Origin of the sequence: Lacrimispora amygdalina (assembly GCF_900205965.1) — a bacterium.
In the GTDB taxonomy this organism is placed as follows: Bacteria; Bacillota; Clostridia; order Lachnospirales; family Lachnospiraceae; genus Lacrimispora; species Lacrimispora amygdalina_A.
In genome coordinates this window covers 288,358-346,028 of the sequence record NZ_OAOF01000003.1, presented here as the reverse complement: position 1 = coordinate 346,028, position 57,671 = coordinate 288,358, and the positions used below count along the sequence as shown (strand labels likewise).

Annotated in this window: 48 protein-coding genes (2 of these 48 only partly in view); 4 read left to right on the top strand and 44 right to left on the bottom strand. The window is 39.9% G+C overall.

The window, feature by feature from the left end; genetic code table 11:
• The 17 genes from CRO04_RS06445 to CRO04_RS06365 all read right to left on the bottom strand — a co-directional run.
• Positions 1 to 307, bottom strand: the 5' portion of a protein-coding gene (locus CRO04_RS06445; protein ID WP_097003406.1) for an alpha-1,2-fucosyltransferase. It extends 614 nt beyond the left edge of the window; 307 of the gene's 921 nt are visible here — the first part of the coding sequence; its start codon is at positions 305 to 307; its stop codon lies off the left edge, out of view.
• A 2-nt stretch (positions 308 to 309) separates the two neighbouring features.
• Positions 310 to 1,575 (bottom strand): O-antigen ligase family protein, encoded by a 1,266-nt coding sequence (locus CRO04_RS06440; protein WP_097003405.1) that lies wholly within the window; start codon positions 1,573 to 1,575, stop codon positions 310 to 312.
• Positions 1,576 to 1,602: 27 nt separating this feature from the next.
• Positions 1,603 to 2,496, bottom strand: coding sequence for a glycosyltransferase (locus CRO04_RS06435; RefSeq protein WP_097003404.1), 894 nt, complete (start codon positions 2,494 to 2,496; stop codon positions 1,603 to 1,605).
• Positions 2,497 to 2,499: 3 nt separating this feature from the next.
• A complete protein-coding gene (locus tag CRO04_RS06430) occupies positions 2,500 to 3,657 on the bottom strand; it encodes a glycosyltransferase family 4 protein (RefSeq protein ID WP_097003403.1) in 1,158 nt (385 codons plus the stop codon).
• Between the two features lie 3 nt (positions 3,658 to 3,660).
• Positions 3,661 to 4,299, bottom strand: a complete 639-nt coding sequence (locus CRO04_RS06425; RefSeq protein WP_207654407.1) for a CatB-related O-acetyltransferase — start codon at positions 4,297 to 4,299, stop codon at positions 3,661 to 3,663.
• Between the two features lie 397 nt (positions 4,300 to 4,696).
• Positions 4,697 to 5,590: a glycosyltransferase family 2 protein gene (locus tag CRO04_RS06420; protein ID WP_097003401.1), complete on the bottom strand. Its 894-nt coding sequence runs from the start codon at positions 5,588 to 5,590 to the stop codon at positions 4,697 to 4,699.
• 202 nt (positions 5,591 to 5,792) lie between these two features.
• Positions 5,793 to 6,371 (bottom strand): acyltransferase, encoded by a 579-nt coding sequence (locus CRO04_RS06415; RefSeq protein ID WP_097003400.1) that lies wholly within the window; start codon positions 6,369 to 6,371, stop codon positions 5,793 to 5,795.
• A gap of 44 nt (positions 6,372 to 6,415) precedes the next feature.
• The gene (locus CRO04_RS06410; RefSeq protein ID WP_097003399.1) at positions 6,416 to 7,660 is read right to left on the bottom strand and encodes a nucleotide sugar dehydrogenase; all 1,245 of its coding nucleotides are present in this window, start codon (positions 7,658 to 7,660) and stop codon (positions 6,416 to 6,418) included.
• Between the two features lie 57 nt (positions 7,661 to 7,717).
• On the bottom strand, positions 7,718 to 9,007 hold the full coding sequence (locus CRO04_RS06405) for a glycosyltransferase family 4 protein (RefSeq protein WP_097003398.1): 1,290 nt from the start codon (positions 9,005 to 9,007) through the stop codon (positions 7,718 to 7,720).
• A gap of 850 nt (positions 9,008 to 9,857) precedes the next feature.
• Positions 9,858 to 10,991 (bottom strand): hypothetical protein, encoded by a 1,134-nt coding sequence (locus CRO04_RS06400; protein ID WP_097003397.1) that lies wholly within the window; start codon positions 10,989 to 10,991, stop codon positions 9,858 to 9,860.
• Position 10,992: 1 nt separating this feature from the next.
• Positions 10,993 to 12,522 (bottom strand): lipopolysaccharide biosynthesis protein, encoded by a 1,530-nt coding sequence (locus tag CRO04_RS06395; protein WP_097003396.1) that lies wholly within the window; start codon positions 12,520 to 12,522, stop codon positions 10,993 to 10,995.
• Between the two features lies 1 nt (position 12,523).
• Positions 12,524 to 13,636 (bottom strand): glycosyltransferase family 4 protein, encoded by a 1,113-nt coding sequence (locus tag CRO04_RS06390; RefSeq protein ID WP_097003395.1) that lies wholly within the window; start codon positions 13,634 to 13,636, stop codon positions 12,524 to 12,526.
• Positions 13,633 to 14,730, bottom strand: a complete 1,098-nt coding sequence (locus CRO04_RS06385) for a glycosyltransferase family 4 protein (RefSeq protein ID WP_097003394.1) — start codon at positions 14,728 to 14,730, stop codon at positions 13,633 to 13,635. Before CRO04_RS06385 ends, CRO04_RS06390 begins: the two co-directional genes overlap by 4 nt.
• A 13-nt stretch (positions 14,731 to 14,743) precedes the next feature.
• A complete protein-coding gene (locus CRO04_RS06380) occupies positions 14,744 to 15,487 on the bottom strand; it encodes a glycosyltransferase family 2 protein (protein WP_242974360.1) in 744 nt (247 codons plus the stop codon).
• Entirely contained in the window at positions 15,477 to 16,874 is a 1,398-nt protein-coding gene (locus tag CRO04_RS06375) for a sugar transferase (protein WP_097003393.1), read from the bottom strand. Before CRO04_RS06375 ends, CRO04_RS06380 begins: the two co-directional genes overlap by 11 nt.
• On the bottom strand, positions 16,874 to 18,451 hold the full coding sequence (locus tag CRO04_RS06370; RefSeq protein WP_097003392.1) for an O-antigen ligase family protein: 1,578 nt from the start codon (positions 18,449 to 18,451) through the stop codon (positions 16,874 to 16,876). The genes CRO04_RS06375 and CRO04_RS06370 overlap by 1 nt, the downstream gene beginning before the upstream one ends.
• A 416-nt stretch (positions 18,452 to 18,867) precedes the next feature.
• On the bottom strand, positions 18,868 to 20,523 hold the full coding sequence (locus CRO04_RS06365; protein ID WP_097003489.1) for a cell wall-binding protein: 1,656 nt from the start codon (positions 20,521 to 20,523) through the stop codon (positions 18,868 to 18,870).
• A 468-nt stretch (positions 20,524 to 20,991) separates the two neighbouring features.
• Between CRO04_RS06365 and CRO04_RS06360 the strand changes: the two genes are divergently transcribed.
• The 3 genes from CRO04_RS06360 (at position 20,992) to CRO04_RS06350 (ending at position 25,989) form a co-directional block, all read left to right on the top strand.
• Complete coding sequence (locus CRO04_RS06360; RefSeq protein ID WP_097003391.1) at positions 20,992 to 22,818, top strand: phosphotransferase; 1,827 nt, start codon at positions 20,992 to 20,994, stop codon at positions 22,816 to 22,818.
• 119 nt (positions 22,819 to 22,937) lie between these two features.
• On the top strand, positions 22,938 to 24,035 hold the full coding sequence (locus CRO04_RS06355; RefSeq protein WP_097003390.1) for a cell wall-binding protein: 1,098 nt from the start codon (positions 22,938 to 22,940) through the stop codon (positions 24,033 to 24,035).
• A gap of 121 nt (positions 24,036 to 24,156) precedes the next feature.
• Positions 24,157 to 25,989, top strand: coding sequence for a GH25 family lysozyme (locus CRO04_RS06350; protein ID WP_097003389.1), 1,833 nt, complete (start codon positions 24,157 to 24,159; stop codon positions 25,987 to 25,989).
• 67 nt (positions 25,990 to 26,056) lie between these two features.
• On the opposite strand, the gene CRO04_RS06345 is transcribed toward CRO04_RS06350, so the two are convergent.
• The 27 genes from CRO04_RS06345 to CRO04_RS06220 all read right to left on the bottom strand — a co-directional run bounded on the left by CRO04_RS06345 (position 26,057) and on the right by CRO04_RS06220 (position 56,989).
• A complete protein-coding gene (locus CRO04_RS06345; protein WP_097003388.1) occupies positions 26,057 to 26,983 on the bottom strand; it encodes an Rpn family recombination-promoting nuclease/putative transposase in 927 nt (308 codons plus the stop codon).
• Between the two features lie 69 nt (positions 26,984 to 27,052).
• The gene (locus CRO04_RS06340; RefSeq protein ID WP_097003387.1) at positions 27,053 to 27,985 is read right to left on the bottom strand and encodes a glycosyltransferase family 2 protein; all 933 of its coding nucleotides are present in this window, start codon (positions 27,983 to 27,985) and stop codon (positions 27,053 to 27,055) included.
• Between the two features lie 15 nt (positions 27,986 to 28,000).
• On the bottom strand, positions 28,001 to 29,377 hold the full coding sequence (locus CRO04_RS06335; RefSeq protein WP_097003386.1) for a hypothetical protein: 1,377 nt from the start codon (positions 29,375 to 29,377) through the stop codon (positions 28,001 to 28,003).
• 17 nt (positions 29,378 to 29,394) lie between these two features.
• The gene (locus CRO04_RS06330) at positions 29,395 to 31,227 is read right to left on the bottom strand and encodes a hypothetical protein (RefSeq protein WP_097003385.1); all 1,833 of its coding nucleotides are present in this window, start codon (positions 31,225 to 31,227) and stop codon (positions 29,395 to 29,397) included.
• Positions 31,228 to 31,250: 23 nt separating this feature from the next.
• Positions 31,251 to 31,886 carry a D-sedoheptulose-7-phosphate isomerase gene (locus CRO04_RS06325; RefSeq protein ID WP_097003384.1) on the bottom strand — a complete coding sequence of 212 codons (636 nt, stop codon included), beginning with the start codon at positions 31,884 to 31,886 and terminating at the stop codon, positions 31,251 to 31,253.
• A gap of 5 nt (positions 31,887 to 31,891) precedes the next feature.
• On the bottom strand, positions 31,892 to 32,470 hold the full coding sequence (gene gmhB, locus CRO04_RS06320; protein ID WP_097003383.1) for a D-glycero-beta-D-manno-heptose 1,7-bisphosphate 7-phosphatase: 579 nt from the start codon (positions 32,468 to 32,470) through the stop codon (positions 31,892 to 31,894).
• Positions 32,471 to 32,488: 18 nt separating this feature from the next.
• Positions 32,489 to 33,559, bottom strand: coding sequence for a GHMP kinase (locus CRO04_RS06315; protein ID WP_097003382.1), 1,071 nt, complete (start codon positions 33,557 to 33,559; stop codon positions 32,489 to 32,491).
• Positions 33,556 to 34,263: a nucleotidyltransferase family protein gene (locus tag CRO04_RS06310; protein ID WP_097003381.1), complete on the bottom strand. Its 708-nt coding sequence runs from the start codon at positions 34,261 to 34,263 to the stop codon at positions 33,556 to 33,558. The genes CRO04_RS06315 and CRO04_RS06310 overlap by 4 nt, the downstream gene beginning before the upstream one ends.
• A gap of 46 nt (positions 34,264 to 34,309) precedes the next feature.
• Complete coding sequence (locus CRO04_RS06305; RefSeq protein WP_097003380.1) at positions 34,310 to 37,423, bottom strand: glycosyltransferase; 3,114 nt, start codon at positions 37,421 to 37,423, stop codon at positions 34,310 to 34,312.
• Positions 37,410 to 38,192, bottom strand: coding sequence for a class I SAM-dependent methyltransferase (locus tag CRO04_RS06300; RefSeq protein ID WP_097003379.1), 783 nt, complete (start codon positions 38,190 to 38,192; stop codon positions 37,410 to 37,412). Before CRO04_RS06300 ends, CRO04_RS06305 begins: the two co-directional genes overlap by 14 nt.
• 13 nt (positions 38,193 to 38,205) lie before the next feature.
• Positions 38,206 to 39,546 carry an ABC transporter ATP-binding protein gene (locus tag CRO04_RS06295; protein WP_097003378.1) on the bottom strand — a complete coding sequence of 447 codons (1,341 nt, stop codon included), beginning with the start codon at positions 39,544 to 39,546 and terminating at the stop codon, positions 38,206 to 38,208.
• A 21-nt stretch (positions 39,547 to 39,567) separates the two neighbouring features.
• Complete coding sequence (locus CRO04_RS06290) at positions 39,568 to 40,380, bottom strand: ABC transporter permease (RefSeq protein WP_097003377.1); 813 nt, start codon at positions 40,378 to 40,380, stop codon at positions 39,568 to 39,570.
• 15 nt (positions 40,381 to 40,395) lie between these two features.
• Positions 40,396 to 40,950: a dTDP-4-dehydrorhamnose 3,5-epimerase gene (rfbC, locus tag CRO04_RS06285; RefSeq protein WP_097003376.1), complete on the bottom strand. Its 555-nt coding sequence runs from the start codon at positions 40,948 to 40,950 to the stop codon at positions 40,396 to 40,398.
• Positions 40,951 to 41,289: 339 nt separating this feature from the next.
• On the bottom strand, positions 41,290 to 41,373 hold the full coding sequence (locus CRO04_RS26770) for a putative holin-like toxin (RefSeq protein WP_242974364.1): 84 nt from the start codon (positions 41,371 to 41,373) through the stop codon (positions 41,290 to 41,292).
• A 221-nt stretch (positions 41,374 to 41,594) separates the two neighbouring features.
• Complete coding sequence (gene mmsB / locus CRO04_RS06280; protein ID WP_097003375.1) at positions 41,595 to 42,770, bottom strand: multiple monosaccharide ABC transporter permease; 1,176 nt, start codon at positions 42,768 to 42,770, stop codon at positions 41,595 to 41,597.
• Positions 42,760 to 44,364 carry a multiple monosaccharide ABC transporter ATP-binding protein gene (gene mmsA, locus CRO04_RS06275; RefSeq protein ID WP_097003374.1) on the bottom strand — a complete coding sequence of 535 codons (1,605 nt, stop codon included), beginning with the start codon at positions 44,362 to 44,364 and terminating at the stop codon, positions 42,760 to 42,762. Before mmsA ends, mmsB begins: the two co-directional genes overlap by 11 nt.
• A 76-nt stretch (positions 44,365 to 44,440) precedes the next feature.
• Entirely contained in the window at positions 44,441 to 45,604 is a 1,164-nt protein-coding gene (chvE, locus tag CRO04_RS06270; protein ID WP_097003373.1) for a multiple monosaccharide ABC transporter substrate-binding protein, read from the bottom strand.
• 144 nt (positions 45,605 to 45,748) lie between these two features.
• Positions 45,749 to 46,747 carry a substrate-binding domain-containing protein gene (locus CRO04_RS06265; RefSeq protein WP_420323205.1) on the bottom strand — a complete coding sequence of 333 codons (999 nt, stop codon included), beginning with the start codon at positions 46,745 to 46,747 and terminating at the stop codon, positions 45,749 to 45,751.
• Between the two features lie 59 nt (positions 46,748 to 46,806).
• Complete coding sequence (locus tag CRO04_RS06260; protein ID WP_097003371.1) at positions 46,807 to 48,393, bottom strand: helix-turn-helix domain-containing protein; 1,587 nt, start codon at positions 48,391 to 48,393, stop codon at positions 46,807 to 46,809.
• Positions 48,368 to 49,882 carry a sensor histidine kinase gene (locus CRO04_RS06255; protein WP_097003370.1) on the bottom strand — a complete coding sequence of 505 codons (1,515 nt, stop codon included), beginning with the start codon at positions 49,880 to 49,882 and terminating at the stop codon, positions 48,368 to 48,370. Before CRO04_RS06255 ends, CRO04_RS06260 begins: the two co-directional genes overlap by 26 nt.
• Positions 49,872 to 50,912: a substrate-binding domain-containing protein gene (locus tag CRO04_RS06250; RefSeq protein WP_097003369.1), complete on the bottom strand. Its 1,041-nt coding sequence runs from the start codon at positions 50,910 to 50,912 to the stop codon at positions 49,872 to 49,874. The genes CRO04_RS06255 and CRO04_RS06250 overlap by 11 nt, the downstream gene beginning before the upstream one ends.
• A gap of 160 nt (positions 50,913 to 51,072) precedes the next feature.
• Positions 51,073 to 52,410, bottom strand: coding sequence for an MATE family efflux transporter (locus CRO04_RS06245; RefSeq protein ID WP_097003368.1), 1,338 nt, complete (start codon positions 52,408 to 52,410; stop codon positions 51,073 to 51,075).
• 16 nt (positions 52,411 to 52,426) lie between these two features.
• Entirely contained in the window at positions 52,427 to 53,278 is an 852-nt protein-coding gene (locus tag CRO04_RS06240) for an ABC transporter permease (RefSeq protein ID WP_242974359.1), read from the bottom strand.
• Positions 53,279 to 53,296: 18 nt separating this feature from the next.
• A complete protein-coding gene (locus CRO04_RS06235; protein WP_242974358.1) occupies positions 53,297 to 54,466 on the bottom strand; it encodes an extracellular solute-binding protein in 1,170 nt (389 codons plus the stop codon).
• A 31-nt stretch (positions 54,467 to 54,497) separates the two neighbouring features.
• Positions 54,498 to 55,472, bottom strand: coding sequence for an ABC transporter ATP-binding protein (locus CRO04_RS06230; RefSeq protein WP_097003367.1), 975 nt, complete (start codon positions 55,470 to 55,472; stop codon positions 54,498 to 54,500).
• 12 nt (positions 55,473 to 55,484) lie between these two features.
• Positions 55,485 to 56,324 carry an ABC transporter permease gene (locus CRO04_RS06225; protein WP_097003366.1) on the bottom strand — a complete coding sequence of 280 codons (840 nt, stop codon included), beginning with the start codon at positions 56,322 to 56,324 and terminating at the stop codon, positions 55,485 to 55,487.
• Entirely contained in the window at positions 56,321 to 56,989 is a 669-nt protein-coding gene (locus CRO04_RS06220) for a glycerophosphodiester phosphodiesterase (protein WP_097003365.1), read from the bottom strand. The genes CRO04_RS06225 and CRO04_RS06220 overlap by 4 nt, the downstream gene beginning before the upstream one ends.
• A gap of 251 nt (positions 56,990 to 57,240) precedes the next feature.
• On the opposite strand from CRO04_RS06220, the gene CRO04_RS06215 reads away from it, so the two are divergent.
• Positions 57,241 to 57,671, top strand: partial view of a DUF6669 family protein gene (locus CRO04_RS06215; protein ID WP_097003364.1) — the 5' portion only. Its footprint extends 34 nt past the window's final position; only the first 431 of its 465 coding nucleotides appear in the window; the start codon lies at positions 57,241 to 57,243; the stop codon falls past the right edge of the window.

The following is a 57,671-nucleotide window of genomic DNA, read 5'->3' as shown; positions in this document are numbered from 1 at the left end:
CCATATAAGAGTTAGGTATAAATAACCCTTTTCTTGCCAATTTTTCATTATCTTTTTCATATTTATTCAATTTTTGCTTTAATTTACATACTAATCGTCTAAAAGAAAAGACTCCAATATTCAAATTATTTGTCAACATAAAATTATCCAACGCAAATGGTCTTTTAGTTGCAGATGATTCTTTATATGCAAACTTACTTACATCGCAACATATCTGGTCACCATATAATTTTTGCAGCTTTCTTGCAAACGCATATTGATACATTTGATTTCCTAGTCCACCATTGTTCATTAATAAGTATATCATAGTTATTTACCTTTCTGAAAGTTGGGTGATATATTACACTTTGCAATAGCAACCCCCCAAAAACACCACAACCAAATATGTAGAAAATTTGACCCATCACTAATAGAGGACAATACATACCCTATTAGCAATATTCCAAAGCACAGAGAGGTCCATTTTTCTTTTTCATTTTTAATTTTACAGGCTATATATATATTTCTTTTAATTAATTTCCAATATGACCACATATATCCAACAAAAATAAATATTCCGTAAGAGGTCAGGATTTCTAAGAACCAATTGTGTAATTTATGAACAGTTACAGGATATCTAGCTAAATTCTGTAACCAATAGTCAACACTTCCTGCACCTATCCCTAAGCCAAAGGAATCTTTTAAAAAATAAATACCATTTAAAATCAACTTTATCCTCTCAGAATTAGAGCTAACAGTTCCTGGATCATTAAAAAAATTCAATATAATATACTGTAAACCGTTATATAAACCAATAATAATTCCTAAAAAAATTGTTAATATTGCTAATAATAAATATTTTAATCCTTTTCTACCGCTTGATTTAAATACCATATACACAATTAAAATAAATGCAGTTATAAATGTAGCGAGCATATTCGCACGGGATCCAGAAAAAACAATCATTAACACAGAAGAGGCGGCTATTCCAAAATATAATATTTTTGCTATTTTTTTCTTGGATATTAACACAAGTATTATTGAGATAAAAAGAACAAAGAATATAAAAGTCGCGAAATCATTGCAGTTACCAAATGAGGAAACCGGGTTTCTCGTTCTTCTAAAGGCATATACAATGTCTTCATTAACAAATCTATAATTACCAGTAATGTATTCTTGCCAACCTATAATATTATGAATCACGCCTGCAATTAGAAAAGCCTTCATTGAAACAATAATGTCATCCAACTTATCAAAAAATGTACAAAAAGCTATAGTTGCTACTAATCCCTCAAAAAGAGCAATTAAATTTGCTAAATATTCATATATTTCTTTTACGAAGAAAACATTAATAAGACCATAGATAAACCAAATAAACATAAAAATTTGAATATGACCACAAAAATCTCTTTTTATTTTAAGTATCGCGTGTTTTGAACTAAGGCACCAGATTATTATTGAAATTAACAAAATCAAAAAAGCAAATTTGGAATTATCAAGCGCTATTGAACCTAATCTAATTGAAAAAAATGATATTCCCAATGAACATAAAAAAATGCACAGCCAACAAATTCTCTTCATTGTTTTTGAACCCACAAGAATGTTACTCCTTCTTTTTCTAATCTATTTATATAACAGCTTTTCATTCACCTTTGGAAAAATTTCTATAATTTTTCTTAAGGCTATATCATTTCTATCCTGTCCAATATTAGTTACATAAAGACCACTTGACTTTGTATTGACGAGTGAATAATATATTAATGGTTCCTTTCTTATTCTAACAGCAGGAACATCATTTAAAACAGACATACCCTTTAGCCATAAGTCATCTGAATTTAAACATATCTTTTTAATTGTTTCTTTGTCATAAGTTTCCATTGGTAAAATTGAGGCAGGATACAACACACCACCACAACCAATAGGAATAAGTTTCATGTTTGGTTCATACCCATTTACTCCATAGCTCCATTGTCCATATGGCGCTATCTCGCCATTCTCGAATGTAATCTCATGTGCCCATGTGCAACATACCGTATCTGGATACTTTTTCGATAGCTTCTGCAGTTCTTCTACTAATGTTTCCGGATAAAAAATATCATCATCAACTGTTATAATAGCACACTTTGGATACTGCTGCATTGCATAAAAGTACTTTTTATGAGGACGAAGATCATCACAAAACTTAATGGTTAATCCATATTCTTTTTGCTTTAACAGTTTATGGGGCAAGTCTTTCTCTTTATTTATAAACTGTTCTTCTGCCAACCACAAAATCAATTTTTTAGGTTTAACAGTCTGATTCAATAAAGTCTGTATTGTAATCCAAACAGTGTTTATTCTTGCAGGAAAAGAAGTTAATGAAATAATAATATCTGATTTTTCATCAATTCCATATTTAAATCTAGTTGAAACAGGATACAGTGAATTAAGCAGTAGCTTGTTTATTCTATAAGCTACTGACTTTATTTTTCTATTTTTAATCTTTCTTACATGGTCAAGCTTATTAACAACATTCATATTTTATTGGAGGCACCTTTCTGCAATCTTTTTATAAGAGAACACTTCCATTCCTTTACTCTCGGCAACAGCTTTCATTGCTTCAAACTTTTCAGGGAAATCTGTTAATTCTTTAATTTTTTCATATATCTCGTTTGCACTATCTTTATAAAGAAAACCTATATTTCCTCCCAAATCAACATGTGTGGTGCCATCCCAATACTTAACAAGCATAGGCTTACCCTGTCCGCATGCCTGCTCCCAGAATACTGAATGTCTGCCAGGAAAAACTAGTAAATCAGCTGCAGTTAAATAAGAATATGAATTCTCTGCTTTCACCCAGCCCACATAAATCACTTTTTCCTCTACACATAATTTATTAAATCTTTCTTTCAAATCAGGTGTCACAGAGCCAAACACTAGTAGCTTAACCTTTGGGTTTTTAATCTTTGCTACAGCCTCCATGAGTAAAAGTGTCTGAGTTTTAAATGAATCTATCTTACCTCCTGTCATAATAAGAAAATCATCTTTTGTTATCCCATATTTTTCTCGAATTTCTTTCCTTATTTCTGGCCTATTAGCCGCCTCTACCTTATCATCGTCGGCACCCATAACTAGGAGCTCACACTTATCTTTCGGAAGGTTATAAATATGTTCAAGGAAATCGACTCTTGCTGGAAGCACACCATAAAATTTACTTGTATAAGGTTCTATAATATGAGCAGTATATCTCCAGAGCATTTTATGAAGAATATTCTTAGAAAACCAGTTTCTCGCACTGTTAGAAAAATCAGCGTGATTATCTACATAAACCTTCACTCCAGGATTTGATTTCACATACTTTACAGTCTCATCGATATCCATAAACTGACAACCATGAATAAATAAAATATCAGGTTTAGCTTTTTCAAGCGCTCCAATTGTTCCATTGTAGCGTTTTAGCTTCCGGTAAACCTTCAACGGAGTTTTATAATCCAACCGAGTCACTTTAATGTCATATTCATTTTGATAAATAACTCCCTTTTTCAAAAATGTGCTTTTACCATCTTTATCAAAAGTCATTAAAGATGCAATTACTTCTACTTCATAACCAAGTTCTTTATGGAACTTAGGTAGCATATTTTCTTGATAAGAATAATTATCTGGGAAAAAACACCCCAGACACATATGAACTATCTTCACGGGCTACTCCTCCATACTTCTAAAAAGCTCTTTTGGTGAAACGAATTCTTCTGCGTAATTAAATAATTTTTCGTCTGACCATTCCCACCATTTGATTTCCTCCAATTTAGATATCATTTCATCATCAAAGCGTTTTCTAATCATCTTAGCCGGATTACCAGCCCAAATTTCATAAGCTCCTATATCTTTTGTAACTATCGAGCCCATGCCAATAACTGCACCATCGCCCACGCTAACACCAGCCTTTATCATTACACGGTTTCCAATCCATACATCGTTACCTATGATTGTACGCTTAAAGATTTCGAACTCATGACGTGAGAAATTCTTCTTCATGACATTTCCCCATTTGTGGAATACCGGTGATGTTGAGACCCACTCTGTAGGATGTGCAGTTCCACCTATATAGCAATTCATAGATATTGAAGTGAAATTCCCTATTTCTGTATCTGTAACAAAGCTATTGTTACCAATATATGAATACTTACCAAGCTTTCCTCGGTAAAACTTCACTCCAGAACAAATAGCTGCATTCTTATCTACCACGGCTTCTTGAAGTACAGCGATTACCGCAATATGTGTACAAAAAATTCTATATGGAATAGATAATATATTCCTAATCAATACTAACAGTCTTCGCATCTTATCCCTTTCCTCATAACTCAAACTCTCTTTTTTAATCTGCATCACTTTTTACTAGCAATCGTACATTAAAAAATAAAAGGACAGACCAATTCGCCTATACTAAACTTAAATTCGCTATACCAATTATATACTATAATTCAGAATCTATTCAATTATAATATTAAGATCATTTTAAGAATTAACTAGTATTCTTTTAAAGCTTCATCTGCCAACTTATAATTTACAGTTCACACAGTACTTATCATTTAAGAAATTTTCAGGTCTGTATATATACAGGATTATGACACCACTTTTGATCAATCGTCACATAAAGTTTTCTAAATTTGTCAGCCAACTTTCGGTAACGACTAATATAGCGACTGCAAAAACATTCTTTAATAAAAGAAGGGCAAAGCTATACTTTATTAGGTGAGTTTGATTTCGCTTCTAATGCACCTTGTTTTTCTATGACAACTCCTAATTTTTCACACTCATACAATTTAACATCCACAAGATATCTATACCAATATGCCTGTAAGAACGTGTAGATTTTTCCTTCTATACCATCCAGAAACCCTAGGCAAAAATAATATCTATAAATAAAGTAAATGTGCGCTCTAATAAACTTCGGTAAAAAGTAGTAACCATTGCTCTTAATCAAACGTTTTATCTTTGCTTGTGTGGATGTGACAGTCCCGCTCAGAAATTGATCTTTATTTTTTTTCATCTGTAGGTCTAACACCTCCTTGTTGGAATACCAGTTATGTTTATTTATCCACCATTCAACGTTCTTGTTATTGTTATCGCTGAAATCATTCTTAAACTGTACAACCTCTCCATCAGTGATAATAAGATGTTCATCCATCATCTTTATTTCAGACATACCATGTCCAACGCGAAAAATTCGCAACAATAATTCAGGATACTTTCCACCATGCTTCAACCAACGTCCCATGAAATAGACCCGCCGACGTAGAATAATTCCATTCACATTATTAGGTAGCTTGTCTAATTTTTTCTCAATTTCAGTTGCTAATTCTGGTGTAAACTCCTCATCAGCATCAATCTTAGCAACCCATTGTGTGTTAAGATTGATGTTCTCAAGAGCCCAATTGAACTGTGCAGCATGATTCTCAAACGGATGTTCAAATACCTCTGCTCCTAGTTCTTTTGCCTTTTCAACGGTATCGTCTATGCTATAACTATCTATAATGACCACACGTCTCGCAATACTCTTGAAAGAAGATATGCACTTTTCTATATTCTGTTCTTCATTCTTTGTCAGGATAATAATAGTTAAATCTACCATGAAGTATCACCTCCTAAGTTTGTAGCATAATATCAATCACTTTGAAAAATACAATTTTAAGTGTGGTTACAAAAGGCTTCATTTCAAGAATATTTATATTTCCGAAAGCCTTACAAAAATCAAAGAAGCAAAACAAAGACAGCCCATAGTCAAATTCCATAATGTTATATACTATTCTTAATACATTTATTTCAACTTATGATTAATCTTTTAACTTCTTTATCACTTTTGCCGGATTTCCAGCTATTACACAATTGGCTCCAAACTTTCCTGCAACCACAGCTCCAGCCCCTACAACACAACCATCACCTAGAACAGTGCCTTTCAAAATAATACTATTACAACCAATAAAACAGTTTCTACCGATGTGTATCTCTCTGCTCATAATCATATCACTATCGCCACCATTCACATCACTTAATAATTTCAATCTCTTTTCTGCATCAATGGGATGGAAGTCATTATCCAAAATTTTGCAGTTTCCTCCGATTGCGGTGCTGTCACCGATATATATACCTTTACGTGCATAAATAGTCGCACCAGAAATGCCTACATTATCACCAATAATAATTTCAGCCCCTGGTGTTCTCGTAACAATAATGGTACGACTGTATATTCCCACCAAGTTGCTTAAAAAACTACTTTTAACTGTAACATTGTCACCTATCCTTAACTTTGCACCAGACTTATTAAAGATAACCGGAACTCCCTTCAACTTAAGTTTTTTTCCATATTCAATATTATTCAATTTCATAACAATCTTAAACCAATTACAGTTCATAGTGAGTCCTTTCTAGTGAACAATATTACTATCGCTTCCTTTATCTAATCTCTCCGGAAAATATCTCTCGTATAAACTTTTTCCTTCACATCATCCAGACAACTATCATACCTATTTGCAATTATAGCAACGGATTCCTTCTTGAACTCAGCCATATCATTTACGATCTTACTTCCAAAGAAAGTCTCACCATCTTGCAAAGTGGGTTCGTAGATAATTACCATAGCACCCTTCGCTTTAATTCGCTTCATAATTCCCTGAATAGAACTCTGCCGAAAATTATCGGAATTGCTTTTCATAGTTAATCTAAAAACACCAATCACAACCGTTTTTTCTATACTTTTACAGTACTGGTTATCTTTCTCATAGCTATAATATCCAGCCATTTTAAGAACACGATCAGCAATAAAATCTTTTCTTGTTTTGTTGCTCTCAACGATAGCAGACATCATATTTTGCGGTATATCCGCATAGTTCGCTAACAATTGTTTCGTATCTTTCGGTAGGCAGTAACCACCGTAACCAAAAGAAGGATTATTGTAGTGTGTACCAATTCTTGGATCTAATCCCACTCCTTGTATAACGGCCTTAGTATCTAGCCCTTTCATCTCAGCGTATATATCCAATTCATTAAAGTAAGATACTCTTAAAGCAAGATAAGTATTAGCAAACAACTTGACTGCTTCTGCTTCTGTGAAGCCCATAAATAGTGTATCAATGTTTTCTTTCATAGCACCCTCTTTAAGCAAGTCCGCAAAAGTATGAGCTGCTTCTACAAGTCGCTTATCTCTCATATCTGTTCCCACGATAATACGGCTTGGATATAAATTATCATACAGTGCCTTTGACTCTCTTAAAAACTCTGGACTGAAAATGATATTTTTATTTCCAGTCTTCGCTCTTATTGACTCTGTGTATCCAACTGGAATAGTACTCTTTATAACTATGATGGCATTCGGATTTATTTCCGTCACCAGTTTGATGACGACTTCAACAGCCGATGTATCAAAATAATTTTTATGACTGTCATAATTGGTTGGAGCTGCTATAACAACAAAATCCGCTGTTGAGTACGCCAAATTACCAGCCAGAGTAGCGGTCAGGTCAAGTTCCTTTTTTGCCAGATAATTCTCAATATATTCATCCTGAATTGGAGATCTTTTGTTATTGATAAGTTCTACTTTCTCCGGGATTATATCCACAGCCATAACATGATTATGTTGCGCTAACAATATAGCTATTGAAAGACCAACATAACCGGTACCTGCCACTGCAATTTTTTTATACATGATGCTCCCTTCCTAAATATCTACAAAATTTATTTTTAATATTAAAGCCATATGTAATTAGAGTTTCAATATCTCCTCAGCATATTTAGAGATGGACTTTTCTCTTGTAAGGTTATTTAAAAGATACTCCCTGCTTCTTTTCCCCATCTTCGCCATTTCTATAGTACCAGCGTGTCTGATAAACCAGCGAAGGTTCTCTTCCACCTTTTGATACTCACCAGGCGTACAAACTAGCCCACCATTTGTTTCTTCAATAATGCATCTTATCTCACTACCCTTTTCCAGCACGCCAAGCACAGGTTTTCCGACTCCAGCTATGCCGTAATATTTTGACGGACAGCTAACACCTTTTATGCCTTTAGCATTAACACACCAATGAATATCTCCAGCGTTTAAAGAATAAATGAGATCTTCTTTTTCCTGATATGGAATGAAGATAACATTTGTCATATTATGGTCAGCCACGTATTGCTTCATAAAATCCAGTAAGGAGCCGGCACCAATAAAGGCGAAAATTACTTCTCTACCATTCAGATACTTCTCACTAGGGGGAGTAACCGTATCTGGTTTAAACTTCTCTACAACCTTTAGCAAATTCATAAGATCATAATAGTGACCAAGATTACCTGAATAACAAATTACAAACTTATCAGTCAGTCCATACTTTTCCTTGAATTTGACTAAACGAGGGTGTTTTACCTCCAACGGATAAATTTCTTTCTCATCAATCCAGTTATTAATTAGTACCACTTTAGGCATGTGCTTAAGATTTTTTCTAAAACGCTTCTCCACCGTTTCAACTAAATCGCGGCCTACAGTAATAACAAGATCAGCTTGCTTACAGGAAAAATCATCTAACTTACCTAACAACCACAATAACGGTCTGCTTTTCAGATAACCAACCGCTATAATTTGTTCAGGGTTAAAGTCCTGAATTTGATAAATCAATTTAGCCTTCTTAAGTTTCCATTTTCCATACACCCCAAGCAATCCACCAAGCACTGGAGGTTGACTTACGGCCAAAACATAATCTTGCCTGCCAATCTTCTTAGTTACACCCATTGCTCTGAAGAAATATGCTGCGATATTTTTAATGCGACTCATTTTATTTGTCTTACTGAAATCAGGTACGCGAACCCTAATTATATTCACGCCTCTTATTTTTTCAAAGTAATAATTCTTAGTTTTATATTTATCTTCAATTTTCCCACCATAAGATGGTATTACACAGATAACTGTAACATCAAACTGGTCTTGGAGACCTTCTGCAAGTTCTGCCAAAATTTGACCAGTGGATGCCGTATCTGGTATGTAATAATGAGCATAAATTAAAAGTTTCTTCTTCAAATTATCACCTCCTATTCCAGAGAAAAATTAAATATTTTTTTGTAATTATATCTCTGACTTCTTAGTTTCAAATTAATTAAAGTACGTATTTGTATTAGTACGGGAAATTTATATTTTTTTAATTCTCATATATAATAAATTCAAATTTTCTTTATTATTTTGCCATACTTTCCTATGTTCATCAAACTTGGCTCTCTTTCTTTATCTTCAAGAAAATGGACCTACTCCGTACTTTTGGATAAGACATAAACTTGGCTACTGACCTTTTTAACTGTAACAATAACTTCAACCAAGTATGATACCCACTTATTTATGCAACCCAGCTTATTGATTTTCTAAACTCAGGCTCTCCTGAGCCTCCATTCATACTATTGACATTTTCTATGAAGTAATTCCATGATTTACGCTTAGCTTCTATAATACTCACTGTAAACCGATATTTTGCAAATGGCAGTTGCTTTAGATAAGTTTAGAAAACCTTTCGCTGGTTCCACTAACAAATGACACTTTAATACCATATTAGATATAATCTAATGGGCATATTCTAGCAATCTCTTCATTTCTTTCATTCGCCCTCCTACCTCTCGTTATTTCTACGATCACTGTTATATACATAACTCTCGTAATAATATAACGAATTCCATCGAATTGATTAAATGATATTTTTTTATTAACCTTAGTCATTTATCCCTACATCATAATTATTGAGTTCCTGCTTTGGGTCTTTAGCCAAAATCCTAATAATATTAAAAGACTACACGTTACGACAAGAAATTAACACTCCCAAAATAGCAATTAAAAATTGAATCAAAAAATAATAATTAATAAATCTTAGCCAAAGACCACTTTTCTAATCATAATGAGATATTACATTCTGTGTCCTATAAGTTTTAAAAATACCATCAGCAATATATAAAAGAATAGGATTCCAGGTTATATTAACAGGTGAATATTCCATAAATGCATATATTGACATGGTTGCTAATAGAATTAAAACATAATACTCTTGATTTTTCCAATAATAAAAAGCACTTACTAAATAACTTAAAATACAAATTATAAAAATAAGAACACCAAAATTTATTAGAAGGTTAATATACGCATTGTCAACATAATATTGTTGTTTCCATGATTTATCTATAGACCCAAAAAAATTAATACCTGAAACACATACTGCATTATAAGACAGTTCTATTCTTCTAGTGAGGTATTGATTTAGATTATCTAGATAAGCAAAATGCTTCCGATACATCAATAAAAATACACAACTTAGAGATGCTATACATAATGGTATGAACAAGTACAACAACCCCAACACTTTTCTAACTTTATTGCTATTCACAGTAAATAGCATAAGCAAAAATACACATAGTATAATATACGTTAAAATTCCGGTGCGACTAAAAAACATATTATAAAATGCAACCATGGCGAAAGACATCAGAATATAATGATACCACTTTATTTTATTTTTATAAACTGCCACAACCATTAAGCTTATCATCAAAATATGGTTGTAAGCACTGTTAGGGTTAGAGAAACCAAAATCATAAATTATCTGCCTTATTCCACTTTTTGATGCCGTGAAATATTTTCCTGGTAATATTTTCAACCAAGAAAGTCCCATACGAACCGTCACTCCTATTATGTATACAAATAATGTATACTTAAGCGCTCTTCTGGTATCTACATCCTTGCAGCCAAATATAGTGATAGTAGTTATAATCAAAGATTTTTCTCTAGTCCTAAAAAAAACATAACCTAACAATGCTATAAACAACATCATAATAATGATTTCATACTTCTCATAATCTGTCAACCATACTTTTACTGCCAAAAATACTAGACCCAATAAAAAACATAATTTATAAATAATATGATCCGATGATATTCCCATTGCCACACAACCAGCCAGTGGCAAAAAGTATGCCATAAAAAACCAATCTTTATATGGTTTAAATTGACTTCTTAATTTCCCAAACATACTACACCTCTTTCTGTCTCTTAATAAATTTCATAAGTATGTTCCAAAAATATTTCATTTCACTGCCCCTTCCAAAAAAAGCAATCAAGAAAGCATGAAAGATTCCTATTGATATCAGACCAGAAAAAATAATTGTTACCATTAGATTTCCTATCGGTATCATGGATATCCCAAACTGAACCATCCACATACAAAAAACAACAGTCATGAGATGTTTTAGTGTTTGACGAATATAGTCCAACCAACTCATATTGAATAAAGGTTTGCATACATATTTGGGGTAACTGTAAAAATATACAATCCCTGAACTAACAATGGTTCCAATGAATACCCCTGTAATCCCTATCTGATGCGCCAATACCAACGAAATGATTACATTTAATGATGCTTCTATCACTGGTATGTACCGGTCCTCATGATAAATCCCGGCAGCATCCTTAAATGTAAGTATAGAAGCTCTCATCCCCTCCTGATAAAAATTAACTACTAGGAAAAATAGTGTAATATTTCCAAAGAGATACTTTTCTCCAACCCACAAACAAATAAACGGCTGCATAACTGAATAAAGAACAACCGACACACAACCAAAAAACCAAAAATTCAAAAAATCAATCTTTCGATATGTTTCATATCTTTCACTTTTATTACTATCCAGTAAAAAATTCCCAACGCTTGAAGTAAGTGTTTCAAAAACCTTATTCAATAGTGCAGTTATTCCTCCTATAATCAAATGATAATTAGTATACAGACTCATTTGCAGAATCCCTAATACTCCTGTTATTACCAGACTGTCACTTCCTGTTATAAATAACCTTCCCAAACGGTGAAAGAGTAAAGCTTTTATCTTTTTAAAAATATCATTTCTTATATCATTCGCTAAAGGCAGTACCTGCCTGTTCCCAGTAAAAGAATAATGCTTTTTGATATACACTGATATTGTTATATTCTCTATAATTTTACATATGGTCTTTAATAATAGAAACAGTATGAAACTTTGAAAATACACAAGAACAAAGATCTGTGCTGCATTTTGTAATATATAATAAATAAAGTGGATTCCATCTAATACATAATTTAACTGATAAGCATATAACAGTGATTTCTTATAGGAAAGAAAGTAAGATACCAGGCAGTCAAATAAAAAAAGCAAGAAAATCAAATATATATTATCGTTAATAACAACATTCCCAACAATTACTGGGATGAAACCCAAAAGTACACAGCCTATTATTAAAACTACAATTGAAATTAAGATATAGCTGTTTCTATAAAATCTCAATAACGAACAGATAACATCATAATCAGCATTAGCTGCCGGACGATACAAGTGATAGATTATCGCGCTCCCAATGCCAAGGTCTGTTAATGACATCATAGATATGACACTGGTAAACAGACCATTAATACCATTGTAATCGGAGCCTAATTTCATGATTAGTATCTTTTGAACGATAAATGCTGTCACTAATATAATGGCATTTGTTGATAATGTGACAAATACATTTGTTATGGATCTTTTGGTTCTTTGCATGTCAAGATCCTCCATTCATGCATTTTTTCCATTTATTTATAATATCAATATGCTGCAGCGCCATTTTCTCAATTGTAAAGTTATGAGCTATTTTTAGAGCGTTTGCTCCCATCCAGATACGCTTCTTATCATCCTGGAACAACCTCAACATTCGCTCTGCCATAAGATCTACGTTTTCAGGGTCAATCAGATAACCATTTTTATCCTCTTCAATCAACTCAATAGAAGCATTTGCTTTTACAGAAGCCACGCACGGCAGACCATATGACATCGCTTCATTAAGCACCAGTCCCCATATATCTTCTCTCGTCGGAAACACAAAAATATCGGCAGCTCTATAATATAAACTCAATTGTTCTTTTTTCATAAAGTCCAGAAAGTGTACATTTGATGCAGAACTCATATCTCTTAATTTACTATACTCTGCTCCCGCATGGCCTCCGATTAATAATACGCCATATTCTTTTGGGATCTTTCCTGCTGCCTGAATCAAATAGTCAAATCCTTTACGCGGGATGTACTGTCCTACAGCAATAGCAACTTTGCTCTCCATTATCCCTAACTGCGCTTTTAAGCATCGCTTTTCTTCTTCATTCGGATGTGACACTTGCTTTTCTGATACAGATGAAAACGAATATTGATATATATAATCAGCGTCAGCTCCGTAATACTTCAGATACTTATCTGTCTCCCCACCACTGCTCAACCATGCTGATGCTAACCCAATATAATGCGTTTTGATTTTTCTTATAAACCAGGTATCAGACTTAATAAAACCTCCATCTGCATTCATAAAGAAAGGGATTTTGCGAAGCTTCATATATTCCATGGCAAACATATAAGTCGGAGATGAGTATCCCCCTAAAATGATCGCATCATAATCTTTTTTTAAGTATTGGATCACTCCTGGGCAAAAACTTGCATCAGTTCCTATTTTTTTTCCTTTCAAAAATACACCTTTAAAATTACGGATTTCTTCTGCCTTCCACCGCTTGTCCCTGTCTGAAGCGTTTGGCCGTTCAAACAGAACGGTAAGTTGACAATGCTTTCCTAACTCATTAAAAAAATCAACTCGGTATGGAGATGGGATATTGTTTAAGTATAGTATCTTCATAATAAATCCTCAAACACCTTATATAGTTGAGCTGATATAATGCTTTTGTCATAACAGTCAATTAATTCTTTCGCATTGTTAAGATTAAAGCCTTTTTCTATAACCTCTAACATTAATTCAGATAAGACACGATCATCTTCTGCCGGCTCGTAATAAAACGCCTTGTTACGTGTAACCTCCGGCAGGGAGGTAGACTTAGAAGATATGGTTGGTTTACCTCTTCCCATCGCTTCAATAGGCGTCATTCCAAACCCCTCATATAGTGAAGTCGTCACATACAAACTGCAGTTTTCATAAAGCCAATCAAGCTCTTCACTTTTAATATAATCAGTAAAGAGTATTCGATCTGAGATATTCTTTTCCTTCAGATATTCCTGTATTTTCTCCATTCCATTCCCTTTACATCCTACAATAACCAACTGATGTGGAATCTTAGCATGAATTCTCTCAAATGCTCGCACTAATGTTATCATATTCTTATGTTTCTGGATAGAGGAAACACTTAATATATATGGCTGGGATATCCCCTTCGGCTGAATTGACTGATTTCTGTCAAAATCAACTGGATCATAAACTGTCTGAATCTTATCTCCGCATTGATCACCATAAAATTCAAGTAAACTATCCTTTACGTAATTAGATATCGCTATGATTCTATCCGCTTTTTTTAAAGAATGCGAATATCCCAAATTAAGATACCAGCGTTTAAGAAAAGAAAAATATTCCGGATAAAATTTATATTGAATATCGTGAGGATTAACCACTACAGGAACGCCTAAGATGCGGTAATATCCACTGGTGTAGGTTGGATAATATAGCACATCAATCTTGTACTTTTTTACAAGCCGAGGCAATATAAATGTCTGAAACCATGTTGTTCTTACTTTATGGCTTCCTCCCATCCGATAACAAATAAAGCGACATTCCGGAAATAGCATTTTATAATCCTTGTGTATATCTTCATGAACAAAAAAAATAAATTCTTTTATTTTTCCATTAATAATCCAGCCACGTATCAGATTTTTTATACAAGACTCCGTACCACCATTTGTGTGATCTGGGCGTATAAATGATAAATCCACTCCTACTGTCATCTTGTCCTCCTCATCAGGCTGCAAAGTATTTAACGGTTTCCATCAATAAACACTCAAATATATACCATTTGCTATAGCCATTATCCCGGTATATCTTATATCGCTCATTAAAACGTCTCCAGGCATCTTTTACGTTCTTTCTATTGCTGATACCCCCAAATGTAAAGTTAGCTAAAACCTTATTGCAGATAACGATCTTACGCCCACTTCGCCTGATTCTTAAAATCAAGTCCCAGTCATCATAAATTCCCCGGCATGCATATCTGAAATTCTGATATGTTTCTTTTGTAATAAATGTGGTGGGGTGATTCCAGTCCCGCGAAGTTACATAATTCTGCAGCTTAGCTTTTTTTATCATCGTTTTGCCTTTACGCAAGATTCTAATATCTGCATAAAACATATCAAATCCATACTTTATATAATACTCTATCATAGTACTGACTGCACAGCTTTCATACCAATCACCACTATTGATTAACCCGATCAGATCACCGGTTGCCATTGATATTCCTTTATTCATCGCGTCATAGATACCCTGATCTGGCTCTGATATTGCCCTAAACTCAATTCCTTTATTTTCAAAGCGTTCTTTAAATTTAGCGATAATTTGCATAGTACTATCAGATGATTTTCCATCTACAATAATATACTCTATATTACTATAATCCTGATTCAAAACAGATTCCATTGTATTTGCTATTACTGACTCACTGTTATAGCATACTGTTATGATAGAAACCTTGCACTCATTCATCATATTCTTTATCTTCTTTCGATTCGCTGAATTGTTTTTCCATTGTGCATGAAGTTTCTTCATCAAATCCCTCTGTACTATCTTTTATCAGAAGAATCTTGACCGTTTTAAATAATATTTCAATATCAAGCAATAATGAATAATTCTCGATATACATTAAATCCAACTTTAATTTATCATACGCCGTAGTATTATACTTTCCATATACCTGTGCATAACCAGTTAATCCGCCTTTTACCTTTAGACGATATATAAACTCTGGGATCTCTTTGTTATACTCCTGTACATGCTCCACACGTTCTGGACGAGGTCCCACTAAACTCATCTGACCCATGAGTATATTAAATAACTGGGGAAGTTCATCTATTCTTAATATCCGAATAATCTTCCCGACCGGGGTAATTCTAGGGTCATTTTCCTTAGCAGGAATAACACTCCCATTCTTTTCAGCATCAACCACCATACTTCTAAATTTATATATTTTAAAAATTTTTTTATTGATTGTATAACGGTCTTGGACAAATATAATGGGACCATGGTCATAACATTTAATGACTATTGCTGTAATTAGCATAACCGGCGATGAAACAATAATAGCTGTTAATGAAATGATGATATCCATAATTCTTTTAAGGAATAATTGTTCTATCGTCAGCGCACTACTTCGTGACAGGAATAATGGAGTATCAAACATATGAAGGCACTCTGAATTTTTAAGTAATATATCAGATAATTTTGGAATGGTATAGGTTCTGATGGATCTGCCATAACAATACTTTAAGATCTTATTCCTTTTTTCTGTTGGTATATCACCAATTATAACTCCATTATACAAGTTTATTTTTTTTATTATTTCATGAAATTCATCTTGTATATTTACGGTTTCTGCTACAACAAATCGATCAGTCCTATTATTTAGCTTGTCTATAAAAGCGCTAATAGGTCTATCGCCATATATAAGTAGCACCTTTCTGGGAGGATATATTTTCTGATATACTTTTGTTATTATATTACTCCATATAATTATAACAACTAATTCTACCACTGTAAGAACTAATAATGGATAAATGGTGTGTAACGATTTAATAACTAACGTACCAATAATATACATTACAATATTGCTGAATAAGCTAACCAAAAAATGAGAATATATTAAATTTGATGCTTTTGTTACACCAACATTAAAACCGCCATATATATATCCAAATATTATCAACACAATACCATATACGCAAAACAACATCCAATTACCCAACCGATAATATGGTATCTGCATTAAATGATTATAATATGTACACCAAACATAATAATACATAAACATCTCGACCATATATAAGATTAGGCATGCAGTTATACGTACCAGACGTTTATATTGTTCCAAATTCTTCATTAAAAATGATTCTCCTTAGAGGTTCCAGATAAATTCCAATTAATCTTAGCTAGCCCTGAGGCTAACAAAACAAACATTATAGGTGCAACGATAGGAACACTAATATTAACAAATGCTTGGACTGAATAACATAAAACTGCAAACATTATAGAAATGGCATAAATATTATCTTTGGATTTATTTATTAAAGCTCTTATAGATGAAGCTATAAATACTAAATAAGATATAAGACTTAAAGGTCCCATCGTTATAAAGTACTGCAAATACTCATTATGTGCGCTATCGTATGTTTCATTATACTTTTCAGCCATCTCCTTATAATCATTAAAATGAGTTATGATTCCATAAGTATCAGGACCGTAACCAAATATTTTATGTATAGGAGAAAAACGATTATAATTTTCCATTCCTATTCTCCAGTTAAACCCCCTATGCGTTCCCCAATCATCATTAAACAATAAGTATTGTGTTAATGACCCATACCTGTCTTTATTCAATGCTATATTTATATCATACATCGTAAAAAGTATCACTCCAACTATAACTAACAGCAACGCTAGCCATATATATCTCCATATCATACCCAAATTATCGTTTTCGCTTTTGAACCAATATTTCACAATATATGCTATGGCAGTAATGCAAATCATAAATATCAAAAGGACCTTTAATACAGTTAAAGGAATATGATCAATAATCCCCTGCATCTCCAAAACCTTATCCGGAAAAGCTTTATTAATATTTATAATCATATATATAACACTTAATAATGTTGTTATAATAAGAAAGTATCTTCTAAGACCTCGTTTAGTACCAAACAAATATAGTGGAAGGAATCCAAATAATGTCAAAAGGGAAAGATATGAATTATCACTAAGTCCCATTATTATTGCAAAAAAGCTACAAACCATGCAAAAATAGTATAATATAATTTTCCAGTGTGTTTCTTCTGTAGAGAACATGACCGCTGAAACTGCCATTATTAACGCCACATAAGAGGTATATGTATTTACGTTTCCAATAGTCGACATAAACATATTGTATTGAGTAGGTGCTATGTTAACTTTAAAACCCAAAATATCTAGTTTATAATAATCTGTTATTCCAAGACAACATACTAGAAAGCCAGAAAAAAGAAACAAATATAATATCCAGTTTTTAAAATGCAAGTACCTTATTATAAACAATGTACCAATCGCATACAAAATCAAAGTAAAAAGTCCTGTGTATCTACCTTCATTTCCCCAAAATGATTCATAAAAAAAATCTGATTGTATGGTTGATAATATAGCTATAATTAAAAAAAATAATATGCTTAATTCTGGCATAGTTAATTTTTTAAATATATTATGATAGGTAAATTTCATTCTCTTGTTCATAAATGCATCTGCAATATTATTAACAATTATAAAACACAAATATATTGAAGTTATACTATAATAAAATTGATACTTAAATGTTAGCATATCAAAATAATAATCATGAAAAACTAATGGGAAAACACCTAATATAATGCAAACATAAATTATTGACGCCAAGTTATTTCTTTTTAATCTATTTGATGAAATATTTTCCATTTTACCTTCTCCTATATTTATGCTTAGTTTAGTATAACATTTTGTAACTAATTAAGCAACTTGACATCATTAATATTATATTGACAAAATTTTAATTTTTTCCCATTATATCTATTTTGTACCTAATATTGAGATAATCTATAAAATATTCTATATTGAACATGGAAATTTATTGGCATATCAACGAACAGCATAATATCATTGCTTTATTTTTGGTGAAATTTCGCCTGTAATCTTACTAGTCATATCCCCGGACAAATTATCCCATGCAAATCATGAAGATGGTCATCAGTATCTCTAGGATATTCCTTAACACAGATTCATCACACCATCAAAGAGCAGATAGATGATTTTAAGCATACTCAACACACAAAAAGGTGGGACTCTCACGAATCCCACCTTTTGTTAACTAAATATTAGTTTTCTACAAAAACAGTCTTGATTACTTCATTCTTTACAGAATAGCATGTGTCATTACCATCTTTAGCTTTGTTCTTGTTTTTCTGAACAGAACCAGTAGTATTAACCAGCTTATACTCTACATCAGCTAAAGGAGCGATGTTGTAATATTCTGTATAATCTTTTACTAACTTTGTGCTATCAACGCTACGAATTCCTTCGTTTTCAGCATCAGCAAGGAACTGGTCTGTTGTTAACAGAGTATACTCAGTATTTTCTTTTCTTTTATCGATCTTAACAACAGCATATTTATCGTCCTTATCAGCCTTTAACAACATACCGGCACCATAGTACTTGTTGTTGTCTTCGCCAGTCTTACCAGCTCCCTTATAGCTTCCAGATTTATTGAATAAGAAATCACAGGAATCTCCATCAATGTCAACTGTCTGCTTAGAAGTCTTCATAGCTCCGTCATTTCCATCGCCAAAGTAATATACACGATATTTGCCTGCAATAATACCATTAATTGACTCTTTGAAATGATCCTCTGTATCGTATGGAAGAGCACCGTCATCATCTAAGATTGTTTCAACTTTCTTTCCATCAGTTTCAACAACTAACAGACCATCTTTCATTCTGCCGTAGTTATCAAATAAATACTTCTTACCATTGATAGTCTTGATCTCAGATGTTACGATATCGCCATCGCCATCTGCATAGTACCAATAAGAAGAATCATCGTCATATTTATCCTTCTGTAAATTCTCATCAGGTACAACTTTGAACCATCCTTTGGTAACTCTAGCGCCATCTTCTACAGAATTGAAATACTTGAAGCTTGATGAGTAAGTTGCATTACCCTGTGTAGATGTAGAAGGTGATGCATCAAAAATTACCCATTCAGCATTCATACGGCCATCATAATCAAAGCTGTATTTCTTGCCATTAATTCCTTTTCCGTCTTTGTCAGAGATCTTCTTACCGTTATTCTGGAAATAGAACCAACGGCTCTGATTCTCATCATCAAAAATATTATTGCTAGAATAGCCAGCCTTTGAGCCAGATTCCTCATAATCCTCATCAACGATATCAAGTAATCTCCAGCCGATAGACTGTGCACCATCGTTCTCGTCGCCTAAGTAATATAAGCCGCCTTCTTCAGTTTTCCAAGCAGCATCGCCTGTAACTCTCTCGCCGTCTTTGTTTACCCAACCATACAGCATCTTACCTTCGTCATCGAAAATATATTTCTTTCCGTTAACAGTTTTGAAAGATGCGCTTGAGCTGTTAGTTGAGCTCTTATATGCTTTACCATTGGATCCGAAGTAATACCAATAATTAGCTGGCTCATCTTCGTTATCTCCATCATAATCTTCATTCTCGATGGAAACCCATTTGTTGGTTACCATGGAACCATTATCATCTACATAGTAGTAGTTGTCATTGTATTCAACAACAACATCGGTAGCCATCTCGCCATCTTCATTTAAGTAGAACCAGTTGTCACCAGATTTTTCCCACTTCTCTGTCTCTAAGTCTCCGCTCTTGTCATAGTACACCCATGTACCGTTTTCTTCCTGCCAGCCAGTAGCTGCGAAAGAGGACATGGAAGCGCCTAATGCCAGCAGTGCTGCTGTAGATAAAACAGCAACTAATTTAGTCTGCTTTCTCATAATTAATGCACTCTCCTTTTTTCTTTTTGAAATACTTTCTGAAATTCCTAATAGCATTACGAGGTAATTATACTTCCTATAATGGAAATTATCAATACTTTTTTTACTTTTTTTGCATAATTTGCATATTCAAAAAAATATTAACAATTCCGGAAGAAGCTATCAATTCCTCCATCACATGGAACAGTATAATACATTTTTTGTAAAAATGCTATAACATTTATCTGTTCATTTTCTTACATAAATATTACGAAATGGTTTTTTTTAGGATAAATTGTTTTTTTAAAATACATAAGCCGTTTTTTTCTATTAAAATCACTGTTTCACCCTCAATTTCTGCTTCTTTTACGCGGTGAATGCTATCTTGATTTTTACCAGTTCAATGGTATAATGTTCATATTGAATACATGCTATTATATTTTTGAACATTCGATTAAACTTAATATCTTATATGGAGGTTATACATCTATGAATCGTAACGTTATTATCTGCCGCCTTGTTCTGGAGAACCCGGCAGTCACTCAAAGAGAGATCTCACAGGAGCTTATGGTTTCCCTTGGTACAGCAAACAGTCTGGTAAAGGACTGCATAGAAAAGAATTTAATTGCACCTGGTAAAGAAAATGAATCCTATGAACTGCTTCCTGCAGGACAGGCTCTTCTAAACAATCACAAGGTGGATGGTGCCGTAATTATTGCCGCCGGCTTCGGATCCCGCTTCGTTCCGCTAACCTTTGAGACACCCAAAGGACTTTTAGAAGTGTTTGGCGAGCGTATGATAGAACGCCAGATCAGACAGCTGCACGAGGCTGGAATCTTTGATATCACAATTGCAGTTGGCTATCTGAAGGAGAAATTCGAATACCTTATCGATAAATATCAGGTTAAACTTCTTTATAATCCGGAATATTCTAAAAAGAATACCCTGGCTACCATCTATCACGCCATGGATTTATTTAAAAATAGAAACATGTATCTTCTTTCCTCTGATAACTGGATGCGCCACAACATGTATCACGCCTACGAAGGGGGCGCCTGGTACTCTTCCTCTTATATGGAAGGGGAAACTTCTGAATGGTGCTTTGACTTTAATAAGAAGGGACGCATTTTAAATGCAACGGTCGGCGGTCAGGACAAATGGGTTATGTACGGACCTGTATATTTTTCAAAATCATTCTCAGAGCAGTTTCTGCCGGTTTTGGAAGCCTATTATCAGCTTCCTGGAACTGAGCAGTTCTATTGGGAAAATGTCTTAATAGAAATGCTCTCCGGAGAGGCAGGAAAACGTCTTCCCGATCTTCCTGAAGCCGGGCGTGAGATTGAAATATATATTAACCGGAGACCGGCTGATGAGGTTTATGAATTTGAGAACCTGGAGGAACTGAGGCTTTTTGATATCAAGTATCAGCACCGTTCTGACAACGAAGCGCTTGAACTGATATCTAAAGTTTTCTCTGTTAAGGAATCGGAAATCACGGAAATCCGCTGCTTAAAAGCGGGTATGACCAATAAATCCTTTTTATTTAAAATCAAAGGACGGCACTATATCTGCCGGATTCCAGGTCCAGGCACAGAGCTGCTGATTAACAGACAGCAGGAAAAAACGGTCTACGATGCACTCTCTTCCTATGATATTACAGAAAAGGTGATTTATTTTGACGGAAAAACAGGTTATAAGATTGCGGAGTTTTATGAAGGTGCCCACAACGCCAACCCGGACAGTTTTGAGGAAATTGGACGCTGTATGGATCTTGTACGGGAATTTCATAAATCAGGGATTAAAGTTTCCCACAGCTTCGATTTTCAGGAACGAATTGAGTTTTACGAAAACCTCTGCAAACAACATGGCACCATTCCTTTTGAGGATTATCCGGAAGTCCGCAGTCATATGTCTGAGCTGTTAAAGAGATTAGACAGCCTGGGACATCAGAAAGTTCTTTCCCATTTAGACACAGTTGTGGACAACTTTTTAATTCTTGCTGACGGCAGCGTCCGTCTGATTGACTGGGAATATGCCGGAATGTGCGATCCTCTTGTTGATATTTCCATGTGTGCAATCTATTCCTATTATAGCGAAGAGGAGACAGACCGGCTCATTGAACGGTATCTGGGACGGACTCCTGACACCGAGGAACGGTATACGGTTTATGCTTACATGGCCCTGGGAGGCTTCTTATGGAGCCTTTGGGCAATCTATAAAGCCTTTCTGGGGGAGGAATTTGGTGAATATACCATAATCATGTACCGGTACGCCAAAACCTATTATAAAAAATGCATCGAACTTCCAAATTTTTGACATTTTTGGAAATTTGTCTGCAAATCGTAATAAAATGTTTAGGTATTATGAACAGCACTATGATATAATGTCCCTATGTGTGATAAAGATATGGCAAGAACAGGAGGAATAGAAACGGTATGCGATACGGAAAGAAAATGGCGGTTATGCTGCTTGCAGGACTTGTAGGGACCGCAGCTCTGATACCGGCTAATACAGCCTGGGCCGCTAACGGCTGGGTACAGGAAGGTTCCCAGTGGAAATATATAGATGGCGATGGATCTGTTCATAAGGGCTGGGTGAAAACATCTGACGGTACCTATTATTACCTGGATTTAACTACCGGTATTATGGCTACCGGCTGGAAGCAGATCAATGGTAACTGGTATTATTTCCATTCCAATGGTTCCATGGCTACCAAGTGGATCAAGGATGGCGGAAAATATTACTATCTCATGGACGATACGGGAGTTCTTGTAAAAGGCTGGTTAAAGATTGGCAGCAATTACTACTACATGAAGGGTGACGGCTCCATGGCTACCGGCTGGAGAGAGATGGACAACGGCTGGTTCTATTTTAAAGAAGACGGCACCTGCACCATCGGATGGGGACAGGTTGGCAATGACTGGTTCTATTTCGGAACTGACGGTAAGATGGTAACCGGATGGAAGCAGATTGACAATGCCTATTATTATCTGAATGCTGATTCTAAATCTGTTTTAGGAAAGATGATGACCGGCTGGCTCAGTGACGGCACCAATAAGTACTATATGGATACCAGCAATGGAAAGATGGCTCATGGCTGGAAACAGATCGACGGAGCCTACTATTATTTCAGTGATTCAGGACATATGACTACAGGCTGGATTCAGCTCTCAGGTGTTTATTACTACCTGGATCCGTCTACCGGCAAGATGGCAGCTAATACCACCCTCACCATAGATGGTAAGAGCTATACCTTCGGTTCCAACGGAGCGTATCAGAATGGCTCTTCCGGTACTCCCGGGGGAACAACGGGCAGTAATAGCAATGCACCGGGTGGTACTCAAAGCAACAGCTCTGCACCTGGAAGCGGATCTTCCACCAATTCTCAAGGACCGGGCGGTTCCTCTGCAGGAGCAGACAATTTAAGCAGCCCACCCACCAGTCAGTCCAATGATACGCCAGGGGGAACCTCCAATCCTTCCGGCAGCAATACCTATCAGTTAGCACCTGGATTGACCAGCGGACCTGGCTGATCACTGACCGATTAATTCTGTGTGGGTATCTGCACGTTTGGCAGATGCCTGCACTTATTTTTCGTCTTTTTTGTACATAGATAATTTTTAAAATACTTCAGATATAAAGGAGGATATTACTTTGAGATTCACAAAAATCGGTATGCGTTTTACCGCTGCTGCACTCAGTGCCCTGATTGGAATGGGCTTCTGGCCTGCCATGAATACGCAGGCTGCGCTTTATGAACGGGTTAATGGCTACTATCAGTTAAAAGATGGCACTATCATTAATGATGCCATTTCCAGAGGCATTGACGTCTCCCGATGGCAGGGGGTTGTGGACTGGACAGCTGTTGCTGCCAATGACGTCAGTTTCGTTATGCTCGGAACCCGCTCCAAAGGGATGATTGATCCAAATTTTCATACAAATGTACAGGGTGCCTCAGCTGCAGGACTGAAGGTAGGCGCCTATATCTATTCTCTTGCTACCACTCCCGATATGGCCAGGGCAGAGGCGGATTTTGTACTGGATCTTGTTAAGGACTATCCCATCTCTTTTCCAATCGCCTTTGACGCGGAGGATAGTTCCACTCTGGGAACGCTCCCCCCTTATCAGGTAAGCCAGGTGATCAACGCGTTCTGTGACCGCATCAAAGAAGCCGGTTACCATCCGCTTGTCTACGCCAATGATTACTGGCTGGCCAATAAGATTGATTTATCCCAGATGAATTATGATATATGGGTTGCCCGTTATGAGGCTAAGCATACATTCCAGAACCCGGTTATGTGGCAGGTCACAAGCACCGGACAGATTCAGGGAATCAACGGGAATGTAGATATTGATTTTCTGTATCAGGATCTGACACCAAAGCTGCCGGGAAGCTTATGGAGAACAATCGGCGGCAAGACCTATTATTATCAGAACTACTCCATGCAGAAGGATACCTGGATCAACGACGGAACAGGCTGGTTCTATATGAACAATGAAGGTCAGCCTTCTACCGGCTGGTTTGACAAGGACGGACAGCGTTACTACCTGGACGAGACCAACGGACGGATGTTTACAGGCTGGAAGGAGCTTTCTGATAAATGGTATTTCTTTAATGCAGGCGGCTCCATGAATACCGGATGGCTGATAGATAACGGCGCGAAGTATTATTTAAATTCGGATGGTACCATGGCGACTGGCTGGGTGGATTTAAATGACCAGCATTATTACATGGATGAAACCAACGGACATATGATGACCGGATGGCTGGATTATAGCGGAAAACGCTATTACTTACAGGACAGCGGCGTAATGGCAACCGGCTGGATTGATTTAAACAACAAGCGTTATTATTTAAATAATGACGGATCAATGGCAACCGGCTGGCATACTGATGGAATGACTAAATATTACATGACAGAAGACGGAAGCGCAGCGACTGGCTGGAAGCAGCTGGACAACAGCTGGTATTACTTCAATCCCAATGGTAATATGAACACCGGCTGGGTAAATCCTGACGGAAACTGGTATTACCTGGCTGGCGATGGTAAGATGCAGTCCGGCTGGCTGGATGATAAGGGTGCGAAGTATTATTTAAGCAATTCATCAGGCAAGATGACCGTCGGCTGGAGACAGGTAGACGGCAGCTGGTATTACTTCGGAGAAAGCGGAGCCATGTCTTCAGGCATGATTACGGTAGATGGCAAGCAGTATTATCTAAATCCTTCTGATGGCAAGATGAAGGCATCGGAAACCTTTACAATAGACGGTGTCTCCTATACGGCAGATGGCAGCGGTGTCTGCTCACTCACTCCTGTAGAGGTACCTCAGGAGACTGCTGGAGAAACTCAGCCTGCCACAACACCTGACGCCACAGGACAAAGCACTCCTGCACAAACAGAAAGTACAGATACCGGTAATTCAGGAACTGCAAGCGAAACCGCTCCGGGAAGAGAGATCGGACCGGGTATAGGAATGCATAAATAATCCATTAGAAAAGGTCTGGGAATCAACAACTCCCAGACCTTTTCCTGTTATTTTATTATCTTTACTCCTATATTTTATATTTTATATACAACTGTTGACGAAAATGTCTATCTGAGACAGACCTTTTTAAATCATTTAATTTACCTTCTGACAATAGAATTTCAGTAAGACGTGCAAATCGGATCTCGCCTTCTGCCATTCCTTCCTGTCTGCCTTCCTGTCTGCCTTCCTGTCTGCCTTCCTGTCTGCCTTCCTGTCTGCCTTCCTGTCTACCCAATCGTAAACCTTCTCGACGCCCTTCGGCTAATCCACGCTCCATGCCTTCTGCCAGAAGTTCATCATATTTAGTCATAAGCGTCATATAAATCAACCTCCATTCTTCATTCCTGCGTCCTTCCTTCACTCCAATGATTGCCTTATTTACAAGTTCACCATTTGCTCCTGTATGAAATTCACCGGGAGATTTTAAAAAATGAAGGAATTCCTTTAACTCTTCTCCAATTGCTCCACAAGTTCCATATGCATTTACAAACACTTTATAGGCCCCATCATTCAATGTAAGCTCCGGCAGCATAGTGCAGCTGTTCTGGAAGCTATAAATATACTGTCCATATCCAAACGGATCGAAGGTGCAGAGAAATATAATGTAGCTGTTTCCAAGTTCTTTATACGTCTGACCTTTCTGAAGAATGGCAGTATCCATCTGACTTTGGTAGTATCTGCTCCTTTGCGGGATATCTCTTTTATTGGAAGTCTGAAGCTCCACATCAAAGATCCTGCTGTCGTTTTTAGCAAATATATCAAGTCTGACTCCCTTAGCAGAAGCATAAGTATCAATGGTCTCCTGTGAACTGATATAATCAATTCTTTCAATGGGGAAATTCAGTATGCTTTCTAATAACTGTCTGCACAACTCCTTATCATTGCGCATCACATAAGAAAACATAAAATCGTCCGTAAGCTCAAGTTCATCATACGGTTTATACTTTATCATTTGTTTCCTTTCCCTCTCCAGGGAATACAAAATATCCTATATTTATTATAACATTTCAAAAGAAAGGAATCAATGAATGTTTTTCGTCTCTTCCACAATATAAATCGGCCTGTCTTTTAATTCTGCAAACAGGATCGCTATATAATTTCCAATAATTCCGACAATCAGAAACAGAACTGCAAACATGAAGCACAACAGTACGATAATTGTAGCATACCCGCTTGGTGTTCCCACTCTCGCCCAGCTCCATATGGTATAGATCATCATAATAATTCCAAGTACTCCGGCTCCGCAGCCGGCATAAATCCCCAGCTTTAAAGGCAGGTTGGAAAAACACATGATGGTGTTTACGGAAAATGCAATTAATTTCTTTATACTGTATTTGCTTTCTCCTGCAACCCGGGTCCTGGCCTCATATTCAATCGTTGTTCTGGAAAATCCGATGTTTTGCACATATCCCCTCAGGAAGCGGACCTTTTCTCTGTAATTATCCTTCAGAACCTTTGCCGCTTTTCCAGATACAGCAAAGAAATCGGAGGCATTGGGCTCGAATTTTACATCAGAGAGTACATTGATCAGACGGTAAAAGGCAGCAGAGGCAAAGTTTTTAAACCAGCCGGCGGATTCATTCCTGGTACGGACCATGTTGATTACATCACAGCCCTCTTCCAGCTTTTTTACTATCTCAGGAAGATATTCCGGCGGGTGCTGTAAATCTGCATCCATGCACACAATTCCATCGCCCTGACTGTAATCCAGGCCGGCTATCATGGCTGCTTCATGGCCAAAATTCCGGGAAAAGCTGATCATCTTTACCTTCTCATCTAACTCGGAAAGACGGGTAAGTACAGAAAGCGTCTGATCCTGACTGCCGTCATTTACAAAGATAAGCTCATAGTCCCAGCTTAGTTTTTTCAAAATAGTGGCCGTTTCCTCATAGAATTGATTAAGCGCCAGTTCTTCATTATAGCATGAAACAACGACCGATAATGTCTTTTTCATAAATCTACTCCTTCGTTACTGGTTATCCTCTCGAAATACACTGTAACCATTTTCTTTTAATATAGTCAGTGCACTTCTTACTTTCTGACCACTGTCTGATCTGTTGGGACGATACTCGAAGTTTTCCCGGAGTTCATCGTCTGTCAGCTGCTCAAACTTTAAGGATAGTTTCGCCCTCTTTTCATAAAGTTCCAGCCTGTGAGGTGCTTTTTTGATCTCCGTATAAGTGGTATAACAATTTCCTAATACAAATACAAGACAGGCGATTCCAGCCGCCAGTTTCACTCCTGTACCGATCCGGTATTTTCTCTTTCTGAAAAGTAACGCAAACGTAAGGAGGATCCCCAGTATGCCGGTCTGAAACTGCAGTGCATACCTGGAACTCAGTCCGTAATTTTCATTAAGAAAGATCCATCTGGATAATACAATCAGCAGATGATTGCAGCCTCCGGATATGATTAAGAGAAACGGTAGAATGGTTTCCTCATAAAGGCGGTAATACCAGTTGTACCACAGTGCCAGCAGATAGAATGCAATTACAAGGAGTCCCAGGAACAGAAAAGGGCCATTGGTACGAAAAATCTGTTCTGCCCTCTCCCCTTCAATGACCATAGATGAAAAGGATTTTACAAAAAACCGGATAAAGAATCCGGGAGTATCCATAAGCTGTGTAAGCAACGGAACGGTCGCGGGTGCTGCATGGTCTTCCACCGCATATGCATTGCTCCATAAATATAAAAGAAACGGAACAAGGGCTGCACCTCCATAAACAAGCGGCTGCAGTCCCAGTCTCCGTCTTTTAAGCAGATACATCATCAGACAGGAAAGAAGCACTGTCACGGTATAAATGGCGCAATACGGTCCTGCCACCAGAAGAGTGATTGGAAACGGAAGAACGATCAGAAGAATACGGTCATAATAACGGTCACTGCCGCTCCATACCCGGTCCATTCCCTCATAATGCCAGTAGAAAAGCGCAAACGACAAAAAATGGGCAAATCCGCTTCCATTGTTTAACATCTCCCATTTATTCAGGCTGAACAAGACTGCCATCACAACCAGAAGCCAGCCATAGGAAAGCTTTTTACGGACGCAATAGGCAGTTATGAAAGCACCGGAAAGGCCCAGGGCCAGCACACCCAGAATACGGTCAAACATTATATTATAATCAAAGAAGGTGACATTGATAATTCTTGCCAGATAATTTATGGGGATTCTTGTGAGAATATCCGGCACAAAAAACAGCTTCGGATTAAAAACATCCGGAAGATAGCTGTTTACCAGGCGAATATAGTCTGAGTAAATCCCATCGCAGGTTGCCGCAAAGATGTACCAGAGGCAGAATATGGTTCCCAGAACCGGGACTGTATAATAAACGTATTTTTGTTTCATCCTCTCACCTCTGTCACTTAATCTGCTGTAATTTCAGCGACCACAGCCAGGTGCTTTTCGCTTCGCTGCTCTGATGCCGCCTTGTAATAAAAGTTACTGTTAAACGTCAGTTCCGATACTTTATATGGGGGAACATCAATTTCTGCAGCTGCTGTGCTGGAATTAATGGTTACAACTGTTTTTTCCTGTCCTTCCACCATCACAGTAATGTGCTCCAGTCCTGTTATTTCACCGGGATAGTAGAATTTCATCTTGATCTTTCCCTCTTTGCCAGCCATGATTCTGATCTTCGCATCTTCGTCCAGCCAGCCGTCTTCATAACTGCCATAGACCCGCTGGAATTTTAAATCCTTGACAAATGAAGTCACATCCTGAAATGCATTATGTTCAGGATCCTCCCGAAGGATCAGCATATTGGGCGTTACCAGCCCGATATCTCTGATGGAATTAATAAACGTTACTTCTGTTCCCTCAGCCAGACGTTTACGGTCAAAGGTCTTAAAAAAGGTCCTGGCTGTAAAATCACTCATTTTGTAGGTATTGCCGATAATATAGATCTTTTTCCCGAATATGTCATTTCCATACTTTACATAGGTCTCCTCCGCAAGGGAGTTATAGCGAAGCTGGGAGGACCAGTAGTAAAGATTCTCATACTTTCCACGGTAGAAGCTTTCCACCGGGAACATGAGAAGTCCGTAAAGCAGAAACAGTCCGCAGAATATCAGTGGTCTCCCGGATAATGTCTGACCTTCTCCCGGAGGTACCATTTCCCCGCATAAATACGCGGCAAACAGCCATGCGGCAGTCATGGATACATAGATCCATCTGGTCTCCACCCGGATTGTCACACTTGAGGAGCCGATACACAGGGCGATAAAAATAAGAAAAAGGCCAATTACAGGAAGCCGTTTTTTTAATTTTTTTCTGTCCTGGAACAGAACCAGTAAGAAACCAACCGTCATAATCAGAAGAGAAAAATTAGCGAGCATAACAAGAACCCTTACCCAGGAGGGTGACTGACTCCAGCTTAATCCGCTTAAATAATCCGGTCCTGTGTTGATTCCAAATATATAAAGAACCTGGCTTAGTGCAAAATGGAAGCTTTGGGTTATATTAAATGTATCCGCTACATCAGTCCCTCCTGTTCCCGCAGGTGAAATGCTTCCAATGGTAAAAAAACGGATAGCCTGAACTGCCAGAAAAGCTCCGGTTATTCCAAGCCAGCACAAAGGCCGTTTCTCTTTTTTAATCCAGAATGCAAAGAAAAACAAGGGAAGGAGTACCATATAACGCTCATGGACAAAGCACACGGAAAAGTAAAGACCTGCTGCTGCCTGGATATAACGGTCCGTCTTGTCCTTTTCAGACAGATAGCGGTACAGAAAGTAAAGGATTCCGATTGCCATCCAAAGGGCCATGCTTTCCATAAGTCCATACACCTGACTGATCTGATAGTAGGACATTCTGGAAAGCAGATAGAGAATTCCGCAGCCAATTCCCACAAGCCAACGATGGGAAAGCCGTTTCCCGAACCGGTAGATGGTGAATGCAATACAGCTGTTTAACAGTATATTAAAGGGCACAAACCATTCGGTATGGCTTCCAAGAGCCATCATCTCAAGCCATGCCGCCAGGTAATAAACGAAACGGAACCGGGTGCTTCCCAGAGGGAATACAAACTGACGAAAGGTCTGTTCGCCGTAACAGGACCAGAGATAAAGATCATCCATGTAAAGTCCGTTTATTTTTATTCCCCTGTTTATGAAAAAAGCAAAGGAAATCAAAAGCAGAGCCGCAATGACTTCGTTTTTCCATAACGCTTCCTTACCCATCCATTGTCTCTCTTCCATTTTTTCCTCCTGTTCTCGTAACATTAAAAAAACCGTTCCTCTAACATCAGACACAGTGCATGGTAGACCGGCAGGTGAAGCTCCTGAATCTTAAAGGTTTCATTCTCCGGCACAACGATGACCGTATCTGCTGTCTCTTTCAGCTGTCCTCCGTCTCTTCCGGTAAGACCGATAGTTTTCATGCCCATCGCCCTGGCTGCAGCCATGGCATACATAATATTCTGTGAATTTCCGGAAGTGGAAATGCCAAGAAGAACATCTCCTTTTTTCCCATATCCGTATGTCTGCTGTGCATAGATAAAGCTTCCGTCCACATCATTTAAAAACGCAGTGGAAAGTCCGGGATGCCCGGTTAAAGCGATGGCCGGGAGCCCTCCCTGAAGTTTATCCGCCAGTTCTTTTCCGCGGACCGGGTCTGCCTCTAAAAGCTTTTGTGCAAATTCTTCGGAAACAGCTCTGCGTTTTACAAAGCCCTTCATCAGTTCTCCGACGATGTGTTCTGCATCCGCACAGCTTCCTCCGTTACCGGCAATTAAAAGCTTTCCTCCATTTTCATAACAGTTCTCAAGAATCTCATAAGCTTCCTTTATCTCAGCTTTTACACTGGTTAATACCGGATAACGGACAAGAAGCTCTTCTAAATACTTCATGGGTTCCATTAAGCTCACACTCCTTCTCTTTTTAAGATCCATTCTGCTGCTGCGTTTAAGTCGTCCGCATAAGCATCAAAGGCCTTCTGCTTTTCCTCTTCTGTCAGACCAGAATATAATTCCTTTCCATATCCGGTGCCGACGAGAACAGAGCTTACGCCATATCTATGTCCTGCTTCCGTATCCAGAAGCTTATCTCCGATCATATAGGAATGGGACTTATCCACCTGATAACAGCTCTCTGCCATTTCAAACATTCCAATATCCGGTTTGCGGCAATGGCAGGATTGTTTATACGCACCTTTTCCATGAACCGGGTGATGGGGACAGTAAAAAAAATGGTCTATCTCTGCTCCGTCCCGGGAAAGAAGCTGGTTCATATATTCATGCAGCCGGACGACATCCGCCTCACTGTAATATCCTCTTGCAACTCCTGCCTGATTGGTAACCACCACAAGCTGAAAGCCCTGTTCCTTCAGACGTCTTAAAGCGGCTGGGACACCGGGAAGGATCACCAAGTCAGAAGGCTTGTGTAAATATTCTACTTCCTGATTGATTGTTCCATCCCGGTCTAAAAAAACAATTTTATCCATGTTTATGTGTTCTCCTGCCTACAGCTGAAAATGATACTGTCCGTCTGGTATGGATACCTTGATATTCTCATAATCCCAGCGGTTTTCATCGGTAATCCAGCTTTGGGCACCTCTTAACTCAAAGTTCCAGTCTGTCAGCTGGCCTCCTGCCGCTTCCATTCTTGCTGCCACCTTATGGCGCACATTATAGGGGCAGTAAACCAGTAAGAATCCGCCGCCGCCGGCTCCAAGAAGCTTGCCTCCAAGTGCACCGGCTTTTAATGCTTCCTCATAAAGCTCATCGATCTGGGGGGTTGTAATCTTGCTGCTCATTCTTTTTTTGCTCTTCCAGCCATAGTCTAAGAGCTTTCCAAAGCTGTATAAATTGCCCTTCAAAAGCTCGTCCTTCATGGCATAGGCCAGTGCCTTCACTTCGCACATAGCTTCAAAGGGATCCTTTTTCTCGTAATTTGAGACCTGGTCCTTGATGATATTGGCAGAAACATGAACATTACCTGTATAGCAAAGCAGCAGATTGTACTGCAGTTCATGAATGATCTCCTTTTTGATCCGGAGCGGGTTTACTACCACGTTATTGCGACCGTGGAATTCAATAAAGTTAAAACCTCCGAAGGTTGCGGCATACTGATCCTGATAACCGCCGTCGATCTTTAAATCCTCTCTCTCCACCTGATAGGCAAGATCGGCCATGGCATAGCTGTCAAGCTCCACACCCTTCCATCTGGCCATGGCTGTTAAAAGTGCTACCATCACAGTGGAAGAGGTACCAAGACCGGATCCTGGAGGGGCATCGCACTGTAAATAAACCTCGCAGCCCTGCTTGATATCCATTGCCTTCAGCGCAGCAGTGACAAGATCCAGACGTCCGTCGTATACATAGTTTTCTTTTGTATTATACTTAACCGTCATATCAAAGTCCAGGGAATGGACGATGATCTGGTCATCCTGCCTGGGAACAATGGAACAGTAAGCATATTTGTTGATGGTGCTGCCGATGATGGCGCCTCCCTGTTCAATGCAGAAGGGGGCTACATCGGTACCGCCTCCGCCAAAACTAACGCGCAAAGGCGCCCGTCCTCTGATTATCATATGTTCACCCGTCCTTCCTTTACATCTTTTATGAAACGGTAATAGTCTTCCGGGATTCCGATATCAATGAAATACCCGTCGTTTACAAGGCCTCCCAGCTTTTTCCCCTGGGATAGCCACAGTGGAATCATATCATGCTCAAGTGACACCTTTCCTTCCGGTATGGTATCTAAAAGAGCGCGTTTTATAAAATAGAATCCACCGTTGATTGTTCCTTCCCTGGCCTCTTCCACCTTTTCATCAAAGGCTGTTAATCGGCCGTTCTCCAAAACTGCCTGTCCATAGCGGGAGACATCAGAAACTTTTCTGAGAACAAGAGCCATATCTAAGTTCTTTTCCTCCATCAGTTCTGTGAAGCTGCTGCAGTCGATCTGATAGTAGGTATCTGCATTTAAAACAAGAAACGCATCCTCTGTCACTTGTTTTCCTGCATTTTTTATCGCTCCGGCTGTTCCTAAAAGTTCTTCCTCATATGCATAAGACACCCGGATTCCCCATTTGCTGCCGTCTCCAAAATAATCTTCCACCATAGAGCCTTTGTATCCTACGGCAAAGATAATCTCTGTCACGCCGTAACGGATCAGCTGTCTTACTACATATTCCATAAAAGGCTTTTCTTCTATCAGCGCCATAGGCTTTGGCCGGTCACTTACCACGGAACGCAGTCTGGTGCCAAGCCCGCCTGCCAGCAATACTGCCTGCATCTTTCAGTCCTCCCTTTTTTATTATCATCAGTCTGCTGTTTCAATATTAAAAATCCTCTCCCACAACGCTCCATGCCGCATCAATGCTGTGATACGTCCGGATGTAATTCTGGGAGTTCTGGCTCATCTGTCTTAAGCTGTCCGGATCATTGTAACGTGCAATGACTTCCCCGGCAAATGTCTCCGGCTCATCTCTTACCACCATCACTTTTTCTGCCTCTGGAATTCCCTCAGCTCCGATGGAGGTCGTTACAACAGGAGCGCCATAATAAAGCGCTTCTATTACCTTGCCCTTCACACCTGCTCCGTAGCGCAGCGGAACTACCACAATCCGGCAGGTGGCATAAAGGCTTGCCAGTTCTTCTTCAGTGACAAAGCCTTTTACGATAATTCCATTATCCGGCTGTTCCAGAGCCTTGATCTCATCCGTAACCCTGGAGCCAACAATGTAGAAATTAACCGGTATCTGCTCTCTTATTAATGGGAATATCTCTCTGGCAAACCACAATACAGCGTCTGCATTGGGTGGATGGGCAAAGCCGCCTACAAACAGCAGACCTTCCCTCTTCTCAAAGTCACTTGGAATGTGGTTTAAAAACTTATCAAAAACGTATGCTACAATTGCTTTTACCGGTACAGAAGGCTCAATCTCATGAATGGCTTCCCGCTCCACATAGGAAGGATAGTAGGATACTGCCGCCTTTTTCATCAGACGCAGCTCCATGGATCTCCAGTATTCGGATGCTTCCCGCTTTTTCGGGTCTCCTGTAAGCTCATATTCCCTGCCTTCCCGCAGGAAATGAAGGTCATGTCCATAATAGATCAGCTTCATACTGGTATTATCCCGGAGAAAATCAATATATTTCTGGGCGATATGCGGCCGGTTTAAATAAGCAGCCTTAATATCGCCTCCATGTGTCTTTAACCAGTCCCAGATACCTGCCTGGTACTCCCTGCCGTAAAGAATCTCGATTCCCATCTGCTGCAAAGCGGTGGAATACGGTTCTTCATGAAGGAAGTTGTCTCCCAGGAACTTGACTACATATCCTTTATCAATAAACATCTTTAAATACTGGTATGTTGTTTTGGAACCGGCATCCCGGTCATAAGTAGGAACGTAGTGATCCACCACAAGGATGATATCTTTTCCCTGGCTTCTTTCTCTGGCACGGAACGGATCAGGATTGCCGTTGTTTTCACTTTGCAGGCTAAACTGCGCCGCCCATTTTTCTTTCAGCTTTTTGCTGTTTTCAACCTGATAGCGTTTTAAACCTGAGCCATTGACATCAGTTCCGTTGGAGATACCTTCAAAATGAATCACCTTGGAGAGAGGCTGATAAACGACCCGGTAACCGGCTTTGCGCACCTCAAAAGCGAGATCGGAGTCTTCGCAATAAGCTGGTGCAAAACGTTCATCGAAGCCGCCGATCCGTTTCCATAAATCATTGGAAAGAAGGATTGCGGCACCGGATATATAATCTACATCTTTTACATAATTGTATTCAGGCTTCTCCGGATCATCAAGACGTCCGTAATTCCAGCCTGAGCCGTCGCTCCAGAGGATTCCGCCCGCTTCCTGAAGCCGTCCGTCGGGATAAACCAGCTTGGAGCCCACCATTCCGATGGAGGGATCTGATTCAATTAGATTCACCAGACTATCCAGCCATCCGTCGGTTACCTGGGTATCATTATTTAAAAACATGATGTATTTTCCTCTTGCCGACTTTGCTGCCTGGTTACAGTTTCTTAAAAAGCCCTGATTGGTCTCATTGCGGCAGATTACCACATTCTCTGTGAACTTAGAAAGTTCTGCTGTGGCATCAGTGGATACGTCATCGGCAATGATTACTTCATAATCCACATTCTTCGTATGCTCCAGTATGGAAAGCAGGCAGGCATACGTATAATGGATCTGGTTGTAAACGGGAATGACTATGGAAACCATGGGATGCCCTTCCTTCACGAAACGAAGCTTTCCGTGAATCCGGTAATCTTCCCCGATTTTCATATCCCCTTCCATGAGATTTCTCCCCTCTTTCGTTGTATAGAGGGCAATGGACCTGATGGGGTGAAGAATGGTTTCCTTCATGTAAAACAGGATCTTCCGCTTTTTCGTGCCTTTCGGGAATTTCTCATTAAAGATTCTTCCCAGCCTGCGCCATACCTTATAGAAAAAGGATTCATGCTTTCTTAACTGTTCGATGATCCCCTGCATGGTTTCGCAGTCCTTCCGGAGGGAGGCGATGATCATGTCCTGGTTGGCTACGTGATTATCCGTTAAGCGTTTTTCTTCCTGCTGTTTTGTTATGGTTAAATCCTTTTCCTTTAGCTCTGCCTCCATCTGTGCGATCCGGTCTTTGGTATCATCAATGATCCGGGAAAGCTCAAACATGCTTTCTGGCAGGTTAAAGGTTTCATGCATATAGTTTAAGAGATAGATCTGCTGGTTTTCCCCGTGGACATATTCCTGAAAATGGCGTTCCATCTCCTCATAGATCCCGATCAGCTCCCTGTCCACTCCCTGCTCTTGCATAAATGATTCCATAGAATCATAGTCCAGGATGCTTTTATACTGCTCATAAAAATAATAAAGGACCCGGAATTTAATGAAGTTTACAGGTACAGGAAATGAGAATACCCATTCATAGTCCAGACAATAAGGTCCGTTTTCTGTCATCATGATATTCTCAAACAGGCAGTCAATGTTGGAATGCTTAAATGCCCAGTCCCTCTTAATCGGCTCTCCGTTGTCGGGCAGCTCGCCGAATACCTCTTCGAATTCCGGAGTAACATGGAAAGGTGTCATATAATCATCATGAACCTTCAGGATCATGGAAATCCCATCTTCCAGACTGGCTTCCGGAACTTTTCCATTCAGAATCTCCCTGCCCAGAAGCTCCGCGTAGGTCTCCCCTTTCAAGAACTCAAACCTTGCGGTGGTTCCATCAGGAGTAACGGTCACATCTGCCACATTTAACCTCTGATTCTGCTCCTTCAAATTCCGGTACTTCTCTTCAAAGGAACGGATATGAGCAACTCCCTCTGCCGTCAGGGCAGTCTTTTCCACATACGGCAGTCCGTCTTCTTCCACCAGACTGGTACGTATCTGAAAAGCTTCTCTTCTTGTTTTATTATATTTTACAAAATTAATTTTCTTCATTACGGCTCCAAATGGTTAAAAATGAATTGGCAAATGTCTCAAACTGTTTTCCTTCACATACTTCATCAAACATCTTCCCCAGATCAAACCGTAAATATTTGGGATAATCATAGGCAAGAATAGCATGGGTTAAATCACCCTTTCCCGGCAGATATCCATCGGAATAAAGAGTTACGGGAAGGCGGTAATCCGGCATAGGGTAATAAAACTTCAAAGTTCCCTCATCTTCCCCGCTGCCGCATAAAAGTTCCTTAAGCTCCGTTCTGGAAAGAGAGTACTGCTCCGCCTTTGCACCCGCCTGATATTTTAATCCCAGCCGGTTAGCGATTGCGGCAATCATGATTCCTTCTGGCTTTAAAAGTTCTCTGGCTTTCTCAGCAGCGGCTTTATATGGTTCACAAAGAGAACCTGCAAAAACGATATAATCAAACCTCTGATCACTGGTAAATGAGTGGATATCTCCATTTACATAACGGATATTGTTCCGTTTCTCATGGCGGAGTCGGTTAAAAGACAGATTGTTCTGATTGGGATCTAAAACCGTAACCTCTTTTACCCGTCTGCTGTATAAGCCTGTAAGTGCGCCGTAGTCGGAACCCACCTGCAAAAGAGTGGCCTCCGGTTTAAATTCAAACCAGTCCAGCAGATTCTCTCTTATATCTGATAAGGCATATAAGTAATCAAGCCGTGGATTGTCCTGTAACAGCTTTTTGATGTCACCATTATAATTCTGATACAGCTTCTTAAGTTCAGGGCTGATATCATTCATGCATACTTCCTCCTTACTTTTCTGCACGGAGAAGTGTCAGGCTTACATCCGGCTCCATATCGTAAACACCCACCGTATTCTTGTTGGATATAACGGTAATATTTACAATATCATAGAGACGGTGGTAAACCACATGTTCCCCGTTCTCAAAACCGGTACAGCTCATGGACAGCAGATACTCTCCGCCCTGGAGAGTCATCTTCTGGGTGAACTCCACCACGTATTCATCACCTTTTTTCACAGCCTTTACATCGGAGGACTCAAACATGGTATTAGTTCCTGTTAAATCGGCTCCACGCTTGTCCTTGATGGTGTAAGTAAAAATCGGTGCTTCAATACCTCCATGAAAATGAATCCGTTCCTTTATGGTAAAACGCTCTCCCTTCAACAGGAGATTGGTAATGTTTCCTCTCTCGTCAAGAAGACCAAAATCAACGATTTCCGCCCTTTTATCTCCGTACTCTGTACGGTTCGGGTTGATGGTAAGCTTATCCTTCATCAGAGCGCCTTGTGAAATACTGCTTCGTTCAGAAAGTGCCCGGTCTCCTGAGAAATCATTGTACAGACTGTTATCCTCCTGATCCAGCACTTCTTGTAAGTCATCCATCTGGTTCGCAAGAATCTTCTTATAAAGATCCACCATTTTCCCCGGCTCACCTTCTGCGATGAAATTGCCTTTATTTAAGACTACAACACGGTCACAATACTTGATAATAGCGCCCATATCATGGGTAACCATGAGAATGGTGGTGCCATTTTTACGGATTTCTTCCATACGGCGGTAACATTTGGCCTGAAAAAATACGTCTCCGACTGACAATGCTTCATCGACGATGAGAATCTCCGGCTCTACATTAATGGCAAGAGCAAATGCAAGGCGCACAAACATACCGCTGGAATACGTCTTTACAGGCTGATAGACAAAATCTCCGATATCGGCGAAATCCAGGATGTCCTTTAGCTTCTCATCCATCTCTTTTCTGGAGAATCCCATCATGGTACCGTTCATATAGATATTTTCAATTCCGGTATAATCCATGTTAAATCCCGCTCCAAGCTCTAAAAGAGCGGAAATCACCCCATTTACCTCCACAGTTCCAGTAGTAGGGGTCAGAACGCCGGTGATGATCTTTAAAATGGTTGATTTTCCAGATCCGTTGGTGCCGATGATGCCTACGGTCTTTCCTTTTTCCACATCAAAGGATATTCCGTTTAAGGCGTAAAAATCCCGGTGGTAATTCTTATGAGTCACACTCATGGCCTCTTTTAACCGGTCAATGGGTTTTTCATATAATTTATATATTTTGGTTACATTATTAACAGACAGTGCTTTGTTATTCGATTCTACGGACATTGAATCCTCCATTGTAACTGCCTACAGCACATCGGAAAAATGCGGACGCAGCTTTTTAAATACTTTTAGTCCTATTAAAAATAAGACAATGGTAACAAACCAGAAATAAAGACCAAGGGTTGGCCGTTCAAAAAACCAGTTTCCATATATCATGCTGTCACGGTATCCTGCCACAATATAATAGACCGGATTTATTTTCAGCAGGCTGGGAAGCCACTCCGGTGCTGAGGGAAACATCTCCGGAGACCACATAATCGGCACCATCCACATGCCAAACTGCAGACAGATACCCACAATCTGCGCCATATCCTTGAAAAATACATTAATGGCACTGGTAAAATAGGAAATAGCCAGAGACAGCATGGAGGCCGCAAAGGTATAGTATATAATCTGAATCCAGCTGGCCTTTGGCAAAAAACCATAGCATAAAAATACTACAAACATAATAACAGCAAAAATACCATGTACCATAAGACAGGAAAACATCTTAATAAATGGAAGAATTTCCACGCGGAAAACCACTTTCTTCACCAGATAATTATATTCCTGCAGGCAGTTGGTCCCCATGATTAAAATCTCACTTAAATAAAACCATGGTACAATGCCCGGGATCAGCCAAAGTACATAGGGATAAACCTTAATTGGCGGCACACTTTTAAATCCCATCTGGAAAACAAAAAAATAAACAAGGACGGTGGCAATGGGCTGTAAAAACATCCATGCGATGCCGAAATAGGAGCCTACAAACCGCTTCTTAAAATCTGCCTTGGATAAATCCAGAATCAGTTTTCTCTTTATATAGATTTCTTTTAATAAGGAAACCAGATAGTTCATGGTTTTCTCCTCTCGCTAAAATTTAAACGTATCCCGGATGCCGCTCCACTTTTGATCCTTGTCGGAAATAGTAAGCTCCATTCCCTCTGAAATTGGCCATTCAATTCCGATCTCGGGATCACTCCAGAGAATTCCGCCTTCGTCACCTGGATGATAGAAATCTGTGCATTTATACGCAAATTCAGCTTCATCGGACAGAACTAAAAAACCATGGGCAAAACCTTCGGGAATATAAAATTGTTTTTTGTTTTCTGCGGACAGCTCCACACCGAACCACTTTCCATACGTTTTGGAAGATGCTCTTAAATCCACTGCTACATCAAAAACTGTACCTCTTACTGCACGGACCAGCTTTCCCTGAGGAAACTGTTTCTGAAAGTGAAGTCCTCTTAATACTCCTTTTACAGACATGGACTGGTTGTCCTGCACGAAATTCATAGTCAGGCCTGCTTCTTTGAAATCGTTCTGATTGTAGGTTTCCATAAAGTATCCCCTTGAATCCGGAAATACTGTTGGTTCTATCACATAAAGCCCTTCTATCTCACATGATGTTACTTTTATCTTTCCCATTTTTTTATGCTCCTTTACATTTCAAAACATTCTTTTACTTGTAGCATTCTACCACAACTCAGCAAAGATTTCTATATATAGGAAAATTTTTATTAGTTTCGGTCCGGTTGGAAGAGCATATATGATACAAAATAGCAAAATTGCCGCCGGCTGAAGATTTTCAGTCAGACGGCGGCTTTCTTCTATCGATCACAGATAACTTTTCTCTTTACAACTACATCTGCAATGTGGTATATTTATATTATAAAAGAGTAACCGCCACACAAGGTGGAAGCTTCCAAGATTGCTTAAATGCTCATCTGATGATGAGTATGCCTATCCTGTTGGCGTCAGGGTAGGCTATTTTTTTCCTATGTAAGTCAGCAATGCGATTAGAAACGTACCTCCTAAAAACAATATGCTTAAAGTTTGGTATATATCCATCTGCACACATCCCATCTTGTTACGACATAAAGACATAAAATTTGGAAGGTTCCACCCTGTATTCGATTACTCCTAAATAAATCTTACCATATATTCCCATATTCAACAATGTTTATTTGCTACAATCAGCTCCCCTTATTTTAAATATAAAAACGCAGGAACGGGACTATTCAAAGATGAATCATCCTATTCCCACGCCTAACTACTATTTTCAATTCAGCTTACTGTTTTACAATAAATGTTTTTCTCTTACTTACCACATCAAATATAACTGCCGCAACAAGAACAGCACCTTTTACCACTTTCTGCAGGTTCTGATCCACACCCATGATACTCATACCCAGATTTAAGACGCCCATCAGTGTAGCACCTACGATAACACCAGGTACAGTACCGGTACCACCATATGCGGAAGCTCCGCCGATGAAGCAGGCGCCGATGGCATCCAATTCATAGTTATTTCCTGCTGTTGGATTTGCAGAGTTTAAGCGGGCCACTGTAACCATGCCTGCCACTGCTGCCAGCAGACCCATATTCAGATATGCAAGAAAATATACCTTATTGGTGTCGATTCCGGATAGTCTTGTCGCTTTTTCATTTCCGCCCACAGCATAGAAGTAGCGTCCGGTAGTTGTTTTGGAAGCTATGTAACTGTAAATTACAATAATTGCCACAACCCAGATCAGGGCATTGGGAATTCCTTTGTACAAGGACAGCTTATACATAAAGAAGAGGACAACAGCACTGATCAATGTTAATTTTAAAATCATGCTGCTTAGCGGGTCTACCCGGTACCCTTTCTTCTGTTTTATTTTTCTGGAGGTTATTTCTGTCACGATAAAAATACAGCAGGCTGCAATTCCCACAAGAAAGCAGGTAAGGTTAAACCCTTCCATACCAAATACATCTGGAACATACGTATTAAACAGGTTTAAAAAGCTGTCCGGTACAGGGGATAAAGTCATACCCTGAAGCACCACGTTGGAGAGCCCGCGGAAGATCAGCATTCCGGCAAGGGTTACGATAAATGGCGGGATACGGACGTATGCAATCCAGAAGCCCTGCCAGGCTCCGACCAGACCGCCGACTATTATCATGGAAAAAAGAGACAGATAGGGGTTCATTCCCATCTTAATCATCATGCTTCCGCCTATAGCTCCTACGAAACAAACCACAGAACCAACCGACAAATCGATGTTGCCGCCGGTCAGAATACAGAAGAGCATTCCGGTTGCCAGAATAAACACATATGCATTCTGTGCGATTAAGTTGTTTACATTCTGGGGGAGAAGCATTTTCCCTCCTGTATTTACTGTAAACAAAACTACCACAACTGCCAGAACGATGACCATCGTATATTTTTTAAGTGCTTCCGACATTTTTAATTTATTCTCCATCTTCTACTCTCCCTTCTTCTTTCAAGCCCATATTATCCGGGGTTAAAGGTATACCCGAAGAATGCTTATCTGAATTTAAAATACATGCCATGATTTTTTCCTGCGTAGCCTCTTTCGCGTTCATCTCACCGGCAATCTTTCCTTCATTCATAATATAAATGCGGTCAGACATTCCAAGTATCTCCGGCAGTTCGGAGGATATCATGACAACCGATTTCCCGGCGGCTGCCAGTTGGTTTATGATACAGTAGATTTCGTATTTGGCACCCACATCGATTCCTCTGGTGGGCTCGTCAAGGATCAGAATATCCGGCTCAGCAAACATCCATTTTGCCAGAAGAACCTTCTGCTGGTTTCCGCCGCTTAAATTCCCTGCTGCCTGTTCTACAGAAGGACATTTCGTCTTCAGCTTTTCAATGTATTCCTCCGCAACCAGTATTTCCCGGTCCTTATCAATGACACTTCTCCTGCTGACTGCCCCCAAATTAGCAAGCGTTGTATTAATCCGTATGGGATTTCCTAAAATCAGGCCGTTTCCTTTCCGGTCTTCCGTTACGTATGCCAGCTTATGCCGGATGGCATCCCGTACAGAGTGAAGATGTACTTCCTGCCCGTTAATCTTAAGAGTCCCTGAGATATTGGCTCCGTAGCTTTTTCCAAACAGGCTCATGGCAAGCTCGGTTCTTCCCGCTCCCATCAGACCGCAGATTCCCACTACTTCGCCCTTTCTCACATAGAAAGAGACGTCATCTACTACCTTGTGTTCCGAGTAAAGCGGATGGCTGGCATTCCAGTGTTCCACTTCCATGGATTTTTCTCCGATTGTAATGTCCGTACGCTTCGGGAAACGGTCCACCAGTTCCCTGCCTACCATTCCTTTTATAATCCTGTCTTCTGTTATCGTATCTGTCTTACTGTTTAGTGTTTCTATGGTTGAGCCATCGCGGATGATGGTGATTTTATCCGCTACATAGGCAATTTCATTCAGTTTGTGTGATATGATAATCGAGGTCATACCCTGTGATTTAAATTTTTTCAGAAGATCCAAAAGAGCTTTGGAATCATCTTCATTTAATGATGCAGTCGGTTCGTCGAGAATCAGCAGCTTCGCATTTTTGGCCAGTGCTTTTGCTATTTCTACCAGCTGCTGCTTTCCTACACCGATATCTTTAATCAGTGTATGGGAGGATTCCATTAGTCCTACTGTCTTTAAATATTTATCAGCCTCCCCAAAGGTTTCATTCCAGTTGATTGCGTATTTTCTTCCTTTTTCATTTCCAAGATACATGTTTTCGGCAATGGTCATATAGGGAACTAATGCCAGCTCCTGATGGATGATGACGATTCCCTTTTTTTCACTGTCGCTGATATGACTGAATTTACAGATCTCTCCGTTGTAGATGATGTCTCCCTCGTATGATCCGTAGGGATAGATACCGCTGAGTACATTCATCAGAGTGGACTTGCCCGCTCCGTTTTCGCCCACCAGAGCATGGATCTCTCCTTCTTCTACCTGAAGGTTTACGAGATCCAGGGCTTTCACACCCGGAAACGTCTTGGTGATGTTTTTCATTTCCAAAAGTATATTTGCCAAGAATATCCCTCCCTCTTTATAATTCAGGGACGGCTTTCATTCATAAAAGCCGTCCCCGTTAAGGAAATCCGCCTGATTACTTTAACTGATCTTCTGTGTAGTAGCCGGAAGTGATCAGCATATCTTTGTAATTGTCAACTGTAACAACCACCGGATCACAAAGATAGGTGGGGATGATTCCAGTTCCATTGTCATAGGATTTGGTATCATTGATCTCAGCTTTGCCGCCCTGCATAACAGAATCAACCATCTTTACTACCTGGGTAGCCAGAGTTCTGGTATCTTTGAAAACGCTCATGGCCTGTTTTCCCTGAATCATGTTCTTAACATTTGCGATATCACAGTCCTGACCTGTTATGATCGGGTATTTGCCGGTGTAAGAAGATGCAAGTGCATTCTCAACACCAAGAGCGGTTGAATCGTTGGAGCAAAGAACTGCATCCAGTACGGTTCCGTCTGAATAGTTACCTGCGATAATGGTATCCATACGGTTCTGGGCTTTCTCGGAATCCCATTTTTCAGTTGCAACCTGCTCAAATTCTACCTGGCCTGATTTTACTACTAACTGTCCGTTATCAATATATTTCTTTAAGACATCAATGGCTCCTCCGAAGAAGAACTTGCAGTTGTTATCAGCAGGATCACCGGTAAAGAATTCGATATTCTTCGGATCTCCGCCCTTGTCAAGCCCAAGAGATTCTACCAGATATTCTCCCTGCTTCTGTCCTACTTTGTAGTTATCAAATGTAGCATAATATGTAACTGCATCGGAGTTCATGATCAGACGGTCATAAGCGATAACCGGGATTCCCATGGACTTTGCCTGGGAGAGCGGTTCTCCTAAAGAACTTCCGTCAATAGAAGCGATGACTAACATATTGCAGCCATTGGAGATCATGTTTTCAATCTGGGATACCTGGGTCTGAACGTCATTGCTGGCATACTGAAGATCTACCTTATATCCTGCACTCTCCAGTTCTTTTTTCATGTTGGCGCCATCCTGATTCCATCTCTGTAAATCCTTGGTCGGCATGGCAACGCCGATTGTTACATCTTCCTTATTCAATGTTTTAGCTTCTGCTGCAGTGGTTTCATCTGCCTTGGTGGTATCAGCGGCAGCTGCCGTTGTTGTTTCCGGTGCCTTTGTTTCCGGTGCTTTGCTTCCCCCGCCGCTGCACCCGGCCAGTATTCCTGCCGTCATGGCCAGAGTCATCGCCACTGCTAAAAGTTTTCTTTTCATTGATAAATCCTCCTCCAATACTTGTTTTTGATATACTTATCTTAACACGGAAGAATCAGGACTTGTTTGTCAACCGTTAGCACGTATTTATCCACATAAAAAAAGCCCTGAAAATACAGGACTTTTTTATCTTGCAAAAAAATGCTACTGCTTTATGACATTTAAGTATACATCTTCCCTGGGATGAAATCCTCCCTGGATGATGACGGAATCCATATTTTCCTTTGTAACTGCAACCGGCTTAAGCTCCAGATATGGTACATCATACGTACCGTCATGAATGGTCTGGTCAACTCCTTTTAAGGGTTCTCCCCTGCCAAGCTTTACCGCATACTCCGCTGCCAGCCTGGCTTCCTCTTCCACTGATTTAAAAGCAGTCATATTCTGGGTACCCTCCACAATCCGCTGGCAGGCCATTAAATCTCCGTCCTGACCTACCAGGCACACCTTTCCTGCCAGCCGGTCTTCGGAAAGTGCTTTAAAAACCTGGGTGGCCAGATCATCGTTTCCACACATGATTCCCTTCACATCAGGATATTTTTCCAGTGCTTCCTTCGCATAGTCATAAGCCTGTTCCCCAAGCCAGCCTTCGCAGTTGTTCTGATAAACTACATCTAAATTCTTTCCTTCCAGCACCGAATAAAATCCTTCCCGGATCATTGCAACATTGTGATCGGACTCCGGTCCCTGGATCATGACAATCTTGCCGCCCTCAGGAATGTTCTTAACCAGATTCTCTGCCATCAGGCTTCCCACTCCCCGGTTGTCAAAGGAGATATACATATCACTGTCTGCATTTAAAACAAGCCGGTCATAGCTCATGGTTTTTATACCCGCTGCCTTTGCCTTTTTCATTACATCCGACAGTTCTTCGCAGTCACCAGCTACCACTACAATGACATCCATCTGTTTTTTAATAAAATACTGGATCTGCTCAATCTGCTCATTCACATCACCATTGGCATTCTGTACGTTAACTTCTGCCCCCATCTCTTTTGCAGCAGAAACAAACACATCCCGGTCCCGGATCCATCGTTCAATGACAAAAGAGTCAATGCTCAGACCGATCTGTACCGGCCGTTCCCCTTCCTTTTCCGGAGTCTGTTCTGCAGTCTCAACTTTTGCCTGTCTGCACCCTGTCATCAGAATGCTGCAGACAAATACCATTAGTAATAACCTCCCGCCCCACATTTTCATAACACTTACCTCTCCCTGTATTCGGTTGGTGTCATCCCTTCATACTTCTTAAAAATCCTGCTGAAATAGTTGGGATCACTGTAGCCGGACATCACACAGATTTCCTTAATGCTGTATCTGGGATCCTCCAGCAGCCTTCTGGCGTTTTTAATTCTGGTTCTGGTCACATATTCAATGAAATTCTCCCCTACCTCCTGTTTAAACAGCTTACTGAAATAATAGGGACTGATATCCACCATGCGTGAAACATCATCGAGTGAGATCTCCCTGGCATAATTCTCATCAATATATGCCTTTACTCTGGATACCACATTTTCATATTCACGCTCCCTGGAAGTACTGATCTTATCGCATATATCCCTGGTTTTGTTTAGAAACCAGCGCCGCATCCCCTCCCCGTCTGCTGCTTTTTTCAGTTCATCCATATAGTTTTCCCGGTAACGGAACCCATAGCGGACATTTCCAGCTTCAAATGCCCTGCGCTCCAGTCTCATCACCAGTTCCAGAATCTTGATTTCAATATTGGATCTCATATCTCCGTCATGTACCAGCATCCAGTCAAAAAATTCATTGGCACAGGATAATGTCCCCTCCCGGTCTGCTTTCATCCCCCTTTGAAGATACTGGTTTTCCAGATCCAGGGGATACTCACCGTCGTATTCTGCAACTGCCGGAATATCGGTGATATGAACCACATGGCTGTCACTCTCCCGCAGAGATCTTAAGGCCTCCTTGTAGGAATCCCTGATTGCCGCCAGCGTCTTTACGGCGCCGATTCCGCCTCTGCATTTAATATCCATACTGGTCTCCAGCTTATGAATGACATTCCTGGTTCTGGTAATGATTTCCACCCTTTTCTCATACTGCATTCGTTCCTGGTCAAAGGAAAGAAATAAAACCAGGCGGTTTCCCATGGCAGGTCCGATGACACATTCAAAGTAGTCCTTTAGTATCTCCCGGATCATGCTGTAATATTTATTTACCTTTACGCCCACACCGATGGCATTGGTCATGGTACCCCCCTCCATGCTGTCCCCGAACTCCAAAACCACGATAAAACCATATGGCTTGCGGATATCCAGCATTTCCGGATACCCGCTGTGAAGAGGGCCCGAATCTTCCTGAAGTATGGTGTAGATAAAGCCGCTTTCAATCATTGGTACAACGATTTCCAGCCGTTCCCTTATTTTCAGGTCATCGCTCAGCTTCTGTCTTGCCTCGTCAACCTGATGCATGGCTTTTACGCATACGTCAAGAATCTTTTTCTTATTCACCGGCTTCATAATAAATTCCATGACTCCAAGATTAACTGCTTCCTGGGCATAAGAAAACTTATCATAAGCAGTCATGATAATAAATACCATAGACTGATTGTATTTGCGTATTTCCCTGATTGCCTGGATTCCGCTTAATCCTGGCATCTGAATATCCACAAAAGCGATATCCGGACGAAATAGTCCAGCCTGCTCAATCACTGCTCTTCCTGTCTTCACGCAGACGATTTCACAATCGCTGCCAAAGTTTGATTCAATTATACTCCGTATGGATTCCAGCATGATTCCTTCATCATCTGCAACCAGTATCCGAAACATGTACTTCGTCCCCCTTTTTAGGAATCCTTAGAATTACTGAAGTTCCCTGGTCTTCCCCTTCACTGATAATGGAAAACAGATCTTTTTTATTGTAGTAAAGTTCCAGACGGGAGATTACATTATAGATTCCGATTCCTGTAGAATTGGTATCCTTCTTATCCCGCACGCCTTCCTGTATCCGCTTTAATTTTTCGCTGTCGATTCCTTTTCCATTATCATCAATCCGTATTACTATGTCATCTTCCTGATTTTTAACGGAAAGACAGATATTTCCCTGCCAGCTGATATCCCGTATTCCGTGTGACACTGCATTTTCAACCAATGGCTGGAGCGTCATACTGGGTATGGAATAACCCATGGCTTCCTCTTCCAGCATGGATTCATAGTGAATATCTCCGGCAAACCGGACATTTAGAATGTAAATATAGTTCTCAACAGTCTCCACCTCTTCCCGTATGGTGGCATCCTCCGAACTCTTTTTTACATTGTAACGAAAGAAATCAGCCATTCTTTCCATAAATACTGAGGTTTTTTCCGCATCCTCCATCATTGCCAGCTGTACACCTGCATTTAGGGAATTAAAAAGAAAATGGGGATTGATCTGGGACTGTAAATATCTAAGCCGGGCTTCCTTTAAATGGTTCTCCATGAGAAGCTCCCGCGCCTTCATCTCCTGCTCTTTTTCCGCACTCTCTTTAATTTTATTCACATACTCGTCTAAACTGTCCACCATCTGGTTAAAAGTCCTGGTAACGATTCCCAATTCGTCCCCAGACCGGATATAAGGCACCTTTACATGGAAATTGCCCTGTCCAACCAGCTTGGCTGTATGGGCCAGACTGGTGAGGGGTGTAACGATATCCCTTGTCATCATCATCATAACCGACAGACTGATAATCATAACAATAATCAGTATGACAGAACTGATCACCTCCAGATACTGAAGAGCTGCCTGAAGGGTCTGATAGCTTGCGGAGTTGTTCTTAAACTGTCTGCTGTTAAGCACTGAAATATCGTGATTAATGAACTGATAAAGCTTTAAGGCAGATTCATAGGAGCTCTTGTACTTCTCTACATTCTGCCCCCGCTTTGCCTGAACCGTCTCATCTGTAACAGCTAAGTAACTGTCAGACATGTTCCGGATATTTTTCTCCAGTATCTGTATTGGATTGTCTGTTACAAGCACATTCAGTCCTTCCAGAAGTTTTCTGTAATCCTGTTCCGCGCGGTAGTAATCGTTTAAGGACTCCGAATCCTTAACCTGTAAGTATTTGTACATAAAATTCTGTACACCCGTCAATGCGTCGGATAATTCATTCAGATTCACATTGCTCATATAAACAGAATTCATCCGCTCCACCATCTGATTGATCTGGGCATAAATAAACAGATTGCTGGCAAACAGGACCACCGCCGTTACCGCAATTTCCAGAAAAAGCTTTCTGGTAATGGGTAAATTCTCCCAGATTGGTTTTGGCTTAATGTTCATGGGTCTTCCGCTCCTGTTTCAAGTATTCCGGCGCCTGATCTTTCGTCACAAACTGTAAATCCACACTGTAGAAGGAATTGGTCCGTCCATCCTTTATGGATTCTGTCAGCGCCTGTACGCTATACTTTCCCATCTGACTGGTATTAATGCACAGAGTCATTGCCATGGTTCCCTTTTCAACTGCTTCCAGCGCTGCTTTGGACTTATAATAGCCGATTACCTGGGTTTTCCCCACCTGGTTATAGTCTATGACTGCCTGATAAACCGCTTCCGTATCCACCTCATCCATACATACAATAATATCCGGTGGACCCTGGACGTTCTGAAAGAGATTGCGGACGACCTCTTCTGATTCAAAGGCTCTTCCAGAAGGGATCTTAATCTCTTCCACCTTGATACTGCCTCCGCCTTCCCTGGATGTGACCATCCGGTTATTAATCTGATTGAATATCTGAGACTGATTACTGTCTATGGAATTATCATGAAGAAGCATCATGACCCTTGTAATCCCTTCATGGGAGGGCAGAATCTTTAAGATCTGATTGCCGTATTCCTGACCCAGCTGATAAGAATTGATGCCTACATAGCTTTTCCGCTCTGTGTTTGGGGCATCATTTAGAATGGTGACGACTGGTATCCCGTTCCTGGCTGCTTCATTAATCCGGTCCTCCAGCATGCGTTCTCCTGTAAACTCCAGTAAAATCCCGTCAACTTTAGCTGCAATGCTCATATCCATAAAATCCAGAGTGGTATATTCCGATGACTGGTTTTTTCCCTTTAATTCTACAAAGGCATCATAGCGTGCTGCCTCTTCCTTCACACTCTGATATACATCGTTCCAGAACTTGGAATCCAGGTTGTCGATAATCATTACATAATGATACCGGTATGCAGCCGTGTTTTCCGCGTGCTCTACTCCTATCTTTTTTAACACATATCCATAAAAGGAGGAAGTTAAAAGTGTGAGAAATATGATCCCGGTCAGTCCAGCAAGCATTAAAAACAGCAGACCCTTTTTCCCGTTTTCCATATATGCCCTCCTTGTCCCAAATGAAGATTGGGTACCTGCTTCTTTCATTATACTAAATTACTAAGGAAAACAAAAGCAGGAGAAAATTGTTATAAGGTAGCATTTTTTTGTCAAATGCTACCTTTAATAAAGTCCGCCAGACTCAACGGCACCGTCTTTATCACTTCATAATTCTGGCTAAGCGGATCAGAAGAAGTATCAGAGCCAACCCCCATGCGAGAGGAGTGGAAAGGCACGCTCCTGCGTATCCTGCATATGGAATGAAAAGAATACAGCCTGCCCATCTTGCAATCAGTTCAATTACACCCCCAGCCAAAGGCACTAATGCTTCCTCCATCCCCTGAAGGGAGCTTCTTAATATCTGAAGCGAACACAGCAGCCAGAAAAAAACTGCGATAATCACAAGATATCGATATCCATACTCTACCACCCTGACATCATAATGATCCAGGAACAGCCCAATGAACTGTCTGCCCAGAAACAGACTTATGAAGGCTGCCAGCGCTGCCGTTCCCAGCCCCATTAGGATGCTGCTGCGTATACCCTGCCGGAGCCTGGCTTTATTTCCCGCACCATAATTCTGCCCGCAATAGACCTCCATGGTTATGGCCAGAGTGGTAAAAGGAAGCGTCACCAGATTCTCCACTTTGCTTGCCGCCACATAGCCGGCAATCACTAGAGATCCAAAACGGTTTAAATAAGCCTGCAAAATCATAATACCCACTGCTGTTACAGAAAACTGCAGTGCCATGGGAAGACCAATTCTGATATGTCTCCACACCTCTGAGAAAAATCCGCCAAAATGCCGCTTCTCCAGTCTGATCTGGGGATATTTTCCATGAGCATAAAAATGACAGACTGCAGCCGAAAAAAACTGGGCAAAAACCGTACTCACCGCCACTCCCGTCACTCCGGCGTGAAGCCATAATACTGCAGCCAGATCCAGAATAATATTTAATACAGAAGATAAAACCAGAAAATAAAGGGGAGTCCGGCTGTCACCGATCGCCCTTAGTATTCCGACGATCAGATTGTAATAAACAGTCGCTCCCAGACCTGCATAAACAATCAGCATATATCGTAACGCATATGGAAAAATATCTTCCGGTGTATTCATTTTTTCCAAAAGAGGGCTGGCAGTCACCACTCCGAAAAAGGTTAAAACCAGTGTTATTATAGCACACAGGCAAAAGGAAGCGGCAATAGAGGATTTTGTTTTTTCCGTATCTTTCGCTCCTACCCTCTGTGCTGTTATCACCGAAAATCCTCCTGTGATCCCGGTAGCGAATCCGATAATCAGAAAATTTATAGCTCCCGCAGCACCGACTCCCGCCAGTTCTTTAATACCAACCAGGCGCCCTATGATTATGGCATCCGTCATGCTGTAAAGCTGCTGAAACAGATTTCCCAAAAAAGAAGGAACAGAAAACAGCACAATCACTTTCCACGGTTCCTGTGCTGTCATTCTGTTCATACCTTGTTCCCTGATTCCATTCATAGCATTATATCCTCCATCAGCCGTTTCCCTTTTCCCATTCACTTTTTTTCATATTTGTATATACATAGACAACAGCAGAAAGCAGGGAAAGTAAAAACATAATCACGGAAAGAGCAGCTGCCCTCTCATAATGACCGTTATTAAACTGGCTGTATAGAGAAATACCAAGCATCTGAGGATTGTTCCCTCCCATCAGATATGGGGTGGTAAACGAACCTAAATTGCTCATGAATACAAAGGTTGCAGTGATAAAAATATCCCTGTAGGTCAGCGGTAAAATCATGGTTCTCAAAATCTGGAGTTTTCCTGCCCCTGAGTCTCTTGCCGCCTCTATGGAAGAATTCTGGATCTTTGAGAGGGCAGCTGCTAAAAGCATGGTTGCAAAGGGAATGTTAAACCACAAATTCATCAGAATAATCCCTTTGCTGTTATACATAAGTCCCAGTTTTATCTCAAGTCCAAACAGCCGGGAAATACGGTTGATCAGACCGGAATCACGGATAACCGTGATCATTCCGTTGACTGCCACCAGACCAGGAATAAACCGGGGCAGAAGATAAAGCCGCCCGATCAGCCTGCTGGTCCAGGTATTGGAAAACCTTAAATATAAGGCTAGAAAGTAAGAAACTCCAACAGCCAGCAGCACCGTTATCATAACCACCTGAAGAGTGTAGATTATGTTATCTCTCTGAATTTTATCTGTAAAAAAATACAGGTAATTATCCAGACCCAGGCCGCCCTCTTCCAGCTCAAAGCTGCGAAGAAGGCTTGCTGCTATCGGATAAAATACAACTCCTGCCAGAATAACCAGGGAAGGAAGGATCAGCAGATAAGGAAAGATTTTCCCAAACACTTTCTCTTTCATCATGTTCTTAACTCCCGGCCTTTATTCTAACGTACCAATCTCTTTGTCCCACTGCTCATAAAGCTGACTTCCTAAATCTCCCAGACTGCTGATACGGAATTCATCTATTTTCAAATCCGCAATGGATTTTGTCAGTTCCTGATCCAGAAGACTGAAGTCAATGACCGGTATAGCAGCCATAGTATCCAGAGCGGTATTCTGTGCCTCCGGACTTATCATATAATTGATAAATGCATACGCTCCATCCTGATTAGAGCCGATAGAAGGGATTCCAAGTGTTACTGCACTTCCTGTAAAGGAGGGACTGAGCTGGGTAATCTTAATGGAGTCTGGTAATGTTCCCTTTTTGATCTGTGTAATTGCCATGTCCGCCCATGCAGGAATCATATCCACTTCCTTATTTGCCAGAAGATCTAAGGTTCCCTGATTCTTATTTGGATAAACGACTTTTCCGGAAGACTTGTACATAAAGGGATGAAGCTCTTTTAAAAGGTCAAATCCTTTATTCCATTTCTCCTTATTGGCAGGATCTGTGGAAGTGAGCGCAGTCTCATCCATAAAATTATACACGCTGGTTGTCACAAAAGAGCCGCCGGCTCCGCCTGATCCCGGAGTATTGTATGCAAAGCGGCCGGGATGATCCTTAATCCATTTATAAAGCTCTTCTGTCGTCTTAGGAGGTTCTGGTACTGTGTCTGAATTATAAGCCAGTACAACCGTTGTTCCCCTGTAAGGAACCACAAGATCATTACGGAAAGAAGATTCTACCTTAAGATTTTTAATATTTTCTATTTTAGATTTGTCAAGAGCTACAAAAAAGTCCTCTCCGCCCTCTTCCACATAACGGCTGATCTCATCTCCTCCTAATTCAATGACATCGTAGTCCGTATCAGACTGTCCCGCCTTCTTGGCTGCTACAACCCGGTCAAACAGACCCTGCGCTCCGGTTCCGGAGGTAATGAACTGAAGCTCTGCCGTATATTTATCCTGGGAAGCATTAAACTGCTCAATCTGTTTTTCAAACTGAATTCTTACGTTATCAGAGCCGCCGGCCCATACGGTAACTTTCTTTCCTCCATCCGCTTTAGCTGTTGTTTTTGCAGAGCAGCCTCCAATCAGCATAGCTCCAAGCGAAACAGACAGGATAATTGCCGCAGTTCTTTTTGTATTTCCAATTATTTTGTTCATCATTTTAAGTCTCCTCATATTCAGTGTTTTATTCTCAGGCACAATACTTACAGGTTTTTGTAAACAACAGGGATACCACATCCCTTGGCTTGATTTCTTCAGCAATAGCACGGGTGACATAGGCTTTCATTACCTGATTCCCAACCTCCACGTTGATTTCAACATAATGCCCCAGCACCATGGCAGTTCTCACTCTGCCGCAAATCTGTCCCTCTACTTCTCCTTTGGTAATCACAATGTCCTCCGGACGCACTGCCATGGCGCTTCCGTCATTTTGAATGAGGAAATTCATCTCTCCAATAAAAGAAGCCACAAATTGTGATGCAGGACGGTCATAAATTTCCTCCGGAGTTCCAATCTGCTCAATAACCCCTTTGTTCATCACCACGATTCTGTGAGACAGAGCCATTGCTTCCTCCTGATCGTGAGTTACAAATACTACGGTAATGTTTAATTCTTCCTGAATCTTTTTCAGTTCCTCTCTCATCTGACTCCGAATCTTTGCATCCAAAGCAGAAAACGGCTCATCAAGTAGGAGAACGGAGGGCTTCAGCAGAAGTGCCCTTGCAATGGCTACTCTCTGCTGCTGTCCGCCGGAGAGCTGACCGGGGTATTTCTTTTCAAACCCGCTCATATTTACCAGTGCAAGTCCCCTCTCGACTTCAGCCTTTATATCGTTTTTAGGAATCTTCTTTATCTCCAGTCCAAAAGCCAGGTTTTCATAAACCGTCATATGAGGCCACAGATTATAGCTTTGAAATACCATTGCTGTCGGCCTTTTTTCCGGAGGAAGACTTTTCACAGAGACACCATCTATAAGAATATCTCCGGAATCTACGGATAAGAAGCCTCCAAGAGTCCGTAAAATAGTAGATTTTCCACAGCCGGATGGTCCTAACATTGTTACAAATTCTCCCTCATGGACATCAATATTGATTCCATCAACACCATCACCATTTTTATAATGCTTTTTCATATCAGCAATTTTCAGCTTTATCTTTTTCTCCATAATTACTCCTTTCTACTTCACCCCATATCCACCGGACAGACTGTCCGCATTAATGTATTTGCGCATGAAAAACAGGACCAGCACCGTAGGAATTATAAGAATCAGAGACAGGACGGGACCGGCAGTCAGGGGATACTCCATAATCACGCCGTAAAGCTCCACCGGCATTGTTTTAATCTGGGGAAATCCTACTAAAAGCGTGCCCTGGGCCTCCTCTAAGGAGCTTAAAAAAGTAAATACACTTGCTACTGCAATACCTGGTGTGGCTAAAGGCAGTGTGACTTTAAAAAATGTTCTTATGGGACCGGCTCCTGCATCCCTTGCCGATTCCTCCTGCTGCCTGTAAACACTTCTGAACGCGCCGGAAGGAATCCAGGTCATAAACATCATGGAATTCAAAAAATGGATTATGACAACCCCTGCAAGAGTGCCCATTAAACCAAGCTTATAAAATAATATACCTATTGATATGTAAAGCCCCATCCTGGGATATGCATTGCTGAGCAGAAAGGAAAGGAGAAAAATACGTTTTCCAAAAAACTCATATCTGGCAAGGGCATAGGCTGCGGGTATACAGACAGCCAATGATACAAAAGTGACGATTATGGCCAGAAAAAATGAGACTGAAATAGAGCTGACCAGACTTCTCTGCTCCAATACGAATCCCCACCACTTAAAACCGAACTCCTGTGGAATAATCGCCGGCACTTCATATTTGTCCGCGAATGCCAGCATACATAAGTTCATCAGTGGAAGATAAAAAAAGATGAGGAACCCCGCAAACAGCAGATACTGAAAAAAACCTTTTTTTCCCAATATATAATAAAATGCCCTAGGCGACAAAAGCTTCATCCTTTAGCTTCTCCCTTCAGTTCCAGTGCAGCTGTTAAGTTCCTGGTTGTAATGTTAAAAAGTCCTTTTTTTAACAGACGAAGAATACCGTCCGGTTCGTTCACGGTCCAAGCGGACCCCTTTACCTGCATTCTAGCCAGCAGTTCTATGACCTCATCTGTATATGTATGATATTCCATATTGATACAGGATACAGGATAATCTTTAACCGCTGTCAGAAGTTTTTCAAGGCTTTTTACAGCTCCCTTCTCTTCCATTCTCTTATAAAAATCCGCCTGCAGATTTTCCGGGTTTATATAAACTTGTACTTCTGGATACCATTTTTCTTTTTCAGACAGTAAATTCAAATCAATCTCTCCTGAATAGATCAGCTGTTGTCTGACTCCATTCTCCCCTGCCAGCTGATAAACGGAGACTTCAAGTCCCTCTTCCTTTAAATCGCAGTTCATTTTTTTTTCAGGAAACTGTTTTAAAATACAAAATACTTCCTGAAGTGTCACACATTTTTCATCTGTTTTATTATGAGATAGAATCAATGTTCCCACCTGATTTTCTCTTACATCTGCTTCCATACAATCTGCTTTTGAATTCAATGCATATCTTATATACTCAATAGAATTGTCTTTGGTTCCATCGCAGCCGGAATGTGCTGTAATAACTGCCATGATGATTTCTCCTTCCCATGATTGCGTTTTTACCATGTTTTTGATTGTAACAAACCAATGTAAATTAAAAACCATCATTTCGAAAATTTTCAGTAAAATATTGATATAATTTTATATTTTAAATTAACAACTATATATTACGTGAATTTTACAATAATTATATTGACTTGTCTCCCGCTTTTTTCTATCATAATCTAGTTAAACTACCTTGAGATAATAAAACTTTCTATATTTTGTAAAGGATAATAATAATGAGAACAATTCAAACTTTTAACGGAACAATAAACCGTGGCTTTCAGGGAAATGTAACTTACCGCTTTCAAATTCCTTCCGGCTGCCGGGCACTTTCCATACAGCTGACCTATACAAAAGAACATCCTGCCACAGTAACTGACCCTGAGCAATTCCGGGCAGCCTATGAAGCTTACAGAGGCAGACCAGTCTCTGTAAAAGAGCTTGAAAAGGCAGTGGAATCTATGAAAACCGAAATTCAGCCCGCCTTATTTATTGGCAATAATTTTGCAGGAAACGTACATATGCCGGGGACGATAAAAGAGATTTTCATATCAGAACACACTTCTTCCAGAGGCTGCCTCCCAGTTTATCCCCTGGAGGGCATGGGAAAAGTGATTGTTAATGTATTCCAATGCGTGGAAAATGAAACATTTTACCAATTAGAAAT

Bases quoted from the DNA above. Each gene is read 5' to 3' on its own strand.
- CRO04_RS06435 (WP_097003404.1), bottom strand. From the start codon at position 2,496: ATGAATGTTGTTAATAAGCTTGACCATGTAAGAAAGATTAAAAATAGA.
- CRO04_RS06425 (WP_207654407.1), bottom strand. From the start codon at position 4,299: ATGCGAAGACTGTTAGTATTGATTAGGAATATATTATCTATTCCATAT.
- CRO04_RS06420 (WP_097003401.1), bottom strand. From the start codon at position 5,590: ATGGTAGATTTAACTATTATTATCCTGACAAAGAATGAAGAACAGAAT.
- CRO04_RS06415 (WP_097003400.1), bottom strand. From the start codon at position 6,371: ATGAACTGTAATTGGTTTAAGATTGTTATGAAATTGAATAATATTGAA.
- CRO04_RS06410 (WP_097003399.1), bottom strand. From the start codon at position 7,660: ATGTATAAAAAAATTGCAGTGGCAGGTACCGGTTATGTTGGTCTTTCA.
- CRO04_RS06400 (WP_097003397.1), bottom strand. From the start codon at position 10,991: ATGTTTGGGAAATTAAGAAGTCAATTTAAACCATATAAAGATTGGTTT.
- CRO04_RS06395 (WP_097003396.1), bottom strand. From the start codon at position 12,522: ATGCAAAGAACCAAAAGATCCATAACAAATGTATTTGTCACATTATCA.
- CRO04_RS06390 (WP_097003395.1), bottom strand. From the start codon at position 13,636: ATGAAGATACTATACTTAAACAATATCCCATCTCCATACCGAGTTGAT.
- CRO04_RS06385 (WP_097003394.1), bottom strand. From the start codon at position 14,730: ATGACAGTAGGAGTGGATTTATCATTTATACGCCCAGATCACACAAAT.
- CRO04_RS06380 (WP_242974360.1), bottom strand. From the start codon at position 15,487: ATGATGAATGAGTGCAAGGTTTCTATCATAACAGTATGCTATAACAGT.
- CRO04_RS06375 (WP_097003393.1), bottom strand. From the start codon at position 16,874: ATGAAGAATTTGGAACAATATAAACGTCTGGTACGTATAACTGCATGC.
- CRO04_RS06370 (WP_097003392.1), bottom strand. From the start codon at position 18,451: ATGGAAAATATTTCATCAAATAGATTAAAAAGAAATAACTTGGCGTCA.
- CRO04_RS06365 (WP_097003489.1), bottom strand. From the start codon at position 20,523: ATGAGAAAGCAGACTAAATTAGTTGCTGTTTTATCTACAGCAGCACTG.
- CRO04_RS06360 (WP_097003391.1), top strand. From the start codon at position 20,992: ATGAATCGTAACGTTATTATCTGCCGCCTTGTTCTGGAGAACCCGGCA.
- CRO04_RS06355 (WP_097003390.1), top strand. From the start codon at position 22,938: ATGCGATACGGAAAGAAAATGGCGGTTATGCTGCTTGCAGGACTTGTA.
- CRO04_RS06345 (WP_097003388.1), bottom strand. From the start codon at position 26,983: ATGATAAAGTATAAACCGTATGATGAACTTGAGCTTACGGACGATTTT.
- CRO04_RS06340 (WP_097003387.1), bottom strand. From the start codon at position 27,985: ATGAAAAAGACATTATCGGTCGTTGTTTCATGCTATAATGAAGAACTG.
- CRO04_RS06335 (WP_097003386.1), bottom strand. From the start codon at position 29,377: ATGAAACAAAAATACGTTTATTATACAGTCCCGGTTCTGGGAACCATA.
- CRO04_RS06330 (WP_097003385.1), bottom strand. From the start codon at position 31,227: ATGGAAGAGAGACAATGGATGGGTAAGGAAGCGTTATGGAAAAACGAA.
- CRO04_RS06325 (WP_097003384.1), bottom strand. From the start codon at position 31,886: ATGGAACCCATGAAGTATTTAGAAGAGCTTCTTGTCCGTTATCCGGTA.
- gmhB (WP_097003383.1), bottom strand. From the start codon at position 32,470: ATGGATAAAATTGTTTTTTTAGACCGGGATGGAACAATCAATCAGGAA.
- CRO04_RS06315 (WP_097003382.1), bottom strand. From the start codon at position 33,559: ATGATAATCAGAGGACGGGCGCCTTTGCGCGTTAGTTTTGGCGGAGGC.
- CRO04_RS06310 (WP_097003381.1), bottom strand. From the start codon at position 34,263: ATGCAGGCAGTATTGCTGGCAGGCGGGCTTGGCACCAGACTGCGTTCC.
- CRO04_RS06305 (WP_097003380.1), bottom strand. From the start codon at position 37,423: ATGAAGAAAATTAATTTTGTAAAATATAATAAAACAAGAAGAGAAGCT.
- CRO04_RS06300 (WP_097003379.1), bottom strand. From the start codon at position 38,192: ATGAATGATATCAGCCCTGAACTTAAGAAGCTGTATCAGAATTATAAT.
- CRO04_RS06295 (WP_097003378.1), bottom strand. From the start codon at position 39,546: ATGTCCGTAGAATCGAATAACAAAGCACTGTCTGTTAATAATGTAACC.
- CRO04_RS06290 (WP_097003377.1), bottom strand. From the start codon at position 40,380: ATGAACTATCTGGTTTCCTTATTAAAAGAAATCTATATAAAGAGAAAA.
- rfbC (WP_097003376.1), bottom strand. From the start codon at position 40,950: ATGGGAAAGATAAAAGTAACATCATGTGAGATAGAAGGGCTTTATGTG.
- CRO04_RS26770 (WP_242974364.1), bottom strand. From the start codon at position 41,373: ATGGATATATACCAAACTTTAAGCATATTGTTTTTAGGAGGTACGTTT.
- mmsB (WP_097003375.1), bottom strand. From the start codon at position 42,770: ATGGAGAATAAATTAAAAATGTCGGAAGCACTTAAAAAATATACGATG.
- chvE (WP_097003373.1), bottom strand. From the start codon at position 45,604: ATGAAAAGAAAACTTTTAGCAGTGGCGATGACTCTGGCCATGACGGCA.
- CRO04_RS06265 (WP_420323205.1), bottom strand. From the start codon at position 46,747: ATGACAGGGTGCAGACAGGCAAAAGTTGAGACTGCAGAACAGACTCCG.
- CRO04_RS06260 (WP_097003371.1), bottom strand. From the start codon at position 48,393: ATGTTTCGGATACTGGTTGCAGATGATGAAGGAATCATGCTGGAATCC.
- CRO04_RS06255 (WP_097003370.1), bottom strand. From the start codon at position 49,882: ATGAACATTAAGCCAAAACCAATCTGGGAGAATTTACCCATTACCAGA.
- CRO04_RS06250 (WP_097003369.1), bottom strand. From the start codon at position 50,912: ATGGAAAACGGGAAAAAGGGTCTGCTGTTTTTAATGCTTGCTGGACTG.
- CRO04_RS06245 (WP_097003368.1), bottom strand. From the start codon at position 52,410: ATGAATGGAATCAGGGAACAAGGTATGAACAGAATGACAGCACAGGAA.
- CRO04_RS06240 (WP_242974359.1), bottom strand. From the start codon at position 53,278: ATGATGAAAGAGAAAGTGTTTGGGAAAATCTTTCCTTATCTGCTGATC.
- CRO04_RS06235 (WP_242974358.1), bottom strand. From the start codon at position 54,466: ATGATGAACAAAATAATTGGAAATACAAAAAGAACTGCGGCAATTATC.
- CRO04_RS06230 (WP_097003367.1), bottom strand. From the start codon at position 55,472: ATGGAGAAAAAGATAAAGCTGAAAATTGCTGATATGAAAAAGCATTAT.
- CRO04_RS06225 (WP_097003366.1), bottom strand. From the start codon at position 56,324: ATGAAGCTTTTGTCGCCTAGGGCATTTTATTATATATTGGGAAAAAAA.
- CRO04_RS06220 (WP_097003365.1), bottom strand. From the start codon at position 56,989: ATGGCAGTTATTACAGCACATTCCGGCTGCGATGGAACCAAAGACAAT.